Origin of the sequence: Paraglaciecola sp. 20A4 (assembly GCF_011378905.1) — a bacterium.
Lineage (GTDB): Bacteria > Pseudomonadota > Gammaproteobacteria > Enterobacterales > Alteromonadaceae > Paraglaciecola.
Genome location: NZ_WTPY01000034.1, coordinates 1 through 48,224 on the forward strand (window position 1 = coordinate 1; position 48,224 = coordinate 48,224).

Genomic DNA, 48,224 nt, shown 5'->3' on the forward strand with positions numbered 1-48,224 from the left:
AAAAAGCGATTAGCATATATTCGGCTGACCGTTTTTTCTACCCGTTCAAGTTATGCACTTATTCTTTGAATCCAAGTATTAAATAAAGTGCTAGCTTTCATTCTTTATGTTTACCTGCATGATAGGAGAACATATGCCTAGTATTAAATTAGCGAGGAATTTATGGTAAAAAAGTTAACACATAGCGAAAGCCAATCTAAGTTGGTCGAACTTAATAAAAATTTGCCCCTTGAACAGCAATGGCAAATAACCGATGGTAAACTGAGTAAGTGTTTTAAATTCAAGAGTTTTATTCGAGCGTTTGGCTGGATGAGTCAAATAGCTATATGGGCAGAGAAACTTAATCATCACCCTGAGTGGTTCAATGTGTACAATAAAGTTGAGGTAAAGCTAACAACACACGATGTAAGCGGACTCAGTGAGTTGGACTTTAAACTAGCTGAAAAAATGCAACTTTTTTATAGCTGATTGTTTATTAAATCTGAGTAAATAATTGATTTGTATAAATTATGCACACATCCAATGTTTTTTGTTGATTAATGTATGATTTATTCATTGCAAGCCTTGCGTCAAATACTCAGCTATGTATAATACGCCCCACTCGAGACACGACACGTAATATACAGTGCGTTAATCGACAAAGATTTCAAGCGCGGGATGGAGCAGTCTGGTAGCTCGTCGGGCTCATAACCCGAAGGTCGTAGGTTCAAATCCTGCTCCCGCAACCACTTTTTTGAAACTTGGCATCCAGCCATTTTTCGGTGAGAATAGTGGACTAGGGTCCAGAAACAAAAAGCCCCGCTTGTACGGGGCTTTTTGTTATCCTTTTATATCTGTTTTTACTTATTCTGGGCTTTTGGCCCTTTTTTCGTTTTTGGAGCGTGACTATTGTCTCAACTAGAGCAAAAATTAACTGAAATGTTGACTGCACCCGTTGAAGCCCTTGGCTTTGAATTGGTGGGGATTGAATTTGTTCGCGCTGGAATACATTCTACTATGCGCGTTTACATCGATCATCCAGATGGTATTTCGGTCGACCACTGTGCAGAAGTAAGTCGTCAAGTAAGTTCAGTGCTTGATGTAGAAGATCCAATCAGTACCGAATACAACTTAGAAGTGTCCTCACCGGGCATGGAACGTCCCTTATTTAAGTTACAACACTATATCGAATCAGTTGGTGAAGTCGTCGCGATACGTTTGAATATGCCAATGGGAGACAGACGTAACTTTAAAGGCAAGTTACTTAGCGAATCCGATGGCATGTTAACTGTTGAAGTTGACAATCAAGAGTTTGTATTAGCTTTTGCCAATATCGAAAAAGGTAATGTTGTTCCAACGTTTGATTGAGTAGATGGCCATTTAGGCTTTTGCTAAAGAATAATCAGTGAGGCAATCATGAATAAAGAAATATTGTTAGTGGCGGAAGCCGTTTCAAATGAAAAACAAGTTCCAAGAGAAAAAATCTTTGAAGCGTTAGAATTTGCCATTGCAAGTGCAACTAAAAAGAAAACTGAAGGCGAAATCGAAGTACGTGTTGCCATTGACCGTGTAACAGGTGATTTTGACACGTACCGTCGTTGGATGGTGATTGCTGATGATCAAAAGCAAGAGAATCCATTTGCTGAAATGACTATTTCAGCTGCTCAAATCGACGAGCCAGACATTCAACTAGGTGACTATGTTGAAGATCAAGTTGAATCAATTAAATTCGATCGCATAACGACGCAAACGGCTAAGCAAGTTATCGTACAAAAAGTACGTGAAGCTGAACGTGCCCAAGTGATGGCTGAATACGAAGAACGTGTTGGTGAGCTTGTAACAGGTACCGTTAAAAAAGTTAATCGCGACAATATTATCATTGACCTAGGCAATAACGCAGAAGGCGTTATTTACCGTGATGATATGTTGCCTCGTGAAACATTCCGTCCAGGTGATCGCGTACGTGGTTTACTTTACGTAATCCGTCCTGAAGCGCGGGGTGCGCAATTATTCATTAGCCGTACTCATCCCGATATGTTGGTTGAGTTATTCAGATTGGAAGTGCCTGAAATTGCTGAAGAGACCTTAGAAATTAAGGCCGCTGCACGTGATCCAGGTTCGCGCGCTAAAATTGCTGTCAAAACCAATGATAAACGTCTTGACCCTATTGGTGCTTGCGTTGGAATGCGTGGTTCACGTGTGCAGGCCGTTAGTGGTGAATTAAGCGGTGAAAGAGTTGATATCGTGCTGTGGGATGACAATCCTGCTCAGTTCGTTATTAATGCTATGGCACCAGCCGAAGTCGCATCGATTGTCGTTGATGAAGACAACCACACGATGGACGTAGCGGTTGAATCTGACAACTTAGCCCAAGCAATCGGTCGTAGTGGTCAAAACGTTCGACTAGCTGCTCAGCTTACCGGCTGGGAATTAAACGTTATGACGGTTGAAGATTTAAACAATAAGCACGATGAAGAGAATTCTAAAGTATTAGCGGTTTTCGTTAATGGTCTTGATATTGACGAAGAATTTGCCGCAGTGTTGGTCGATGAAGGTTTTACCACTTTGGAAGAAATCGCCTACGTACCCATCAACGAGCTACTAGAAATTGACGGTCTTGATGAAGATATCGTTGAAGATTTACGTAGCAGAGCTCGCGCCGCGTTAACCACTCAAGCGCTAGCAAATGAAGAGACATTGGAAGCCTCTGAACCAAAAGAAGAGCTATTAAGTTTAGCCGGTATGGAACGCCATCTTGCTTACACATTAGCAAGTCGCGGCATTACCGATCTTGAATCACTTGCGGAGCAAGGTGTAGATGAGATCAGCGATATTGAAGAACTAGACGAAGAGAAAGCGGGCCAACTGATTATGGCTGCACGAAACATTGTCTGGTTTAACGAAGAATAGGTCACCAAGAGGAATTACGAATATGGCAGAAGTATCCATTGAAAAACTCGCCGCCGATATCGGCACTTCGGTTGACCGCTTAGTTAAGCAGTTTAAAGATGCTGATATTGTAAAAGCGGCAAATGAAAACGTGACTGAAGATGAAAAACGTCAGTTGTTGGATTTTTTAAGCAAACAACATGGCGGTACAGGCTCTGAAGCGCCTAAGCGAATGACATTACAACGTAAAACAACCAGCACGCTTAATATGGGTAAAGCCAAAGCGGTTACGGTTGAAGTGCGTAAAAAACGCACTTACGTTAAGCGTACAGATGTTGAAGAAGCGCGTTTAGCGGAAGAAGAAACCGCACGAGTATTAGCTGAGCAACAAGCCAAGCTTGAAGCTGAGCAAAAACAAGCTGAAGAAGCTAAGAAAGCTGCTGAAGAAAAAGCGAAAAAAGCAGTTGAAGCAAAAGCGAAAGCCGAAGCTGAGCGTGTTGCACGTGCTAAGAAAGAAGCCGAAGCGCGCCAAGCAGAAGAAGCAGCTTTAAGCCCTGAAGAAAAAGCAGAGCAAGAACGTATTCGAGCTGAAGCGGAAAATATTCGTAAAATGCAAGAGCATGAAACCCAGCGTAAACTTGAAGAAGATGCCAAAAAAGCGGCAGATGAAGCGCTTAAGCTTACTGAAGAAAACTCTCGACGTTGGAAAGAAGAAGAAGAACGTCGTAAGAAGCAAGAAGCGGAAGAAGTTCATGTGCACAGTAATCGTTATGCTCAAGAAGCAGAAGATGCTGATGATATTAAAATTGAGCGTGGCGGACGTCGTCGTAAAAAGTCGAAACGTAACGCAGGTTCAGATCTTAAACACGCATTTAACAAGCCTGCTCAGCCAGTAGAACGTATTGTGCGTATAGGCGAAACCATCACCGTAAGTGACTTAGCCAGTAAGATGGCGATTAAAGCAACTGAAGTGATTAAGTCCATGATGAAAATGGGTGAAATGGTTACCATCAATCAAGTTCTTGACCAAGAAACCGCGGTCGTGATTGTTGAAGAGTTAGGTCACAAATACGAACTAGTTAATGACAACGCGTTAGAAGATGAGTTGTTGGCTGACAACATATCGTCAGAGCTAGCTCCTCGCGCACCTGTTGTGACTATCATGGGTCATGTTGACCACGGTAAAACGTCATTGCTTGATTATATTCGCCGCGCGAAAGTAGCAGATGGTGAAGCAGGCGGTATTACTCAGCATATCGGTGCTTATAGCGTTGAAACGGATAATGGCCGCATTGCGTTTTTAGATACCCCTGGTCACGCCGCGTTTACCGCAATGCGTGCTCGAGGTGCCACGGCAACTGATATTGTTGTATTAGTGGTAGCTGCAGACGATGGTGTTATGCCGCAAACCAAAGAAGCTGTACAACACGCCAAAGCGGCTGGTGTACCTTTGATTGTTGCGGTTAACAAAATTGACAAAGATGGCATTGATTTAGACCGAGTTAAAACTGAACTATCTCAACTGGAAGTTATTTCAGAAGAGTGGGGCGGCGAGCACCAGTTTGTTAACGTGTCAGCGAAAACCGGTGAAGGGATTGACGCCTTACTTGAAGCGATTAGCTTACAAGCAGAATTGTTGGATTTGAAAGCACCGCCTACTGGTTCTGCCAAAGGTATTGTCATCGAATCTCGCTTGGATAAAGGTCGTGGCCCAGTTGCTTCAGTCTTGATCCAAGAAGGTCAGTTAAAAGCGGGTGATATCTTACTTTGTGGTATTGAGTATGGCCGTGTTCGAGCGATGCGCGATGAAAATGGTAAAGACGTCACTATTGCCGGCCCTTCTACTCCAGTAGAAGTACTTGGTTTATCGGGCGTACCAATTGCCGGTGAAGATGCGTTAGTGGTTCAAGATGAGCGTAAAGCGCGTGATGTAGCTGCGAAACGTCATACTAAGCAACGTGAAGTTAAATTGGCTAAGCAACAAAAAGCTAAGCTTGAAAACATGTTTGCTAATATGGAAGCCGGTGACGTTAGCGAACTTAATATCGTACTTAAAGCCGATGTACAAGGTTCAGTCGAAGCGATTTCTGATTCACTTACCAATTTGTCTACTTCTGAAGTGAAAGTAAACATAGTCGGCAGTGGCGTTGGCGGTATTACCGAAACAGATGCCAGCTTAGCAGCAGCGTCGAGCGCGATAGTCGTTGGCTTTAATGTTCGTGCTGATGCAAGTGCCAGACGTGTTATCGAAGCGGAAGAGATTGACCTACGTTATTACAGCGTTATCTACAGCTTAATTGATGAAGTTAAGATGGCGATGACAGGAATGTTGGCCCCAGAATTCAAGCAAGTTATTATTGGATTAGCAGAAGTACGTGATGTATTTAAGTCGCCGAAACTGGGTGCTATTGCTGGTTGTATGGTTGTCGAAGGGACGATCAAACGCAGCAATCCTATTCGTGTACTCCGTGAAAACGTAGTTATCTATGAAGGCGAGCTTGAGTCATTAAGACGCTTCAAAGATGATGTACAGGAAGTACGTAATGGGGTTGAATGTGGTATCGGCGTGAAGAACTACAACGACGTTAAAGTGGGCGATCAAATAGAAGTATTTGAAATCGTTCAAGTTGAGCGTGAGTTATAATCCACACAACACCTGTTGTTAGCTGATTATTAATATTGAAGTAAAACGGAGGCTTAGGCCTCCGTTTTGTCTTAACAAAAGCACTAAACAATGCTTTAGGAGAATAAAATGGCTAGAGAATTCTCTCGCACTGACCGTGTAGGTCAGCAGATACATAAAGAAATCGCCAGTATTTTACAGAATGAATTTAAGAATCGTGATCCACGGTTAGGTATGGTCACAGTGTCGGCTGTAGAAATATCTCGAGACTTGGCATATGCAAAAATTTACGTGTCATTCTTCGAAAATGATGATGAAGTGATGGACAATTACTTATCTATTTTAGAAGACAATAAAGGCTATATCCGTACATTATTAGCCAGTCGCATGCGTATGCGTGCTGTACCGGCAATTAAATTTTTACGTGATGGTTCACTAAGTGAAGGTATTCGTATCAGTAACTTGGTTGACGATACGCTAAATAAAGATAAAGAGCGGGCACGAAATGCGGGTCGCTCGTTAGATGAAGAACAAGAGGACTAAAGGTTGGCTAGACGTCGTAAAGGTCGCGCAATAAACGGTATTTTGCTGCTAGATAAACCATTAGAAATATCCTCTAACCAGGCGCTTCAGAAAGTTAAGCGTGCATTTTTGGCTGCTAAAGCAGGACACACTGGGGCACTCGACCCTCTTGCAACGGGTATGTTGCCAGTATGTCTAGGGGAAGCGACTAAGTTTTCTCAGTTTCTATTAGATGCAGATAAAACTTATATCGTTACCGCCAAACTAGGTGTGCGTACAACCACCTCAGACGCTGACGGCGAAGTTGTGGATACGCGAGACATTAATGTAACGCAGCAGCAGTTGAATGATGCTTGCGAAACATTTAGAGGGCCTATAAAACAAGTGCCATCTATGTTCTCTGCTTTAAAACATCAAGGTAAGCCTCTTTACCACTATGCTCGTCAAGGGATAGTCATCGATCGCCCAGCACGAGATATAACCATTTTCTCACTGATAGTCACTCGATTTGAAGGTGATGAGGTGGATATGAAAGTACACTGCAGCAAAGGTACATATATTCGCTCTTTGGTTGATGATTTGGGGCAACTATTGGGCTGTGGTGCTTATGTAAGTAAACTTCATCGTACCAATGTAGCGGATTACCCAAGCGAAAAAATGGTGACATTTGAAATGCTAGAGGCGCTGCTGGAAAAAGCCCAAGCCGAGCAAATTCCGTTAACGGATATTCTTGATCCACTGTTAATCCCAATGGACAGTGCTGTTAAGGCGTTACCGAGCATAAATGTGACTTCCACAGCAAGAGATTCATTTTTACATGGTCAACCGGTAGCATATGAAAGCGATTCTGAGTTTTCTATAGGTTCAATTGTGCGCACTTATTGCGTTCAAGATGACGTGTTTTTAGGTGTCTCGGAGATTGATAGTGATAATAATGCTGCTCCAAAACGGGTGGTGGTATTTAACTCGCCAGCTTAGTAAGATTTGTCCTTGCTAAATAAACGGTAGTCACTATAATACGCGCTTCTTGGCATGGCTGAATTAGTGATCGGCCTGCTGTATTTTAGCTCTTATTTGGAGAATATTATGTCACTAACTACTCAAGAAACTGCAGCAATTATTGCTGATTATGGCGTAAAAGAAGGTGATACTGGTTCATCTGAAGTTCAAGTTGCTTTGTTAACGTCTAACATCAACAAGCTTCAAGGCCACTTTGCTGACCATAAAAAAGATCACCACTCACGTCGTGGTTTGCTACGCATGGTTAGCCAACGTCGTAAACTTCTTGATTACCTTAAAGGTAAAAACGTTGAGCGTTATCAAGATCTAATCAAGCGTTTAGGCCTACGTCGTTAATCGACCAAGTCATACGTTTGAAAGAAAGCACCTTCGGGTGCTTTTTTCGTTTCTGGGACGTAATTTCGTCATACCATTGGCTAATTTCAAAGCATATCTATCTTGTTAGTATTGTTATTTACCCAATAAAAACAATAAGATAACGGTACTCTATATGAAAAACTGACCCGCTTTTTACTCGTTATTTACACATTAATAAGTGCAAGCTCCCAAGCAGAACTTATTCAATGGGATGCGTTTGATTCAGGCGATAATCTCGCGGTAAAAGACAGTGTGAGTGGTCTCGTCTGGTTAGATTTGACGATGACAAGTAATATGAGTTACCGCCAAGCGGGTGCTGCATTTGCTGGCTGGGAATATGCTAGTGCATTAGATGTTTGGGGATTGTTAGATAACGCTTTCAGCGACATTCAGTTAATCCGCCATGATACACAAGAACCGATAAATTATGAAAGAAACTGTGTTAGTACTACATTATGTTACGCCCAAGCGAATCGATGGCAGAGTTTATTTGGTGACACCGAAGGTAGCCGATATTATCAAACCTATGCATTTGGTTTATATAAGGGGGATTCTTTAAGAGTTCGTATGGGTGGGAGCTATGTAAACGGTAGTGCATTGGCCAATATATATGGACGCACATTTGACCAAGCCCACAATGATCAACTCGATCAGTCTAACGATTTATATGGTACTTTCTTGGTTCAATCAACGCTCAATACAAATGCCAATCAGGTTATTTCAGTGCCTACTCCAAGTGGCTTAATGGCCTTGTGTTTACCTTTTATTCTTATTCTTACCGGCCGTAAACGAGGATAATAATAAATAGCGTTAAACGCTAAGGGGACAAAGCCGTTTCGGTTAGCGCAGCCACTCTCTCTGCTTCGGTTAATAAATTGACGAAAGGTGTTCTACGTCGTAGTTTCCGCATTTGTGGTGTATCAGCTAACACACCTTGTATAAAAACGTCTGGCTGATCATCGATATATTCCATTAAGCAAGTCCATATTAAATAACCCCCATGGCGTAATTGACCATTTGCGTAGCGCGACTCGATCGTATCAATGATCTGTTGGCGTAATTCAGGGCGCATGACAAGCTTGTCTACCATTGCTTTATGCAGCACTAAAATCTGACGGTCGATGTTATCGTATTGCAGGCTATTACTTCGCTGCCGCCGACGTGATGATTGGTTTGAGTAAGAACTATTCAATATCTTAACAGGGGCTTAAGCATCGTTTCCAGACCATTAACTTTCACTTCGTGCATCAGCGCTAATTGTTGGCCAAGCTTACCTTCAGGGAAGCCCTGTTGACTAAACCAAACTAAATAAGGCTCAGGCAACTGCAAAAGCTTTCTGCCAGCATACTTGCCAAAAGGCATCGTCTGGTTAACTGCCTCGATGAGTAATTGATTGGCAGCTTCAGTCATCAGATGTATTCACTTTCTGTTGGGTACTCCAAAGATGATAATAGGGACCTTTTTGCGCCAAAAGTAAATTGTGTTCACCTTGTTCTACTACCCGGCCATCTTGGATCACTATAATACTATCAGCATCGACGATGGTTGATAGTCGGTGGGCAATAACAAGACTCGTATGGCCTACGGCGATTTCCCTAAATGCGCTTAGGATAGCCTGTTCAGACTGGCTATCAAGGGACGATGTCGCTTCATCGAACAACAATATAGGTGCGCCTTTTAATATCGTTCGCGCAATAGCGACACGCTGTTTTTCACCGCCAGATAATTTCAGTCCTCTTTCGCCCACTTGGGTCTCTTTTCCTTTTGGCAGAGCACTGATAAAGGCTGCTAGATGTGCATGTTTTATCGCGTCATTCACTTCATCATCACTAGCATCTGGTCGACCGTAACGGATATTCTCGAAAATAGTATCATTAAACAATACGGTATCTTGGGGCACGATACCGATTGCTTGGCGCAATGATGCCTGACTAACGGTTGTAATGGGTTGTTGGTCAATCATTATTGTTCCACTGCTTGCGTCATAAAATCGAAACAATAATTTGATGATGGTAGATTTACCTGCACCGCTAGGACCAACGATGGCTACTTTTTTACCTGCAGGCACATCAAACGTTACGTTATGCAATATTTGTCTGTCTGGGCCGTAACCAAAATTGACTTTATCAAAACGTATGTGCCCTTTTGTTACTTCAAGCAATTGCGAGTCGTCGTTATCGACAATCGAGGGCGGCTTGCTGAGTAAGGTAAACAGGTTCTCGATATTGGCAAGCGCGCCTCTTATTTCCCGGTAAACAAAACCGAGGAAATTCAGTGGCATAAATATTTGCATGGTGAATGCGTTGATTAACACGAAATCGCCTATGGTCATGGTCCCGTGTGCCACATAGTAGGCTGCAACAGCCATCATGCTGGTCATTGCGATCGCAATGATAGTAGCTTGCCCCGTGTTTAAAGCGAATAAAGATAAACGATTTTTGCGTCTTGCTACTTCCCAATCGGCTAGTGCCAAGTCATAACGCTCGGCTTCGTAACGTTCATTATTAAAATATTTTACGGTTTCATAATTTAATAAACTATCAATTGCTCTGGTGTTACTCAGTGAATCAGCTTGATTGACTGCTCGCACAAAGTCAGTACGCCAATGAGTCGCTTTAATTGAAAAGCTAATGTAGCTGATAACGGAAATCAAAATGATGAACGCAAAGCTCCATCCGTAATTATAAAAGAGCACGCCTACCACCGCGAGAATTTCAAGTAAAGTTGGGACAATATTAAACACCAGAAAGCGCATCAGAAAACTGATACCGCTGGTACCGCGTTCGATATCACGCGAAAGGCCGCCAGTTTGGCGGTTCAAATGATAATCTAAATCAAGCCGATGTAAATGCTCGAAAACTTGCAAGCTAATTCTACGCATAGCACGCTCAGTTACGCGGCCAAATAACGTATCGCGTATTTCCCCGAATAATACATTGGCTAAGCGCAGTAGGCCGTATGCAGCGATAAGCGCAAAGGGAACGAGTACTATCGTATTACTTGGATCCGCAGCATTGAGTGTGTCAACTGCATGCTTAAGGATAAAGGGTAGACCAATACTGGCGACTTTAGCCGCAATAAGGCATAGCATGGCAAAAAACACTCGGCTTTTAAATTCTAAGAGATAGGGCCAAAGTTGGCGTACTACGCGCCAATTAAAGGTGACGTCTTCAATCTGGGTGTGTTGTTTAGAACGCATGAGTCTCGTTACTTTACGTGTGTTGATTAGAGGTAAAAGTCGATTTTATATAAACGACTACTCGACTTTTATAACATCGTCCCGCCAGTGCGATGAATAAAACGACATATTGTGATTATTACGCATAATATTGGCGGGAATAGAAAATCAATCTGTCTTTACAGTGCAGTTTCTTCCGTGAGTCTTCGCGCGATACAAATTAGTATCTGCTCTACTGATAGCATGGTCTAGATTATCTTGTGGATGCATTTGATAAATGCCAATACTGACAGTGACCGACAAACTTGAAGAGCCCGCTAAATATTCTTGCTTGGCCACCTTGGTGCGTAACTTTTCTGCTAATACAAACGCTTGATCCTGAGTGGTTTCTGGCAGTAAAAATAAAAATTCTTCTCCTCCCCAGCGAGCAACTGTGTCTTGCTTACGGACTCCCAAAGAAAAAAGCTGCCCAACTGCTTTGATCACATTATCTCCGATGTCATGCCCATATCTGTCGTTTACCCGTTTAAAATGGTCAATGTCACACATCATCAGCGTTAAATTTTTGCTATGCCTAAGAGTACGTTGGTGCTCGTACTCGAGCTTTTCAAGCATTCCTCGACGATTTTGCAAACCGGAAAGAAGGTCTAACCTTGCTTGTTTTTCAAAACGCTGACTCAGTTGTTGAAGCGTTTTGAAGGAACGTTGACGAGAATATTCGTAGAATACAAATAACACAGCCACCGTCACAAATGAAAAGATGAGTCGAGATTTAAACTCATAACTGTAGGTTACCGCGAGTAGCGTATCCTTTGGATAGAAAAATAGTAATATTATGACAACAGTAAAAATACCTAATTGGATTAGACCTCTTTTTAAGCCCCCGAAAAATAAGGAAACGGAAGGTACAATAAAAATCCATAATGGACCTGTATTTTTAACTCCGCCGGTGATAACCAAATAAACCATGAGCAACATCACTGCGCTGGTTATCAAATTTGCAGAGTAATTATACTGTTTGTCATTTTTAACGTGTTTTAGAATGACTCGCGATAGCAAACAAAGAATACTAACGGTTATTAAAATGATGCCTAAATAAAAGTCTTCGCTGTGCGAATACTCACTGCGAAATAAAGCGCTCACCCCAAGAATTGAAGTGATAAAAAAACCGATGAAACTAAATAGATTAGTGATTTGAATTTGCTGTCGTAACGCCGGTGATTTACTCTTCCCTAGACCGGTAATTAAATACGCACGAATCAATTTTTTGACGTTAAACATATTTCAACCACTTCCTTATTTTCACTTACTCAACATCTTCAACAATCTGGGCACTCAATTGTGCAATTTGTTTTGCCATATGAGTAACGCTATGGCTATAACCTTTCTGTGTAAGCGCTGATGTAAATGCAAAAGTATGTTGAGACGAAAGACTCTCTAGTTGTTTATTGCCCACTAACCAATACTGGCCATCGCTAACAACGCTACCTTTATCTGTTGGCATAAAATGTTCAATGCTAACAATCAGATGTTCAAACTTAGCTGATGCCTGTGGGGAGTCATATGCTACAAATTGCGTATCTTTTGCGTAATCATTTAGCCAAGCAAGTAGGGTTTTATGAATGTCAGTTTGTAGACTCTCTGCCCACAGATCGATATCAGAATAGTACAGCTGATTTCCGTCGATTTGCATCACTAAATTTGGACGCTCCAAATAGTCAGCAAGCTGTATTTTGTCTACTACAATAATGCGTTTCACATCTTCATCCGCGCTAGATGAAAGCGGAGCATTGCTGTTTAACAGATAAATCTGTTGACGTGGCTCAGGCGATGTACTGCATCCGCATAACATTAAGATGATAAGGAAAACGCTAAACTGTTTCATTTTATTTGTACTCTTACTGAGATTTATCATTCGAAGCACCAGGCTGGCGATAGGGTTTACGTTGCTTATCAAAAATAAGACTATTAGGAGCTTGGTTTAGCTCAAGCAACAATGGTTGTAGTTCACGTAAACGTTGTTGCAAGGTCTCTAACGTATCATTTATTTCATTATTAGTTTTTGAACCAGTAGCAAACCCTTGGGTTAATTGCGCTATTCCGGTAAGTGCTGAAGCCAGTTTCTGACTAACATTTTGTTCGTCCATTTGACGTAACGTGCCGGCAAAATCATCTGCGGTATTGTTCATGCTATCCGCACTAGCGCTAATGTCTGCCATCATTTGGTTGGCAGCAACGGAAAGCTGAGCCAAGTCCATTTCGTTAATGTTGTCCAGGATCGCACTGACTTTTTCGGTTATTTGCGAGAATTCATTAGAGATACTCGGGATAACTTCATAATCTTGAAATTTAGCTATGCTCGATGATGTTTCGTTAGGGTACTGCTCAAGATTAACAAATAGTGCGCCTGTTAATAGATTACCCGATTGCAGAGAAGCGCGAAAACCATTTTTAATCCAAGTTCGCATTTGACGTGTTATATGCTCGATACCCGCGTTGTCGTCTGTTTGTTCAATACGCCCTGGCTGAATACCAATGATGACAGGTATTGCAACACCGGAATCTAACCATTTTTGTTGATTACTATTGGGAGGGTTAATATCTAAAACTTTACCTATCTGAATACCCCGGTACTCTACAGGCGCGCCTACGTGGAGACCCCGTACCGTATCGTCAACTAGAATGACGTACTTCGCTGAGGCTTTGTAACGTTCTTCAGCGGCTGATTCATATGACTCGTGAATATTAAAGTACGTACGGTCGGTTACTCTTTCTCCTTGGGGCATACCATCGGGCACGCCAAAAGCAACGCCGTTGGTAATCAATGTCTCTATACTACTCATTCTTACTTTTACGCCATTAGCGCTTAGATCCATTTGTACGCCACTGCTATTCCAAAACTTAGTGTTGGTGGTGATAAGCTTATGATATGGCGCTTGAATAAATGTATTGTAGTAGACCACTCGTTCATCAAAGTTAAAGTAAATACTTTCAAACTCGCCTACTTTAAGGCCTTTATAAATAACAGGGTCGCCTTCTTTAAAAGCGAACTCTGCGTTACTATTTAATGTAACGTGTAAGCCAGGTGTGCCGCTAGGCGTGATTGGGGGCGCCGACAAGGCGACAAAATCACGACTCGATGGGCCTTCTAGATTGGTTGACATATTGATATAAGTACCAGATACCAGTGTGTTTAGACCTGATACGCCATTAAGCGATATTCGTGGGTTAACCGACCAAAACTCAGTACTTTCACGTAACAAACCGTCTGAGTTAGCGGACATACGAGCGGTGACCAACACTTTTTGTAAGTCTTCCGTAAGGGCGATAGTTTTGACTTCACCTACGTCCACATTATGCATTTTTATTTTGGTTTTTCCGGCTTCTAAACCAGAGGCATTTTCAAATACGATGTTGATAAGGGGGCCTTGATTACTCCATTGATGATAGAACATCCACGCACCCATACACAATGCCACTATAGGCACTAACCATATTTTTGAAATGCTTGTTACGCTTTTTAGCTCAGCAGGTTCACCATTTTTTGGCATGATTACTGGTTGCTCCAAATTAATTTTGTGTCGAATGAAATTGCCGCTAACATGGTTAAAATGACCACTGCGCAAAAGGCAAGAGCTGCATACCCTGGGTATATGCTCATGATGTTACCTAGCTGAATAAGACTGACTAAAATAGCGACCACGAAAACGTCAATCATCGACCAGCGACCAATAAACTCTGTCAATCGGTAACTGATCATGCGTGTTTTCTTTTGTCCGCTGTAATCGTTCTGTACGGTATAGTTTAGCCAACATAATATGCAGAACTTGGCTATGGGAACTAAAATACTTGCGATAAATATAATCGCAGCGATGGGATACGAGCCCATTTTCCAAAGGGTTAACACGCCGCCCAAAATAGTACTGGGTTCGTCATCTCCTAGAATGTCAGTATGCATAATAGGTAAAACATTAGCGGGTATATAAAGTAATACAGAAGTAAATAATAGCGCCCAGGTAGTTTGAATGCTATGGGATGCAGAGTGTCTTTTAGGTGCTTTTGGAAGCGCGCACGAGGTGAGTAGGTACATTTGGTGTTCATCTAGATACATTAGGGTGTAGGTCATGCATATGGCAAATAAAGCATAGGCATAAAATGATAAGCCGATACCAATATCAGCCATGGACATGATTTTAACTAAGCTTACAAGCACAGCAACTAAGAAAATTTCTACCATTGTCCATGCACGCAGGGCGAAAATAAATTTAAGAAGTGGTGCGGCGTATGTGGGTTTTTTACCAACTAACACAGGCATTAGCAGATACAATAAGCAGAGTAGAATCGTCACTGGCAGCACAAGAATGACCGTACTTTGTAAGATAGCCAGTGCAAGATAGTTGTTGTCGGCGAGTGTTTCAATACTGCTAAATATATTGATCGAATGATATTGCCCGTTAGCACTAAAGGATAAAAATTTGAAGCTAAGTGCGGCAACCATAAAGATTAAAGCAGCTACTGAAAATGCTACCAATTTTTGTACCATATTCTGATAATAGGTTGTGATAACATAATGGCACCTGGGACACTGTGCACGCTGACGGTGAACAAGAGGCGGTACCTCAACTAAGTAACCACACTCGTGGCAATGTACTTGTTGACAAGTCGTTGTAATCTTTATCGATTCATCCATACGTTACACGGGTAAGCTAATATTTAGCTAGATTAACAAAAAGCTACCAACTGTGGAAAGATAATCACAAATTAGCTAAATATTTGCTGAAAATCTAAATTAAGTTTTACATATATCGAGACGGCCAAATATTGTTGAGCAAACTATATTAGCCGGCTAGTCAGCCGTTATACCATGCGATTAACCATTTCAACGGACGTTATTCAGGTGTTTGATAAGAAAATAAAGAACAACTTAACCTCGGTGCTTTTTGTGTGTTTAGGCAATATTTGTCGTTCTCCCACGGCAGAAGCTGTTTTTCGTCATAAAGCGGCACATGAAGGCCTTGCTATAGATATTGATTCTGCCGGAACGTTGGGCGCCCATATCGGTACGAGTCCAGATAAACGCTCTCGAGCTGTGGGGGAAGAGCGCGACTATAACTTTAAAAAAATTAAATGTCGCAAAGTTGAAGTGAAAGACTTTGCGCGTTTTGATTATGTTATCGCCATGGATAAAAATAATGTGCGTGACCTATTGGAAATATGTCCTGAGGAATACCAACATAAAATTGCCTTGATGATGAGTTTCTGTGATGCAGAAGAAGCTGAGGTACCAGACCCCTATTTTGGTGGCAAGCGCGGCTTTGAATATGTTCTAGATCTGATCGAAAAAGCATCTGACGGTTTAATAGACCATATTAAGACACGTTTTGCTTGAGCCTAAGCATCTTGAGCGCAAACAAAAGTATTGGCTCGTAATATTATTAGGCATACTTTTAGGGAGTAGTGCTTGGGTAATGCTTGGTGGGTTAAACACCGATAAGCAAGCTAACATGTTTCTGGATCCAGTCGAGCTGCGCATATTTTGGCAATTACGCATTCCTTTAGTGATAACGGCACTTATCGTTGGCGCAGGCTTAGCGGTGAGTTCTGCTGTGCTCCAGGTTTTACTGCGTAATCCGTTAGCAGACCCAGGTATTATAGGGATTAGCAGTGGTGCCAGCCTTGCTGCAGCACTATTTTTAGTATTTGGCAGTACATTACCATTTTTATACATACAGTATTTGTTGCCGGTATTTTGCTTTTTCGGGGCGTTACTTTCAACGACTGCAATCTATTTTATTTCTAAACGTTTAACGGGTATTCATTCCGGCGTTATCTTAGCAGGTATCGCTATTTCTACCTTGAGTGGCGCTATCATTGGCTGGCTACATTTCTTATCTGATGCGCAAACCATGCTCAACATGATCTTTTGGCTAATAGGTAGCCTAAATCAAGCTGACTGGAAGGTATTATTGGTAGCAGCTCCTATTCTAGTGCTCTCACTAGGCTATTTAATGTGTCAGGGTAGGGCACTGAATTGGCTCTATTTTGGAGCAAGTAGCGCCCAATTAGCAGGATTGAACGTCCCGCAATTTCACAAGATCATGTTGTTAACGTGCGCGCTAGTAGTAGGTATTGCGGTTTCTATTGCTGGCTCTATTGCTTTCGTCGGTTTGCTCGTTCCTCATATGTTGCGCAATTTTTTTGGTTTTGATAATCGCTTTATTCTTCCTGCTTCGGCGTTATTGGGCGCAATTGTGCTAATGGTCGTTGTGCTAATTGGACGCGTCGCGGGGGATGCAAGTGTCCCCGTTTCTATGTTGACCGCTACGTTAGGTGGCCCCATTTTTCTGTATTCAATACTGCGACTAAATCGGCAGATGAGTTAGCTGATGCTTGTTATTGAAAACCTCACGTTTTCCCAACGTTTAGATAATATTAATGTGTATGCTAAATCAGGACAATTTGTTCACTTGCTCGGGCCAAATGGGGCGGGGAAATCAAGCCTACTGCAGATTGTTTCAGGTCTTGGCGTACCAGATACCGGCCGCGTTACCTTTGATAACGGTGATATAGCCCAATTAACCATGATTGAACTGGCGCGTTTTCGCTGTTTTCAAGAACAACAACAGAGTCATATTTTTGCGATTACCGTGCGAGAGTCTCTCTCGTTTTTCGCACAGGACTTGGTTATGCCAGCGATGTTAGAAAATGCCCTCGAAATACAGCCCTTTATGACCCGCTCATTGCTTACGCTGTCAGGTGGTGAAAGTCGCCGAGTGCAAATTGCTCGTGCATTATTGCAAATTTGGCCGATGATTGAGCAGGGTCAAGCGTTAATACTTCTCGATGAGCCAAGCCAAGGATTAGATTTTCGTCATCAGCACTTACTGTTGTCTTGTCTTGTTGAACTGACAAAGCTTGGTAATACCGTGCTGATGAGCCACCACGATCTTAATATATCGACTCAGTATGCTGATCGTGTTTGGTTAATGCGTTCTGGAGTAATGGAACATTTCGGAGATGTTAAGGATGTGATGACGCCAGCCATATTAAGCGAAATTTTTGATTGCCAAGTGCGTGAATTTAATGACTCTGCAGGCAACAGTATATTGCAAACTTATCTCCCTTAAAGTAAGTAAATAGGTTTTTTATCGGTAAACTTTCCATGCGCGCATTTCATAGGCTAGGATATCAGGTATGATAACGTGTCCAAAGCGATGTTGAAAACATCTGCTTTGTGAACTAATTTCCCTTTTTTCGATTTCATTTATATTTTAAGGACACACTGTGAGCCAATGGCAACCTGATAGTTGGCGTCAAAAGCCAATATTGCAACAACCCACTTACCAGAATCAACAACACTTGCGCGATGTTGAGCAGAAGCTCAAATCTTACCCGCCACTCGTTTTTGCTGCCGAAACGCGACAATTATTTAAAGAGTTAGGCCAAGTAGCTGATGGTAAAGGCTTTTTGCTTCAAGGTGGCGATTGTGCCGAGTCCTTTGATGAATTCAATGCGCCCAAAATCCGTGATACATTCAAAGTTATTTTACAAATGGCGATCGTGCTAACGTTCGCTGGGCGCTGCCCAGTGACAAAAGTTGCTCGCATGGCCGGGCAATATGCTAAGCCTCGCTCAGGTGACTTAGAAACAATCGACGGTGTTTCGTTACCCAGTTACCGTGGCGATATCATCAATAGCTTTGAATTCACTGAAGCATCACGTATGCCAGATCCACAGCGTATGTTAGATGCATACCACCGCAGTGCCTCTACATTGAACTTGCTGCGTGCTTTCGCCCAAGGTGGCTTAGCTGACTTGCATCAAGTGAATCGCTGGAATATGGCATTCGTTGAAAACAATCCGCTTAAAGAGCGATATCAAGACGTGGCGCGTCGTATTCAAGATTCTTTAGAATTTATGAATGTGATGGGTATCAATACCAATAATACGCCAACACTGCATGAAACCAGTTTATATACGTCTCATGAAGCGCTTTTATTAAACTACGAGCAAGCACTAACGCGCGTCGATACATTAACTGACAAATGGTATAACTGTTCTGCTCATATGCTATGGATAGGCGAGCGCACACGTCAACTCGACCATGCTCATATTGAGTTTTTCCGTGGGATCCACAATCCAATAGGCGTAAAAGTTGGCCCAAGCATGCAAGGCGATGAGTTAATTCGTTTAATTGACGCGTTAAATCCTGATAACACGTCAGGGCGACTAACGTTGATCACGCGCATGGGAGCTGACAATCTTGAGCATAAATTACCGGCTTTATTACGCCGCGTGAAACAAGAAGGACGTAATGTCGTTTGGAGTTCAGATCCTATGCACGGTAATACGTTCAAAGCATCAAGCGGTTATAAAACACGTAACTTCGATGCGATTTTGCGCGAGATCCAACAGTTCTTCGCAGCCCATCGTGCTGAAGGAACCCATGCTGGAGGTATTCATTTAGAAATGACAGGCCAACATGTAACAGAATGCACCGGTGGCGCTTATCAAATAAGCGATGACGATTTAGCGCAAGCATATAAAACCCAATGCGATCCGCGTTTAAACGCAGATCAAGTGCTAGAAATGGCATTTCTTGTTGCTGATCACCTCAAGGTAAGTTAAGGAAATCACATTGCGCTCGAAGCCGATTATATGTTATAAATGAAAATAGTTTTCATTTGTATTGATAGGTTAGGGCGCTATGACTCTTTGGGATATTCCGGCGAAAAAATCGGCATTAATTAGCGGCCTAGATAATTCATTGGTGCCGGCTGTAATGAATCGCTTATTGGAAATGGGATTGAGCGATGGTCAAACTGTTCGTTGCCTGCGCCGCAGCCCTTTGCGTGGGCCTCTCGTCGTTCAAATCGGTGATTGTGTATATACTTTAGAGCAAAGTATTGCCGATAAGGTTGCTATCAGCGACCTCTCTTAATTTTCCTCGTTAAATACTGACTTTGGCTTACACCGCCATAATGCACAGTTATTAGACATCTTTCTTATTTCTCCTAGCGACTAATTGAGTGGCTTTTTAATCAAGTATTGTAATGAAAAATATAATTTTAGTCGGTAAACCCAACTCTGGGAAAAGTCTATTGTTCAACCAATTAACCGGAATGCGCCAAAAAGTAGCGAACTTTCCAGGTGTGACCGTTGAGCTTAAAAGCGGAAAGTTTGGTGAATACCGACTGATCGATTTTCCAGGGGCATACTCTCTCAGTACGTTGTCTAGAGATGAAGAAATAGCCGTTGAAAAAATTCATGAGGCCATGCACGACGATAACACCAGCCTTATCGTGTGTAACTTGGATGCCACGCGATTAGAACGAAGTTTAGTGTTTGGTTTACAAGTGCGCGATTTAGCCAAGCAGCATGGTAAAGCCCTGATTTTTGCATTGAATATGATTGATGAAGTTGAGCGATTTAGTCATCACGTGGATTGCGAACAATTAGGAAAAGACCTCGGTGTGGCGGTTTTTCCGTTATCCGCGAAAACGCTGATTGGGCTACATGAATTTAAAGTCGCGCTCAATGACATTGTTAAACAACCAGAAAAATATATACCCACCTTAAGCGTGGCAGAAGGTGACAGCGTATTTAATGTTAGTCGTCGAATTGCCAAGCAATACGGAATTCATGCTGATATCGTTCTACGGCAACAAAATCGTATTGATAGTTTTTTACTGAATAACGTGTTGGGTGGTATCGCATTTTTCGGCATTATGTTTTTGCTTTTTCAAAGTATATTTACTTGGGCAACTCCCTTAATGGATGGCGTTGAAAGCATTATCGGTGTGCTTGCTCAGACTGCTACTTCTGCTATCGGCCCCGGAATAATAAACGATTTTCTGCAAGATGCGCTTTTTGGCGGGTTTGGTTCGTTCTTAGTCTTTGTACCGCAAATTATGGTTTTGACCTTCATTATAGGATTGCTAGAAGACAGTGGTTATCTTGCTAGAGCAGCATTGATATGCCATAAGCCGCTAAGTTACTTTGGTTTGTCGGGTCGCAGCTTTATTCCTTACCTGTCGGGTCACGCGTGCGCGATCCCCGCTATTATGGCTGCCCGTACGATTGAGTCACCTCGTAAACGCTTGATCACTATGATGACTATTCCACTGATGTCATGTTCTGCTCGATTACCTGTATATGCGCTACTCATTGCCGTTCTGATCCCCGATACTACATACGTAGGCGGGCTTTTTAGTCTACAAGGAACAGCATTTTTTGTGCTGTATTTCCTCGGCATTATTACCGCTTTAACAGTCAGTGTTTTACTTAATAAATTCACTGACCGAGACAGCGATAAAGCTGAAATGCCCTTTATTTTGGAATTACCTAACTACCGATTACCGCACTGGAAGCCATTAATGCTAAGAGTGCTTACCAGTGCTAAGCAATTTATTCGACGCGCGGGACCAGTGATTTTTATGGTGTCGGTGGTGATTTGGTTTTTAGGCTATTTTCCAAGCTCAGAACATGAACTTCAAGGTTCATACTTAGCCGTCATCGGGCAATGGATTGAGCCAGTTTTCGAACCTCTAGGACTAGATTGGCGTTATGGCGTGGCTATTTTAGTCTCATTTCTCGCCCGAGAAGTATTTGTTGGGGCTTTAGGTACACTATTTGGTATTGAAGGCGCGGATGAAAATATAGCGGGTTTGGCGGCGAACATACAAGCAGATGGACTGACGCTAGGGGCTGGCTTAGGACTATTGATATTTTACGTAGTGGCACTGCAGTGCGTGGCCACGGTAGCTACATTGAAGGGCGAAACAGGTAGTACAAAAATCGCCTGGGGGTTATTTGTCGGCTACGGTATGCTTGCGTATAGTCTCGCATTTATCGTTTCTAATATATTTTAATGTTTATATATTTGGCGTTTTATCCCTGAGCAGCAGCCTGTCGACTGATAAAGAGCGGCAGGCGAATATTTTTTGATTTTAAATATTTACTGAAGCAGCGATTGATCAATTTCGATGAATTTATCACACGCACTAATTAACGAATTGGCGGTTAAAGAAGGTACCCCATAGACTTGGGTATTTACGCCATATTTATCTTTAATTGCTTTAAGCAGTAAGTCAAAATCACCGTCCCCTGAAAGCAATACTACGCTATCCACACGCTCTGCAGCGCCCAGTACGTCTATTGTGATACCTACATCCCAATCTCCCTTTGCCGAGCCGTCACTACGTTGAATAAAAGGTTTTAATTTTACGTTAAACCCGATGTGTTTCAACGCAGCTTGAAACTTCTGCTGTTGAGCATCATGACGTTCAGTTGCATATGCATTGGCTATTACAATTTCGCCTTGTTCACTTAAGTGCTGCCACAATTTACGGTAATTAAATTGTCTTTGGTATGCGTCTCGTGTGGTGTAATAGATGTTCTGCACGTCAACAAAGACAGCAATTTTAGGGGACATAAATATTTCTAATAATATAAGTACAGGTTTGTGATAATAACATTAAATAATCCTAAAATAGCTATTGCGTTTATTTTTAAAGTGCTGTAATGTGCGGTCTTGCTTGTGAATCAACCTCCGCATTTATAAGCATCGCTATCACTTCGGTAGCTTGTTAATGTCTTGTCTTACCTTGATCCCGTCAGCCAGCATTTAAAAAAACAAAAATATTAAGCTGAATTATTGAAAGGCGAATAAGCAAGTATATGCTTGCTATTTATCACTCCTAGACTTATAAAAAGTCGCAAAGTAATCGTCAAATCTAATAGTGAAGCTTCGTTGAATTTCGCGCGTTAAAATATCGCGCTAATTGAAAGAGAGTTTTATTATGTCTTATTTATACAACGGTTCGCAGATCCGTGTTTCGCACCCAGTGCATTCTATTTCTGTAAACAAACAAAGCGTGGCATTTGCCGACAAACAAGGTCGTCAAAATACTAAATTTGCCAATGCAGTTGAAGCCAAGCAGTTTGTTAAATGGTTAGTTAACGCTTAAGCAAAATTAGGTCTTAATGGCCTAAATTCATAAAAAAAGCCTGAGTCACAGTAGTGTCACTCAGGCTTTTTTGTATCTGAGGATAATTATCTTATCCCCAATACACAGACGTAAATAACCTATTTAGCCGTTGCTAAGCTTTCTAGATAACTTTCGTAGTTACCACGGAAATCAACAATGCCGTTAGGCGTAATCTCGATTATTCGAGTGGCGACCGACGATACGAATTCACGATCGTGACTGACAAATATCAACGTACCAGCATAATTTTCTAACGCCAGATTTAAAGATTCAATGGATTCCATATCCATATGGTTAGTCGGTTCATCCATAACCAGAATATTTGGACGCTGAAGCATTAGCTTGCCAAACATCATTCTGCCTTGCTCTCCTCCTGATATTACTTTTACAGATTTAGTAATTTCGTTTTGTGAGAACAATAAACGACCTAGTGTGCCACGCATAACTTGCTCATCATCACCTTCTTGCGCCCACTGGTACATCCATTCCATCAAGGTCATTTCTTTTTCAAATTCGTGAGCATGATCCTGCGCATAATAACCAATGTTAGCATTTTCAGACCATTTCACTTCCCCAGCTGTTAAATCGGTGTCACCGACTAAACACTTCAGCAAGGTTGTTTTACCTAAACCGTTTTCACCGATAACCGCAATGCGCTCACCGACTTCAACCATCAAATCTAAACCGTTATACAATTCGTTTTCATACGATTTATGTAGGCCTGATACCTCAAGTGCTAAGCGATGTAATTTCTTCGTTTGTTCGAAGCGAATGAAAGGTGTCTGTCGGCTAGAGGGCTTAATATCATCTAGTTTAATTTTATCAATTTGCCTAGCGCGAGAAGTCGCCTGTTTAGATTTAGATGCATTGGCAGAGAAACGGCTTACAAATGTTCTCAGTTCAGCTATTTGCGCTTTTTTCTTGGCATTGTCTGAGACCAAGCGTTCTCTGGCTTGGGTAGACGCTGTCATGTATTCGTCATAGTTGCCAGGAAAAAGGCGGATTTCACCGTAATCCAAATCTGCCATATGTGTACATACACTGTTTAAAAAGTGACGGTCATGGGAGATGATGATCATTGAGCAGTTACGCTCATTAAGGACATCCTCAAGCCAGCGAATGGTGTTGATATCCAAGTTGTTGGTTGGTTCATCAAGTAACATAATGTCTGGATCAGAGAAAATAACCTGAGCAAGTAATACCCGCAGTTTCCAACCTGGCGCAATTTCGCTCATGGGACCATAATGTTGCTCAACCGGAATGCCTACACCGATGAGTAACTCACCTGCACGGGCTTCGGCGGTGTAACCGTCCATTTCTGCAAATTCAGACTCTAAATCCGCAACACGAATACCATCCTCTTCGGTCATCTCAGGGTTAGCATAAATCGCGTCACGTTCCGCTTTAACTTTCCACAGCTCGGTATGTCCCATCACTACCGTGTCAATTACGCTATACTGCTCATAAGCAAATTGATCTTGTTTCAATTTACCAATGCGCTCACCAGGATCCGTGGACACATTACCTGCCGACTGCTCTAAATCGCCGCCTAATATTTTCATGAAGGTTGACTTACCACAGCCATTGGCGCCGATTAGACCATAGCGGTTTCCGTTACCAAATTTAACTGAGACATTTTCGAACAATGGCTTTTCGCCAAATTGCATAGTGATGTTTGCGGTCGTTAACAATGTTTTCTTCCGAGTATTTAAGGTGAAAGGTGTTATTCCTCGTCATTAGTATGCTTCTTATTTGAAGTTGCAACTGCAATTCAATCCTTTAGAAAGGAGAGGCGGACTTGAGGAAAAATTCGGCGCATATTATGCCATAATTATTGGTGGCTCGGCTAATTTTAGTCTGAATTAACGATTTTTTATGACAAACAGCAAATCAATTTCGATAGCGTAAATTAAATTGACGTTTTTACTACCCACCTATTGCGAAGAGATAGCATCAAAATAACAACAAACTAATGAGAGGGATAGGGGACTAACGAGGGGTAATATCACGCATTAAATAACTAATTGCGCAATTAAGCGTCGATGGGTCTTTTTCCCAACCACTTAAAAAGAGGTGGCAGAAAAAGACCCATCGACACTAACAGCTACCATGTATGATTTTTATTCATCAAGGGCTGTATTGAAGTCTTCAGATAGCTCAAAATCACCAGTCACTTCACTGACATGGTTATCCAAAAAGTGAATTTTTAGCTCTTTACGAAAATCTTTGCCACGCTTGCTCATGCCGCGTTTCATCTGATACAAATAATACCATGTATCGTGATCAAACGAGTCTTCAACAACAGGTTTTCCAAGCACATATTCAACTTGCTCTTTGGTCATATTGATACGTAATTTTTTAACATCACGCTCATCTAAAAAGTTACCCTGAGGAACGTCAATTCGATAGATCCAGTCGGCACAAGCAGACAACATTAATGCGGCGGCAATCACCACCAATAAATTTCTAAACTTCATTCTTATTTAATATCTCAGCTGTTAGGAAAATAATGACCCTGCAGGTACTTCGCTAAAGGCCGTTAGGCGAAGCATCCTAACTCAGCCAAGACAGCCTAATCAATGCATAATTGTTAAGAATTACTGATTTGTAGTAATTCTTTGGCGTTGGCGAGTGCAGAATCTGTTAATTTGTCACCTGCTAGTAGACGCGCCAACTCGGCAATTCGTTCATTTTCTTGCAAAGAAATCATATGCGTTTCGGTGGTTTTCTTATCACTGAACTTAGTCACAAACATTTGATTATGGGCGCGAGCCGCTACTTGAGGCAAATGTGTAACGCATATTACCTGGCAAGTTTCGCCTAGTTTACGCAATAACTGACCCACTACGGATGCCGTTGAGCCACTGATACCGGTATCGACTTCATCAAAAATCATGGTAGCCACTTGGCTACTGTGTGAACTGATCACTTGAATGGCTAAGCCAATACGTGACAACTCACCACCGGAAACTACTTTTTCGATTTTATCGAGATCTTGACCTTTGTTGGTCGACACCTTGAAATGTACGCTATCTAAACCTGACTTCTGCGGTGCACTCTGGGATAAATGTTCAACTTCTATCTTAAACACTGCGTCGCCCATATTCATTTTATGAATTTCACACTCGACTCGTTTTGCTAACTTACTTGCCGCTTTATTCCGCGAAAGGCTGAGCTTTTCAGCACTTTGAAAATATAACTTCTCAAGTGCCAACAATTCATCTTTCATGCTATCAAGTAACTCATCATCATTGGATAACTGAGACAATTCCTGGGCTAAGCCTTGATGATGCGCAAACAAGTCTTCAGGTTGCACCTGATGTTTTCTTGCTAAGTCTAAGGCTTGTGAATAACGTGCCTCAACTTGCTGCATTTTCATAGGGTCAATTTCTAACTGCTCGGTATAATGTCTAAGTTCTTGAGCAGCTTCATCAATCTGGATACTCGCTTCAGTTAACAATCCTAGTATGGGGGTAAGCGTAGGATCGTGTTCTTGCAATTCGCTGAGTATATCTATGCTGTTTTGCACTGCTGACAAGGCATTAAAATCATCAGCTTCATAAAGTTGATGAAAAGTTAATTGCGTTTGTTCAAGTAACGTTTGGCTATTACTGAGTTTTTTGTGCTCTATTTCTAACTCAAGAAATTCGTCATCGGCAATGGCAAACTCATCAAGTTCGGTAACTTGATACGACAGCAGTTGATAACGGTCTGTTCGTTGTTGTTGTCCGGCTAATAGCTCTCGGTAATGTTTTTGTTTTTGCTGCAGCGCGGCGAAATGCTGTGCGACATTTGTCAGCAGGGAAGGATGTTCGGCAAAATTATCGAGCAAATCTCGTTGGGTTTCTGCTTTCAAAATTTGCTGGTGAGCATGTTGCCCATGAATACTTAATAAATATTGGCCTAGGTTTTTGAGTTGTTGTAATGGTACAGCGGTGCCATTAATAAAGGCTTTTGAACGTCCTTCGCTAGAGATGACACGTCTAATCAAACAATCATTTTCGTCGTCTAATTCTTGTTCTTGAAGCCATTTCTGAGCAAGAGGCAAATTTGTCACATCAAACGTGGCGCAAACCTCAGCTTTACTTGCACCAGTGCGCACAAAGCTAGCATCGGCCCTATCACCAAGACACAGGCCTAACGCATCAACAGAAATAGACTTACCAGCGCCAGTTTCACCGGTTACCGCAGTCATGCCTAGCGCCAAATCGATATCTAAAGATTTAACCACCGCGAAATTACGAATTGAGAGATGAAGTAACATACACAACACATGTTTAAATATACAGTAACTGTAAATATATACATATTTTTCTGGCTGTCTAGTGGTTGCTTAAAATTTATTCTAAGTTAGATGTTTAGTAGAGTTTACTACCCCAGCCTAGTTTAGTGCGCAACACATTGAAATAGTTATAATCTTTGGGATGAATCAACGATAGTTTAGCTGGATTTTTGCGAATAATAATTTCGTCACCAGGTAAGACCGTTAGCACGATATGGCTGTCACAACTAACCTGTAGATTGTCTCTATTTTCTGGTGATACTTTAATGCGTACTGTGCTATTTGCATCGACTACTATCGGCCGAGCACTTAAGGTATGAGGGAACATAGGCACCAAACTTAGGGCGTCTAAGTTAGGGGTTAGAATAGGTCCTCCGCCAGATAAAGAATAGGCGGTGGAGCCAGTAGGGGTGGCAACAATTAGGCCATCGGAACGTTGACTAAAAACGAAGTTTTCATCTAAATAGACTTCAAATTCCATCATATGCGCCACTTTTCCATGGTGCATTACCACTTCATTGACCGCAGAGTTGGTACTTTGCAACTCACCATCACGGTAAACTTCTAGCTCTAATAAAAAGCGTTGTTCAATTTGGCAATCGCCGTCAAATATAGTGTCTAATTGACGTTCTATATCATCTGGGTTGATATCGGTTAAAAAGCCTAAGTTACCGCGGTTGATGCCTACGACTGCAACATTGTGTTTGGCGAGCACTCTAGCAGCTCCAAGCATATTGCCATCACCACCAACCACTATTGCTAAATCTGCTTGGGTGCCTATAGTATCAAGATCGGCAATTTCAAAACCATTGCCTGTCAATTGTGACGCGCAACTTTGTTCTACTATTACCCTACAGTCTTTTTGTTTTAGATAAACAATCAGCGCTTGTAAGCTTAAATTGGCTCCTTGATGGGCGTGTTTGCCTATTAATCCGACGGTATGAAAACCCATAGTAACTCATTAAAATAGCTGATTTGGGTTAGTATAATCATCCCCAGTGGTTAAAGTCATAATTTTTTATGTCTATGATTTTTCTATGAGTTCTAATGATTAATTTGTAGGCAATAAGCAATCACTTTTATGGTCGTTAAGACAACGATAGTTAATTTACGCGGAATTATCTGCATCATGCGTGTATTGATGCTTTGTTTCTTGTCGTCCTTCTCTTATAGTGCATCTAATTCAATAAGTTATAAGATTTATCCATGGGCCCAATAATGTTAGATGTCGCAGAGTGTGAACTTACACCAGACGACAAAGAGTTACTCGATCATCCCCTTGTCGGTGGGGTTATTTTATTTAGCCGCAATTACTATGACCAAAAACAATTAGCGGAACTGATCGGACAAATACGTTTGTCGGCGCGTAATAACATTCTGATCGGAGTGGATCATGAAGGCGGCAGAGTACAGCGTTTTCGCCAAGGCTTTAGTGCTATTCCCGCCATGGGCGATATTTTTAATCGCAGTGATGAGGTCATGACTAAGGCCGAGCGATACTGTGATACGTTTGGTTGGTTGATGGCGGCGGAATGTTTAGCATTTGATATCGATTTAAGTTTTGCCCCAGTGCTTGATTTAAATGGTGTGTCGGATGTTATCGGCGATCGCTCTTTTCATAGCAAACCTGAGCCGCTGATTAATTTAGCCAGTCATTTTATCACCGGTATGCATCGGGCTGGTATGAAGGCCACAGGAAAACACTTTCCGGGTCACGGTAATGTTAAAGAAGACTCGCATATTGCGATGCCAGTCGATGGGCGCAGCCTAGCGCAAATCACTGAACTTGATATGCGTGTTTTTACTGAGTTGCATGCAAAAGGTCTATTAGACGGCATTATGCCTGCTCATGTAGTCTATCCCGAGGTAGACGATATGCCTGCTGGGTTTTCTAGGGTATGGCTGCAAACTTATTTGCGTGAAAAAATGAATTTCGATGGAGTGATATTTTCTGATGACTTGTCTATGCAAGGCGCAGCGTTTATTGGAGATTTTGCAGCACGAGCGAAAGCTGCTATGCATGCAGGTTGCGATATGGTGCTAGTGTGTAATAACCCAAATGCCGCGGCACAGGTTATCGACAGCTTGCCCAGTGATATTCCCATCAATCCTCGTTTGACCAAACTAGCTAAAGCAGCGAGTGGTGATTTGGCAACCTTGAAAAAATCGCAGGAATACTCATCTGCTCAGCGTCTGTTGGCTGAGTATTATAATTAGTGTTCTATTAAAAATGATAACTCGACGTAAAAGTGTGTAGGGCAGGTGGTTAGTCCGTTAGCCCCGTACTTAACGCTAAATTTAGTAGGGTAAAAATAGTATGCATTTAACTCGGCAGCACTTTATAGTCATTGGTCCTTTGCTTGCCATCGGATTTTATGCATTTTTACGTTACTCAAACGTTGATTACCTACCGGCGGTAACTGCTGCTATTACCAGTTTAACGGTTATTTGGTGGGTAAGTGAAGCCATACCCATTCCTGCGACATCTATTGTCCCTTTTGCTTTATTACCTTTATTTGGAGTGCTTGATCACGCAACCGCAGCTTCGGCCTTAGGCAGTCACGTGATACTGCTATTAATGGGCGCGTTTATGCTCTCTACGGCGCTTGAACGTAGTGGCGCCCATGAGCGGTTGGCTGTTTATATGGTGCGAATGGTCGGAGTCAGTAGCGGTCGGCGTCTGGTTATGGGCTTTGTGCTAGCCACTGGTTTTCTGAGTATGTGGATTTCAAATACTGCCACCGTCCTAATTGTGTTACCGATGGCATTAGCTGTGTTATCTCATGTAGACAATCCTAAACTAAAAATTGCGCTTATTTTAGGTATTGCTTATTCAGCAAGCGTAGGCGGGCTCGGCACCCTAATTGGAACCCCGCCCAATGTGATATTTGCTGGTATTTATCAAGAGCAAACCGGACAAGAATTTGGTTTTGTAGCATGGATGAAAGTGGGTATACCCGTTGTGGTAGTAAGTTTACCAATTATTGCCCTGTGGCTCACGCGCAATGTCAAACTTGAGCAAGACATAGAATTGCCTGTGCTGGGCCAATGGCGTAAAGAGGAGTCTCGGACCTTATGGGTTTTTGGTTTAACTGCATTGGCATGGATCACGCGTAACGAACCATTCGGTGGTTGGAGTGATTGGTTTAATATTTCTTATGCTGGCGACAGCACGATTGCGCTTACAGCGGCGGTGGTAATGTTTATTGTGCCCAATGGCAAAGGTAGCCGCTTACTGGATTGGGAAACCGCTAAATCGATCCCCTGGGGGATCTTGTTACTGTTTGCCGGTGGGATTGCTTTGGCCAAAGGATTTAGTGCATCGGGTTTAAGCCAGATTTTAGGTCATTGGCTACTTGGATTAACCAGCTTACCGTTAGTCATGGTTATTGTGGCCATTTGCCTCATTGTGACTTACCTCACTGAAATCACTAGTAATACAGCAACCGCAACCTTGCTTATGCCAATTTTAGCGGTGGCAGCTGTGTCATCGGGCAACGATCCTGCATTATTTATGATCCCCGCGGCTATGGCAGCAAGCTGTGCCTTTATGTTACCTGTCGCGACTGCCCCTAATGCTATTGCGTATGGTACAGGTGAAATTGAGATAAAAGATATGGTTAAGGAAGGAGCCATTTTAAGCTTTTTAATTTCAACTATTGTGGGTCTGATATGTTTTGCTCTGCTACGTTAACTTAGCCAACAAATAGACCGTTAATGCACCCTTATCAGGTGCTTGTCTTGCTATTACTTTACAGAAGATGAATATATATTGTGCAACGCTAACGTTAATATTGCTAATTTGGTGCAATAAAATCAGTCACTTACTCTCAATCCCTTAATTAACGGTATACGCCTCTATGGCATTAATACTGCAAAGCCTAGTCCCGCAAAGCATCAGGGCTAGGCTTAGATGTGTATTAGTCATTAATTTAAGGAGTCAGTATATGATGAAAGTAATTGGGGTAGCGGTTAGCTTATTTATAGCAGGTAATGTGCATGCTGAATCATTTGATTGGGGAGCCTTAAAGCTCAGTCGCATTGAACTACAATTGCCTTTGCTTACGGTACAAGGTGAGAATGGGCTGCTGGCTTGTGGCTACGTTGACGTTGATACGTGTAATAAAACGGGCGAAGCATGTGCCATAGTATCTGGTGTACGCACCCATGATGACATGTTAGTGAAACCGGTATTGGCTGTATCAAATGCAGCTCGGCTATTAGGCGTAGAACTGGGTATGACCGGTACTCAAGCATTGGAATTACTGCGCTAAGTATTCGATATAACGCAGTTTGATTATCACTCAGCCCGGGAGTGAGGTTATACGTCCCGCGCTGAGGTAACTTCACTAGAAATGATGTTTACTTGTCATGTCTTTATTTAACCACCCACTGCGCTTTCAATATTTATCACTGAAGAGTGACGATACTTTGTGTCTAACAATGTCCCCCGCCAACTGTTATCAGCATGGGCATTAGCGGTAGTTTCTCGAATGAGTTCAAACACGGCGGCTACTGCGGCATTTTTTCGCTGATGATCTGATAGTCGTAAAAATACATCGCGTTTTAATTCGGGTTGAATAATCTTAATCGCTCTAATTTGCTTACTCGCTTCTAAATGACAAGTAGCAGATGACGGATAAATAGCTAAACCAAAACCTTGCGAAACATAATGCAACGTGGTCATTAACTGACCAAACGCATTTCTCGTCTTTAGTTTAATCCCTAATTTTTCCGCTTCAGCGACTAATAACTGAGGCAGTGCGTCCCGACGATCGGGCATAAATAACTCGTAATCTTTAAGTGCTTCAAATGGGAGCGAGCCATACAGCGACAACTCACTATAACTGGGGTTTTTAGGGAGAGGCGAGATATATAAAGACAGTTTCTCACTTATCAAGGCTAAGGTCGTTGCAGCGTTTTTATTTAGTTCGGCGTTGTAGCATAAGGCAATATCTATTTTTTGTTCTGCGAACCAATTTTCTACCTTGTAAGACGGTCCTACTCTAAATGCTATTTCAACGTGGGGAAAACGATGTTCAAGTTCAGTTTGTAACTGAATTGATAATACATTGCAAATGGATTGACTAAGACCCACAACCACTTTGCCTTTACATTGGGTTTGCTGGCCAATAATCTCCAGTTTCGCCTTATCTATCTGATTTAAAATAAGCCGGGCATGTTCTTCAAATTGCTCTCCGGCGGTGGTCAAGGCAACGCCACGAAAATTACGTTCGAACAGTTTTATTTTCAGTTCGTGCTCTAAATTTGCAAGTTGTAAGCTGATTGCAGGTTGGGCCACGTCTAAAATTTTTGCTGCTCCAGATATGCTTCCTTGCTCTGCAGTTGCCAAAAAATATTCTAATTGTTTTGTGTTCATCTGCTACCCAAAATAATGCGGTTACTGCTTAAGCCAATTGGCTATTCATAGGTTTTCTTCAATGAAAAGCAAATTTGGTGCCGCAAAGCGTAACCGTCGGTAATCAATAAGCCCTGAGTCATCCAACATATTTTTCTTTTTAGCTCTGCAGAGCGCATTAAACATAGGTTATAAAAAAAATATGGGGCCGCTCAATACTATTGTGCGTTCTGTCATTAGATATGTGCCGTTAGCATAAGAATCTGATTTTTCGACTTTCCAGCAACGCTTAATTAGGATTCACCTTAGATTATTTATGCTAAATATTACGCGAAGACAATTTCTCAGTTATGTAGGGGCAGCAGGTGGTTCATCCGCTTTACTAAAGACCAGTCTCGCCTTAGGTTTGATGCCTGATGACAACTACTCAGGCCCAGTCAAAATAAAGCCTGCAGCGAATGGCGAACAGCCCACGGCCCTTATTTTAGGTGCCGGTGTAGCAGGCTTAGCCACAGCACTCGAATTAGAAAAAGCCGGTATTCACTGCACTATTTTAGAGGCCTCTTTTCGACCCGGTGGGCGTAATCTCACCGTGCGCAACGGGGATAAAATCGACGAAATGGGCAATCCACAAATTTGCCAATTCGATAAACAAGACAATTTGTTTTTCAACTGCGGTCCAGCACGTATTCCTGGTCACCATAGACGTCTGTTGCACTATTGCAGAGCGTTGAATGTGCCATTACAGATCAAAGCTAACAGCAGCAAGATGGCTTATTTTCATGATGATGCATCTTTGGGTGGTAAGCCTAAACGTATTATCGAGTACCACACAGATGTACGTGGTTTGATGTCAGAATTATTATGGAAGTCTGCTGAAAATAACCAATATGACCAGCTGTTAAGTGAAGAAGACGTTGCCAAGTTAATGAAATTTTCACAGACCTACGGCGACTTGACTGAAAATGGTAAATATATTGGCAGTGAACGTGCTGGTTCTACTACTGACCGCATGTTGGAATTTCCCAAACCCCATGCCCCTATTGAATTAAAAGCCATGCTCGACAGCCAATTTTGGTATGGCGGGTTAATGGGCGCTGAACTCTATGATTGGTGTGAACCATTAATGGAGCCAGTAGGCGGTATGGACGGCGTAATAAAGGGCTTTTTGCGCAACCTAAAAACCCAACCTGTCTTGAACGCCCAAGTTAAGAAAATTTACAACCGTAATAACGGCGTAGAAGTGACTTACGAGCAGGGCGGTCAGATGCATACGGTTCAGGCTGATTATTGTTTCAACAATATACCAGCCTACTTTATGGCCGGTATCGACAACAACTTCTCAGCGGATTACCAATCTGGCTTAAACAGCGTAAAACGTGGCCATTTATTCAAAATTGCTTACCAAATGAGCGAGCGTTTTTGGGAGCGCGACGGTATCTACGGTGGCATTAGTTACACAACGGATCCCATTGGTCAGCTGTGGTATCCGTCTCATGATATTCACGCACAAAAAGGCATTTTGCTGGGCGCCTACACTTGGGATCCAAAAGTGGGGGCCATGTTTGAAAAAATGACCCCAACAGAGCGTCTCACCGCTGGTGCTTTATACGCCGAGAAAATCCATCCGGGGTACAGCAAGTACATTGAAAATGGTATTAGCATCCCTTGGGCGCGAATGAATCATCAAATGGGTTGTGGGATGCGTATGAGTCCAGAAGATTTTGATCAGTACTACCGACTATTGCAAAAACCTGAGGGCCGTCATTTTATGATTGGTGATCAAATCAGTCATCACAGTGGTTGGCAGGAGGGGGCATTGGCATCTAGCGAACAAGCATTACAACAATTTAACCGATTAGTCAGTTCTAACACTAAAAGTGGAGAAGCCAGTCATGTCGCTTAAATCTACTCTATTTATTCTGTTTTTTGCCATTGTCACAAGCCCGATATATGCATCAGAAACGCCGACACCTGAAGGGTTAGAGTACTGCACTGTATGTCACGGTAGCCAATTGAAAGGTAATGCCAACATAGGAGCGCCTAGACTCGGTGGTTTATCAAGATGGTATATAGAGCGTCAACTAACCAATTTCAAAAAGGGTGTACGTGGTGCTCATTCTGACGATGCTACAGGCAGTGAGATGCTAGCCATGGCAAGGAATTTAACCCCTGGCGATATTGCTGCTATTGCCGCATGGATAGGCAAAACCGAATCGCCAGCTCCTAAGCCTACTGTTCACGGTGATATTGAGGCTGGTAAAATTCTTTATCAAGGCTGCGCTGCTTGTCATGGCGCTGATGCTTCAGGCAACAAAGCCATTGGCGCCCCACGTTTGAGTGGCATTAATGATTGGTATTTATTGACTCAAATTAACCATTTTCGTTCTGGCATTCGGGGCTCTGAGCCCAAAGATGTTTACGGACAACAAATGAAAGCCGCCGTTTCGATGGTGCAATCAGATCCTGATGCGGTAAATCTTGCCGCCTATATCAACCAACTTAATTAATCTTTGGAGTAATACATAAATGAAAAAACAAATCCTACTTGCTGCCGTCGCCTTATTCAGTGCTAACAGTTTTGCTGAAGTAACGCGCCATGCTTTGCCAAATAATAACCCGTTTCCAATTTCTCGTGCTGTTGAAGTCACGCCTGATACCACATTGATTTTTCACGCTGGTATGACGCCAGGCCCAGTGAATGCAGAAGCAGAAAAGGGCAGTCGTGAGTACTACGGTGACACCGAAGCCCAAGCTCTAAGCGTTTTTAAACGCTTAGAAGGGTCGTTCAAAGAATTAGGCGTGGGTTTTGGTGATGTTATCAAAATGCAGGTCTTTATGGTTGGTGACCCAGAGATGGGCGGAAAAATGGATTTCACTGGTTTTATGAAATCCTACAGCAAATATTTCGGAACCAAAGAACAGCCTAATAAACCGTCACGTTCTGCTTTTCAAATTGCAGGATTGGCCGGTGGACCAAATATGTTGATTGAAATCGAAGTCGTGTTAGCAAAGCCAGAATAATTGGCCAAGCAACTCAGAGGCCCACTAAGGATTAGTGGGCAGTGCAACAACGGAAATTTGTAAAGTTAATTAGCTCGCAAGAATTTAAAATAATAAAAGGTGAACACACATGCTTAAGCAAAATAAACTTAGCAAAGCTATCAAAACCGGTTTGATGACATGCGCAATCAGTTCAGTGGCGTTATCGTCAGCAATAGCACAAGAGACACAAGTTCCTGATGAAGCTGCAGTAGAAGCATCTTATGAAAAGGTGGTTATTACCGGCTCACGCGGCGCCCCTCGCTCATTAGCAGATTCTCCCGTACCCGTTGACGTATTAAGCGAAGACGACTTAGCTAGCGTTCCATTTTCCGATACCAATGACATACTAAAAACCTTAGTTCCGTCTTACTCATTACAACGTCAGCCTATATCAGACGGCGCGTCGTTTATCCGCCCAGCTACGTTACGTGGTATGCCAACAGATAAAACCTTAGTGTTGGTTAACTCAAAACGCCGTCATCGCTCAGCCTTAGTGCAAATCGGAGGGTCAGGTACGCAAGGGCCTGACGTGGCGACTATTCCAGCTTCTGCCCTTAAAGGTGTGGAAGTACTAAGAGATGGTGCCGCAGCCCAATATGGTTCAGATGCTATCGCAGGGGTCATTAACTTCGTCTTAAAAGACAATGATGAAGGGGGCTCTTTCTCGGTTGAAGGTGGCCAGTATTATGAAGGTGACGGTGATCAAGTAACCATTACCGGTAACATCGGTTTTGCTCTTGGTGACAACGGCTTCTTTAGTTTGTCAGGTGAATATGCTGATTCCGACTCGACTAATCGTGGTGAACAATACTGCGAAGATTGGTTTTGTGCTGATACGAGCGACCCTCGCAGTGCGGATAATCCTTACTTGAGTGACCCTAGTTTTGTTGCCGGTTTGGCAGATGCTAACTTAGGTGGCGAAAACGTTGTACAACCTTGGGGTCAGCCCAATACCTCTGCTACTCGAGTGTTTTTTAACTCCGGTTACGAATTTAACGATGACATGAAGTTTTATGCGTTCGGTAACTATTCAGAAAGCGATGGTGATGCAACGTTTTATTATCGTTACCCAGGTAACGGCACCATCGAAAACTTACGCAAAGAAGACGGCTCTATTTACAGCCCGTTAGAAAAATTCCCTGGCGGGTTTACGCCACGCTTCTTCGGCGATATTACTGACTTTTCTTTAGTCGGTGGTTTAGAAGGCGAATTTGCCAATGGTATGACATATGATTTCAGCGGTCGTTTCGGCTCGAATAAAATTGAATATACCTTGCAAAACACCATCAACCCATCGATGGGAGCCGATTCACCTACGTCATTCAAACCCGGTAATTTGATCAACGAGGAAACGCAATTCTCAGCAGATTTCACTAAATACCTTGATTTCGGTATGTATTCCGACGTGTTGCTTGCATTTGGCGCGACCTATATGGATGAGAGCTATGAGTTAGAAGGGGGCGATGAAGACTCGTATTCTGCAGGACCCTATTCGCTACCAGATCCTTGGGGATTTTGTGATGACGGTGCAGCAACGGCCGCTGGTTTAGCCGTTATCGGTAATGGTTCAACATTGAATTGTGCTGATAGTAGTGATGCGGTTTATACAGCTGTGGGTGTGGGCTCTAACGGCTTCCCAGGTTTTTCACCTGAATATTCGGGTAAATATGATCGTGATATGTACGGTATTTACGCTGATATGAGCAGTGATGTAAGCGAAGCCTTATATTTGCAAGCCGCTATACGTTACGAAGATTATTCTGATTTTGGTTCAGAATTGGTCGGTAAAGTGGCCTTTAAATATAGCTTAACTGATGATTTCAATATGCGCGGCTCAGTGGGTACGGGTTTCAGAGCACCGACACCAGGTCAGCAAGGCACCACAAACGTTTCTACTCGTTTACCTGATGGTCTGCCGGTTGCAACAGGTTTGTTCCCTGCATTAAGCGCTGTGGGTCAAGCTTTGGGTGCAGAAGCACTTAAACCTGAAAAATCACTAAACTATAGCTTGGGCGTAACAGGCAGTATTGACGATTTGAACGTGACGCTAGATTTCTATCGTATCGAACTTGAAGATCGTTTCTATGCCGTATCTACTTTAGATGTTTCAACGGATGAAACAGATGCTGATGCATATGCCAACTATCTTAAATTAGAAGCAGCTGGTGTAGCGGGTGCCAATACCATCGGTGGCGTTAATTACTTCCAAAATGCCTTTGATACCATCACCAACGGTATGGATTTTGTAGTGACTTACACCATGGGTGATACAGTACTTAGCACCTCTATCAACTATAACAAAACTGAAATTGATTCTGATGCATCAGACTTCTTGAACGCTGAAGATCAACATGATTTAGAGAATGCGATTCCAGAATGGCGCGGTGTGGCATCGGCTAAACATAGCTTTGATGCATTGACATTGCTGGTACGTGCCAATGTTTATGGTTCATATACTAATGCTATCGCATCTGATGCTTCTACTAAACAAGATTATGATCCGACTGTATTCTTTGATTTAGAAGCTAGCTACAAAATCTCTGACAATGTCACTATTGCAGCAGGGGCGCGGAATATCTTTGATGAATACCCTGACAAAGATAATGGCGATGAGTGTTGTGGTGCAGTTTACTGGTCAAGCAACATTGTTGATTGGCAAGGCGGCTACTACTACATGCGTTTGAATACTGTTTTCTAACCTTAAGCTAATTCAGTAACAAACATGAAAAAGCGGCTCACGAGCCGCTTTTTTTTATTTCTAACCTAAATCAACCGTTGTCTTAATCATTAGCGCGTTAGCTATTCACTTTTGGGCGGCTCGTAGCGGCGAATTTGTACCACCATACCAAACAAAGGGTGGTCAAAATAATGTAGCTGTTTAGAGATCACCCGTCGAAGCTGATCAAAGTGATAGCTTTGTAAAAAGTTATTCGGTTTAACGTCTATTTCGCCTGGTAGGGCTAACGTTATTGGTGCCCTGAAATCCAAATTACTGTCGATATGCAAATAAGGTGTGCGACCAACATTTTGTAGGTAAACACTAAAATCACCTTCTAACTGCCACAGTGGCTGTTCGGCTACTTGGGTAAAGTCTTGCTGATCGATACTGGATACATTGGTGCCAGTTGAAGGCTCACTCAAATCGACGATTTTGGCCGGCTCTGGTGAGCGCAACGCGGCATTTATTTGCGCAAATAAGGTATCATTCGATAAACCTATTGAGTCTTTTTGTTGTGCCATATCATCGGCTAAAAAACGACTATCTTGATTTTCAGATTGTACTTTTTCAATTTTTCGTTGGCCATCCTGAGCAAATTCAGTGGCGTAATTTTTACCTGCAATTAACTTGAAGGGCTGGGCGTTATCATGACCAAACACTACAGGTTGGCGCCAAGTAACGTGAAGTATCGGCGTCAAATCTTTTTGCCAGCGAATATGTTCCTCAAGTTTAGCCAGTTGTTGCTCACTTTTAGGCAGTAAATAGGCGCTTCGGCGATTGGGCCATTCTACGCCATCAATACTCAGTGGAACGCTCGTTGGTTGAGGATCGGGTATGAGGCGATCATATGGCCCAGCCAATAAAATTCTGTCCTGGGAAAAGCTACATGGCAGCGTTGCAGGAAGCTGCCAATTGACCCATTTAGGTGGGGTCATCGTGTATTGATAACTGACTAAGTCTGTATCTTGTGATCCGCTCAGTTCTTCATCGTCTGAATTATTACCGTCGACTTGGGCGAGGCTATCAGGAACATTAGCGGCTGAGTTCATATCCAAAACGCTTTCTGTCGGCGGATTTAATGGCGTTTCAAGATATGAAAAATCAGCGACGGTAAATATTTCATTTACTAGGGCTACCGGTTGTTCACCCTCTGGATCTTGCTTATTTGAACTATCCCCGACTGAGACGTCGCAAACAGGCAAGCCAGCACTCACGTATGTAAGGTTCGGCGATATGTAATCGCTGAGTAAATCAAGGGCGGTAGGCGAGGCAAACTTGGGCCCTTGATGATCAAAGCTCTCGGCAATAGATTGCGTCGCTATATCGCGTTTGAAAACGATAACCTCCACATCAAACCACCAGTCATTGGCATGAGCACGTGTGGCTGCGGCACAACTTAACGCTAACACTGTGACAGCGAGCGTTGGTTTACCCCATTTTTTCGTGGATATTGATGTGGAACGATGACTAAAAAATTTTGGCATTAAGCGGCTCGCAGTTGCTGGCTAAACTCATTTAACATATCCAGGATAAGTTGCAGTCTATCGCTGGCTGATTCAGTTGGCACATTAAACTTCAATTTATTTGCACCTTCCAAACGGTAAATGCGCGGCTGAGACTGGATAAGTTTAATGATAAAACTTGGGTCTATTTGGGTTTTATCTGAAAATTCGATTGCACCACCTGCATTATTAGCTTCAATTTTACTGATACCTATTTTCTTGGCAACGAGCTTCATCAAGCTTATTTGCACAAGGTTCTTGGCTGCATCAGGTAGTAAGCCGAAACGATCAATAAGTTCAATTTGTAACTCGTTTATCTGTCTTTCGTCTTTGCAACTGGCAAGCTTTTTATATAACGACAAACGTGTATTCACATCATTAATATAATCGTCTGGGAATAACGCAGGTAGCCTCAGTTCAATCTCAGTTTGATTCGCCAAGGCAGCATCTAATGACGGCTCTCTGCCTTCTTTTAATGCTTCAACCGCTTGTTCGAGCATTTCCATATACAGGGTAAAGCCAATGGTGGTGATTTGCCCTGTTTGATCGTCACCGAGTAGCTCACCTGCACCACGAATTTCTAAATCGTGGGTGGCTAAGGCAAATCCAGCACCTAAATCTTCAAGTGAAGAGATGGCATCAAGTCGTTTAATGGCATCTTTGGTCATGCGTTTTGGATGAGGCGTTAGCAAGTAAGCATAAGCCTGATGGTGTGAGCGTCCGACCCGACCACGCAATTGGTGTAATTGAGCTAAACCAAGGTGATCAGCTCGGTCCATAATAATGGTATTAGCGGAGGGCACATCGATACCGGTTTCGATAATCGTGGTACACACCAATACATTATGTCGCTGGTGGTAAAAATCACCCATAACTTTTTCTAATTCACGTTCGCGCATTTGACCGTGACCAATGGCCACTCTGGCTTCCGGTATTATCTCGGCTATTTCTTCGGCTGTACGCTCAATACTTTCGACTTCATTATGTAGAAAGTACACTTGGCCACCACGCAATATTTCTCGCATAATCGCTTCACGAATAAGTTCTTTACTGCGCTGGTGAACAAAGGTTTTAATCGCTAAGCGTTTGGCTGGTGGTGTGGCAATAATCGATAAATCACGCATACCAGATAATGCCATATTTAGCGTTCGCGGTATCGGCGTGGCGGTTAAGGTTAAAATGTCTACGTCTGAACGAAGGGCTTTAAATTTCTCTTTCTGGCGTACGCCAAATCTGTGCTCTTCGTCTATCACTACCAAACCCAAGTCAGCAAATTTAATATCGTTTTGCAGAAGCTTATGCGTGCCGATGACAATATCGACTTTGCCATCGGTTAAGCCTGCCATTACGTCTTTTTGATCTTTGGCGCTGGCGAAACGAGACATCACTTCAATCTTGAAAGGCCAATCGGCAAAGCGGTCTTTAAAGTTTTCATAGTGTTGCTGGGCCAGTAGAGTCGTGGGCACTAAAATTGCCACCTGTTTACCTTGATTCGCGGCGATAAAAGCGGCTCGCATGGCAACTTCTGTTTTACCAAAACCTACGTCACCACAGACTAATCTGTCCATTGCATTGCTACTGCCCATATCTTGAATGACGGCATTAATGGCTTGTTGTTGGTCTAAGGTTTCTTCAAAAGGAAAGCTATCGCTAAATGCCTGATATTCGTCCCAAGCTATTTTATAAGAATAGCCGGGTTTCGCAGCGCGTCTGGCGTATACATCAAGTAACTGAGCGGCTACGTCTCGCACCCGCTCGGCAGCTTTGCGCTTGGCTTTGCTCCAAGTCTCGGTACCCAGATTATGCAGCGGGGCTTTTTCAAGATCGCCACCACTGTAGCGACTAATTAAATGCAAAGCCGATACGGGCACATATAGCTTGGCTTGTTTGGCGTATTCAATAGACAAATATTCTGTAGTGATCCCGCCTGCGTCTAATGTTTGCAGGCCAAGGTAACGTCCTACGCCGTGATCTAAATGCACTACTGGTTGGCCAATAGCAAGTTCTGCTAAATTGCGGATAACCGCATTCTCGTCGGTCGCTTGGCGTTTATCCCGCAGACGACGCTGGCTTATTTTGTGGCCAAGTAACTCGGTTTCCGTGATAAACGCCAGCTCGTGATTGTCTTCAAATAAGACGAAACTGTGTTCCGCTAAACCGATAGTGATGCCTATCTGCTCTTTACTTTTATTAAAGGCGTCTAGGTGGTCAAACGCTTTGGGCTTAATGCCAGCCTTAGACAATAAATCCAATAGGCTTTCCCGTCGACCTTGAGATTCAGCGCTAAACAAGACTTTGCTATCGCTTTTAAGCCAGTCTGCTACTCGCTGCTTGAGCGTTGCCCACGGCACTTTGTTTTGCGACTTAATCGCGATATCACCGATGGTGCGAGTTTCGAAATTTGTTACCCCCGCTTTTTGCTCTTTGGCGTTGTGATCGATAGTGATGCGCGGCCATTTTTTAAACGCGCCAAACAGTTCTTCGTTGCGTAAGAATAGATCTGCAGGTGACATTAATGGGCGGCTTAAATTATAGCGTAATTGATCGTAGCGCTCGTTAACATCCTTCCAGAAAAATTCACAGGCATTGGCTAAGTCGCCATGCATCATTAACAACGTATCAGGATGCAGATAATCGAATAAGGTTGCTGTTTGTTCGAAAAATAGTGGTAAATAATACTCAATGCCGCCGGGCATCATTCCTTTACCCACTTGATAATAAAGCGATTCTTTGGAATTGTTCGGATCGAATTTTTCTAGATACTGCTGGCGAAATAGTGCGATACCGTCCTTATCTGTGGGAAATTCCCGGGCGGGCAATAGTTTGATTTCATCAATTTTGTCGCCAGAACGTTGACTGTCGGGATCAAAGTAGCGAATGCTGTCAATGTCGTTATCGAATAAATCGATTCGAAACGGCTGCTGACTACCCATTGGAAATAAGTCAATGATACTGCCACGTATAGAAAACTCACTATGGCCCATAACCTGATTAACATGTTGGTATCCTGCACGCTCTAGACTTAAGCGAAATGCATCAAGGTCTAGGGTTTGATTGACCTTTAAGATCAGCAAATATTTACTTAGATAATCAACCGGCGCCATGCGCAGCATTAAGGTATTTACCGGCACAATAAACACACTGTTTTGGGCTTGCGTTAGGCGGTACAGGGTTTCAAGGCGTTGGGAAATAATATCTTGATGAGGGGAGAAATTATCATAAGGCAGGGTTTCCCAGTCGGGGAAAAGCTGTACCTGCACTTTTTTGCCAAGTAAGAAAAAGCTTAATTCTTTTTCTAATTTCATCGCGCTAGGGGTGTCAGCGGTAACCAACAGGATTGGCCCTTTGGTTTGACCTGCTGCATTAGCAATCGACATGGCTAAGCTACTGCCATGAAGATTGCCCCAGTGAATAGCATCTCCTTGGCCCTTGGCTAAGGTGGGATTAAAAATACTTGTTGTCATGTAAGTTAGTCGTTCTTTTGGTGCTTGGCGCGTTTGCGAAGCTGCGCCGTTTGAAGATGTAAACTGGCACGTACGAGAAGATCTTGGTCTTCTTCACGAATACAGTTATAAATGAGTGAAACGTGGTATCTATCGCCTACTTGCTGACATTTGATGACTTCGCCATAGCAAAAAATTGCCGACGCTTCTTCTTTTAGAAATAGCTTAAGTTCAATGTTTTGCTCAACACTATAGGCTTCATCACACATTACGATTATGCCGCCCCCACCAAACTTAAAAGACTCGTAAGCAAGGCTAGGGTCATCTTGTTGTTGCAAGACTAAAGACATTAATAGGTCTATTTTACGGGATTGGGCATTTAAAAAATTAGCCAGTTCGACCGCGTGCTCACCCAAATTACGCAGGGGTCGCAGTGCCTGAGCATCAATTGCGGTAGCTTCACTTGCCACGCGAAAGGCATAGGGCATATGGTCGCTTAAGTCTTCTACTTCCGGCAGCACAAAATTTGCCTCAAGCGCTTTGAAATTAACGCGAATAGCGTGCTCTATGGTGAAGAACTCATTAAACTGCTGCTGTTTCTCTTCAAGGCTTAAGCCGTGCATGTATTCTCCGCTATTTATTCCGCCACTTAAGGCCTGTCTCTTAATCATTTACTCGGCAACTAACTGACCAGCTCAACCCAAGGTAAATATAAGATAAATTCCAAAGGTTCTTAACGTTAACTGCGTTGGTTTAACATTGTAACCTTGTTTGCGCTATGACCAGAGCGTATTATTCAAAAAACGTTTTACTTTACCATGAGTTAAGCGATTATTTATTACCACGTTTGATGCGCACCGTTATAGTTAACGCTGAATTATCCTTAACCCCTGGCCAAGAGTCTATTGCAAGCATGTTTCACTCTGTTTCCGCATTTATCGGTTTGCGTTATGCAAAATCATCTAAAGGTAACCATTTTATTGCGTTTATCAACGCCTTTTCAGCCATCGGCATTGCGCTTGGCTTGATGTCTTTGATTGTAGTTTTATCGGTAATGAACGGTTTTGAAGGAGATTTAAAAGACCGTATTCTAGGTATCGCACCACATGTTGTGGTCGATACGCGCGGTGCTAATAATGAGATCATTTCTGCGCTTGGGCAGTTGCCTGGCGTTTTGGCTACCAGTGACTTTATCGAAACCGAGGGGGTGATTCAATCGCCTCGAAGTTTAGAGGGCGTAATGATCCAAGGCGTAGAGCCTGAGGTGACCGAACAGCATTCTATTATCGCCGACAATATGTTGGTAGGGCAGATCAGTGATTTAACTCCCGGCGGCTACGGCATTATTGTCGGGCGAGCACTGGCAACACGAATTGGTTTGCGAGTAGGGGAACAAACGCGAATTATTTCAGCCGAAGGAAGTGTTTTTGGGCCTTTTGGACAAATGCCCAGCCAGCGTTTATTCACTGTGGTTGGGGTGTTTGATGTAGGTTCAGAGCTTGATGCGAAAGTAATTTTGATGAACATTAAAGACAGCGCCAAACTTATGCGCAACAGAGTCAGTCGTATCGCGCAAACCCGCTTGTTCCTGCAGGATCCGTTTGAGTATAAAACGGTGGTAGAGCAAATCACTGAATTTGGGCTGGCAAGTGATGATTGGCGCACACGTCAAGGTCCATTATTTGATGCGGTTAAAATGGAAAAGAACATGATGGCGTTAATGCTGCTGCTAATTATTGCTGTGGCAGCCTTTAATATCGTATCGGCATTGGTCATGGTCGTCACTGAGAAAAAAGGAGATATCGCAATATTGCTAACCCAAGGGTTATCTCGGGGGCGTATTATGCAGGTATTTTTATTTAACGGCTTATACAACGGTATTAAAGGTACGTTTTTTGGTGCCCTAGGGGGCTTGATATTGGTTAGCCAACTAAACAATATACTCAGTATACTGAATGTGCCAATTATGGCTGCCACAGGGGGCGAAGGCTTACCTGTTATTATGCATTGGCAGCAAATCGTTATGCTCATTTTGTTTTCGTTATTATTGTGCTTTGTTGCCAGCATTTATCCTGCTTATCGGGCGTTAAAAGTTGACCCAGCTAGCGCCTTAAAATACGAATAAGCCAGTGCGCATGGTGTTGGGTAAGTCATAAATATGCAATATTGCCCATCTCTTATTGCATAATTTCAGTGTATAATGGGCGATGTTTTCATATTCGCACGCTGGCTTGTAGTGTTATGCAGTCAGCGGCAGTTCACGCTTTAAAGGGTTTTTCGATGGAAAAAACATTTATCACCGCTCAGCAATTATTAGAAGATTCATTCCGCTTAGCATCAAAAGTATACGAAGACGGTTTTCGTCCCCAGTTCATTATTGGTATTTGGCGAGGTGGTGCGCCCATCGGTATCGCAGTGCAAGAGTATTTCGATTTTAAGAAAGTAGAGACAGATCACATCGCTGTGCGTACCTCTTCTTATTACGGTATTGATCAACAATCAAAAACGATCAAAGTTCATGGTTTACATTACTTGATTGAAAATGCCAATGCAGAAGATGACTTGCTAATCGTAGATGATGTTTTTGACTCTGGGCGTAGTGTTGATGCATTGATCACTCAGATCAAGAAGTTATCTCGCGCAAATATGCCTAAAAACGTGCGTATTGCGTGTCCTTATTACAAGCCAAAGAATAACAAAACGGACATCGTTCCTGACTACTTTGTGCATGAAAGCGAAGAGTGGTTGGTGTTTCCCCATGAGATTTCAGGTTTGACGCCAGATGAAATTATTAACGGCAAAACGGATTTGGCTAACGTGCGAGATATTTTGATTTAAAGTATATTAAACCAGCGCCAAGGTTTTATATTAAGGAGCATTAACGCTCCTTTTTTTGTGTCTGAATATTCGAGCAGTGAAACATCCGAATCGCTTGCATTGACTGCCAAGTGTTCATCTAATCAAATGCTTTATCTAAACAGACACATTAGGCATTGTTGTATAGCGTTACATTAACCGCTTAAAAACTAAATAACTTAACCGTATTATTGGTTTTCCAGCGTTTTTTGGCTGCAATTTGCTCATGACGTTTTTCAGATTCGAACATCCAATGTTTATTTGCCGCAACAAGATTGTTACCAGCGTTTTGTGCCCATTGAGTGCGGGCTTCCTGGGAAACGAACATGTACAACTTGCCTTCTTGCAGCATATAAATAGCGGGGTTGGCTATCACGTCTTTTTCCATCACGAGTGATTGCGCACACAGGCCACCAAATTCGGGTAGATACTGAGCAGGATTTTTAGCAAATTTTTGTTGATTCTCTTCACTGGTAAAGAGGTAACGTTCGCCATGATAAACAGCTTGAAAGGCATCATTACCCTTTTGGGCACCGCTTAAATTGAAATATGTAGTTGCGTCATATCCCCCTAATGCAAGTGTGGCCTGTTTTTCAAGTGATGCCCTGTCAATTGATTCGGCTGACGCTACGTTAATCCCTAAAACGCACAATGTTAGGAATATCCCGGCGAGTTTGAGTAATTTATTGCTGAACATATTGTAGAGTCCTTTACGGCTGAATTGTTGTTTTGTATTGGTAGAGACAAGGCGAGTAACAATAATCTTGCAAAGACGAAGCGAAATATTTCAAACTCGAAAAGTAAACACCGGGGAAAACGCACTACTATCAGGACTTGGTAATAGGTTTATAGGTAAAATAAGGTTTATAGTAAAGGCCGTTGCTTTGGCTACATTGCGCTTAATTAAATATGAAAATTCACACATACAAGCAAACCCACAGTCAGGCATTTTCTGACGCTCGTCGATGGCTACTAGATTTCCCTGAAACCGCTGAAGACTTCCCGTTTGGCCCTGACGTAGCGGTGTTTAAAGTCAAAGGTAAAATGTACGCCACGCTAGCTGCTGAGAAAATCGCTAAACAGAGCAAGCAGAGCCAAAGCGTTGAGATCCCGTTCATTACTCGTAATGCTGACCAAGTGCACGAATACAGAATGAACCTCAAATGCGATCCACAAGAAGCCATTATGCTACGTGATGTATTCAGTGCGGTCATGCCTGGCTATCATATGAATAAGCAACATTGGAACACGGTGAAGTTAGATGGCAGCCTACCGCAAGGTGAGCTTAAGCGTATGATCCATAACTCATATATGCTGGTGGTCAATAAGTTGCCGAAAAAAGACCAAGTGTCGATCTTGCTCCACCTATAGTGTTCGCTTTATGACATCGCATGATTAATAGCCCACTTAGCAGCACTAGGTGTGAAGCCCTGTTAATGCTTAGCGACAAGGAATAGATAAAACGGGCACGTGACACCGGCAGTATGGCCTTTTCCTCACTTTTTAGTGAATATATCTGATAGTGAATATATCTGAAACCTTCAAGAGCGTTACTTAACAATCCTCGCAGTGGCACGTTGATTGCTATTCAACCTATGAAGTACTTCTGTACACAGCACAGTGTTCAGATAATTTTCCACTATAGGAGAGATGTATGAATCAAGATCAAGCTGAAGGAAATTGGAAACAGTTGAAAGGTAAAGCCCAGCAGAAATGGGGTGATTTAACTGACGATGATGTGGATAAAATGAAAGGCAGCCGCACAGAATTAATTGGAAAAATTCAAGAGAAGTACGGTAAGTCCAAGGAAGAAGCGGAGCGCGAGGTAGACGAGTTCTTTAATAGCAAATAGCGTTTACTGCCAAAAGCTTTTTTAAAAGCGCGTGAAGAAGATACCCCGCAATAACGGGAAGTGTCTTCGACACGCGCTTTCTTGTTTGCGCTTACCTACAACATCATAAAAAAATCTCATCGAACTGTCTATTTAATAGCATTGCGCCAGACGTTGTGCCGCGTGAAAATTTTACACTAAGGTCATAAATTTATTCAAAGCTAAGACGTGAGATTAAATCTAATGCAGGTATATTTTAAGCCGCTAGGCCGCATAGTATAAGGTTTTCGAACTTTTCAGTTAAATTGGCACAATTGAAGCATTAGTTAAAGTCCATAAATCATGATAAGGAATGTGTATGTTACGTTGGGCTGTTATTTTTCTCGTTATCGCACTGGTTGCAGCAGTGTTAGGTTTTGGCGGTATTGCAGGTTCTGCTGCCGGCATCGCAAAGATTATTTTCTTTGTATTTCTCGTACTACTGGTTATCTCAGTGGTCATGGGCCGAAGGAAAGTCTAGCTAAATTTATTGTGAATAGGCTGCCAGCGGGCTAATGCCGATCAGTTAAGAAATATTTTAGCGATCGGTTGACCGATCCTCAGAACCGTTCAAAATCCGATGAGTCATT

The 48,224-nt window shown here is 42.6% G+C and carries 44 protein-coding genes and 1 tRNA gene; 28 read left to right on the forward strand and 17 right to left on the reverse strand.

The window, feature by feature from the left end; translation table 11 throughout:
• The first annotated feature begins 162 nt into the window (after nt 1–162).
• The 9 genes from GQS54_RS20150 (at nt 163) to GQS54_RS20190 (ending at nt 8,188) form a co-directional block, all read left to right on the forward strand.
• Nucleotides 163–468 (forward strand): 4a-hydroxytetrahydrobiopterin dehydratase, encoded by a 306-nt coding sequence (locus GQS54_RS20150; RefSeq protein ID WP_166425720.1) that lies wholly within the window; start codon nt 163–165, stop codon nt 466–468.
• 183 nt (nt 469–651) lie between these two features.
• Nucleotides 652–728, forward strand: a tRNA-Met gene (locus GQS54_RS20155).
• 160 nt (nt 729–888) lie between these two features.
• On the forward strand, nt 889–1,347 hold the full coding sequence (rimP, locus tag GQS54_RS20160; RefSeq protein WP_158769462.1) for a ribosome maturation factor RimP: 459 nt from the start codon (nt 889–891) through the stop codon (nt 1,345–1,347).
• A gap of 48 nt (nt 1,348–1,395) precedes the next feature.
• Nucleotides 1,396–2,889 (forward strand): transcription termination factor NusA, encoded by a 1,494-nt coding sequence (gene nusA, locus GQS54_RS20165; protein ID WP_158769463.1) that lies wholly within the window; start codon nt 1,396–1,398, stop codon nt 2,887–2,889.
• Nucleotides 2,890–2,911: 22 nt separating this feature from the next.
• On the forward strand, nt 2,912–5,512 hold the full coding sequence (gene infB, locus GQS54_RS20170; RefSeq protein WP_166425721.1) for a translation initiation factor IF-2: 2,601 nt from the start codon (nt 2,912–2,914) through the stop codon (nt 5,510–5,512).
• Nucleotides 5,513–5,620: 108 nt separating this feature from the next.
• Complete coding sequence (gene rbfA / locus GQS54_RS20175) at nt 5,621–6,034, forward strand: 30S ribosome-binding factor RbfA (RefSeq protein ID WP_158769465.1); 414 nt, start codon at nt 5,621–5,623, stop codon at nt 6,032–6,034.
• Between the two features lie 3 nt (nt 6,035–6,037).
• Nucleotides 6,038–6,991, forward strand: coding sequence for a tRNA pseudouridine(55) synthase TruB (gene truB / locus GQS54_RS20180; RefSeq protein WP_166425722.1), 954 nt, complete (start codon nt 6,038–6,040; stop codon nt 6,989–6,991).
• Between the two features lie 108 nt (nt 6,992–7,099).
• Nucleotides 7,100–7,369: a 30S ribosomal protein S15 gene (rpsO, locus tag GQS54_RS20185; protein ID WP_007103178.1), complete on the forward strand. Its 270-nt coding sequence runs from the start codon at nt 7,100–7,102 to the stop codon at nt 7,367–7,369.
• A 273-nt stretch (nt 7,370–7,642) separates the two neighbouring features.
• On the forward strand, nt 7,643–8,188 hold the full coding sequence (locus GQS54_RS20190) for a hypothetical protein (protein ID WP_166425723.1): 546 nt from the start codon (nt 7,643–7,645) through the stop codon (nt 8,186–8,188).
• A gap of 19 nt (nt 8,189–8,207) precedes the next feature.
• Here GQS54_RS20190 and GQS54_RS20195 read toward each other — a convergent pair whose 3' ends face one another.
• The 7 genes from GQS54_RS20195 to GQS54_RS20225 form a co-directional block, all read right to left on the reverse strand.
• Nucleotides 8,208–8,582: a hypothetical protein gene (locus GQS54_RS20195; RefSeq protein WP_166425724.1), complete on the reverse strand. Its 375-nt coding sequence runs from the start codon at nt 8,580–8,582 to the stop codon at nt 8,208–8,210.
• On the reverse strand, nt 8,579–8,800 hold the full coding sequence (locus GQS54_RS20200) for a DUF3820 family protein (protein ID WP_166425725.1): 222 nt from the start codon (nt 8,798–8,800) through the stop codon (nt 8,579–8,581). The genes GQS54_RS20195 and GQS54_RS20200 overlap by 4 nt, the downstream gene beginning before the upstream one ends.
• Entirely contained in the window at nt 8,793–10,589 is a 1,797-nt protein-coding gene (locus GQS54_RS20205) for an ABC transporter ATP-binding protein/permease (protein ID WP_166425726.1), read from the reverse strand. Before GQS54_RS20205 ends, GQS54_RS20200 begins: the two co-directional genes overlap by 8 nt.
• 147 nt (nt 10,590–10,736) lie before the next feature.
• Nucleotides 10,737–11,849: a GGDEF domain-containing protein gene (locus GQS54_RS20210; protein WP_166425727.1), complete on the reverse strand. Its 1,113-nt coding sequence runs from the start codon at nt 11,847–11,849 to the stop codon at nt 10,737–10,739.
• A gap of 25 nt (nt 11,850–11,874) precedes the next feature.
• Nucleotides 11,875–12,453: an ABC-type transport auxiliary lipoprotein family protein gene (locus GQS54_RS20215; protein ID WP_166425728.1), complete on the reverse strand. Its 579-nt coding sequence runs from the start codon at nt 12,451–12,453 to the stop codon at nt 11,875–11,877.
• A gap of 13 nt (nt 12,454–12,466) precedes the next feature.
• Nucleotides 12,467–14,119, reverse strand: coding sequence for an intermembrane transport protein PqiB (pqiB, locus tag GQS54_RS20220; protein WP_166425729.1), 1,653 nt, complete (start codon nt 14,117–14,119; stop codon nt 12,467–12,469).
• Nucleotides 14,120–14,121: 2 nt separating this feature from the next.
• Nucleotides 14,122–15,258: a paraquat-inducible protein A gene (locus tag GQS54_RS20225; protein WP_166425730.1), complete on the reverse strand. Its 1,137-nt coding sequence runs from the start codon at nt 15,256–15,258 to the stop codon at nt 14,122–14,124.
• Nucleotides 15,259–15,465: 207 nt separating this feature from the next.
• On the opposite strand from GQS54_RS20225, the gene GQS54_RS20230 reads away from it, so the two are divergent.
• From GQS54_RS20230 to GQS54_RS20255, 6 genes are all read left to right on the forward strand, one after another.
• Nucleotides 15,466–15,957 carry a low molecular weight protein-tyrosine-phosphatase gene (locus tag GQS54_RS20230; RefSeq protein ID WP_166425756.1) on the forward strand — a complete coding sequence of 164 codons (492 nt, stop codon included), beginning with the start codon at nt 15,466–15,468 and terminating at the stop codon, nt 15,955–15,957.
• Nucleotides 15,950–16,951 (forward strand): iron ABC transporter permease, encoded by a 1,002-nt coding sequence (locus GQS54_RS20235; protein WP_166425731.1) that lies wholly within the window; start codon nt 15,950–15,952, stop codon nt 16,949–16,951. The genes GQS54_RS20230 and GQS54_RS20235 overlap by 8 nt, the downstream gene beginning before the upstream one ends.
• 3 nt (nt 16,952–16,954) lie before the next feature.
• Nucleotides 16,955–17,695 (forward strand): ABC transporter ATP-binding protein, encoded by a 741-nt coding sequence (locus GQS54_RS20240; RefSeq protein ID WP_166425732.1) that lies wholly within the window; start codon nt 16,955–16,957, stop codon nt 17,693–17,695.
• Between the two features lie 157 nt (nt 17,696–17,852).
• On the forward strand, nt 17,853–19,196 hold the full coding sequence (locus GQS54_RS20245) for a 3-deoxy-7-phosphoheptulonate synthase class II (RefSeq protein WP_166425733.1): 1,344 nt from the start codon (nt 17,853–17,855) through the stop codon (nt 19,194–19,196).
• Between the two features lie 79 nt (nt 19,197–19,275).
• Nucleotides 19,276–19,509: a FeoA family protein gene (locus tag GQS54_RS20250; protein WP_166425734.1), complete on the forward strand. Its 234-nt coding sequence runs from the start codon at nt 19,276–19,278 to the stop codon at nt 19,507–19,509.
• Nucleotides 19,510–19,621: 112 nt separating this feature from the next.
• Nucleotides 19,622–21,439, forward strand: coding sequence for a ferrous iron transporter B (locus GQS54_RS20255; RefSeq protein ID WP_166425735.1), 1,818 nt, complete (start codon nt 19,622–19,624; stop codon nt 21,437–21,439).
• 86 nt (nt 21,440–21,525) lie between these two features.
• Here GQS54_RS20255 and GQS54_RS20260 read toward each other — a convergent pair whose 3' ends face one another.
• Nucleotides 21,526–22,002 carry an NYN domain-containing protein gene (locus tag GQS54_RS20260; RefSeq protein ID WP_166425736.1) on the reverse strand — a complete coding sequence of 159 codons (477 nt, stop codon included), beginning with the start codon at nt 22,000–22,002 and terminating at the stop codon, nt 21,526–21,528.
• 367 nt (nt 22,003–22,369) lie between these two features.
• Between GQS54_RS20260 and GQS54_RS20265 the strand changes: the two genes are divergently transcribed.
• Entirely contained in the window at nt 22,370–22,537 is a 168-nt protein-coding gene (locus GQS54_RS20265; protein ID WP_166425737.1) for a hypothetical protein, read from the forward strand.
• 119 nt (nt 22,538–22,656) lie between these two features.
• Here GQS54_RS20265 and GQS54_RS20270 read toward each other — a convergent pair whose 3' ends face one another.
• The 4 genes from GQS54_RS20270 to nadK all read right to left on the reverse strand — a co-directional run bounded on the left by GQS54_RS20270 (nt 22,657) and on the right by nadK (nt 27,792).
• Nucleotides 22,657–24,249 carry an ABC-F family ATPase gene (locus tag GQS54_RS20270; RefSeq protein WP_166425738.1) on the reverse strand — a complete coding sequence of 531 codons (1,593 nt, stop codon included), beginning with the start codon at nt 24,247–24,249 and terminating at the stop codon, nt 22,657–22,659.
• A 429-nt stretch (nt 24,250–24,678) separates the two neighbouring features.
• The gene (gene bamE / locus GQS54_RS20275; RefSeq protein ID WP_166425739.1) at nt 24,679–25,035 is read right to left on the reverse strand and encodes an outer membrane protein assembly factor BamE; all 357 of its coding nucleotides are present in this window, start codon (nt 25,033–25,035) and stop codon (nt 24,679–24,681) included.
• A 113-nt stretch (nt 25,036–25,148) separates the two neighbouring features.
• Complete coding sequence (gene recN / locus GQS54_RS20280) at nt 25,149–26,822, reverse strand: DNA repair protein RecN (RefSeq protein WP_166425740.1); 1,674 nt, start codon at nt 26,820–26,822, stop codon at nt 25,149–25,151.
• A gap of 94 nt (nt 26,823–26,916) precedes the next feature.
• On the reverse strand, nt 26,917–27,792 hold the full coding sequence (nadK, locus tag GQS54_RS20285; protein ID WP_166425741.1) for an NAD(+) kinase: 876 nt from the start codon (nt 27,790–27,792) through the stop codon (nt 26,917–26,919).
• Between the two features lie 266 nt (nt 27,793–28,058).
• Between nadK and nagZ the strand changes: the two genes are divergently transcribed.
• From nagZ to GQS54_RS20300, 3 genes are all read left to right on the forward strand, one after another.
• Nucleotides 28,059–29,057, forward strand: a complete 999-nt coding sequence (nagZ, locus tag GQS54_RS20290) for a beta-N-acetylhexosaminidase (protein WP_166425742.1) — start codon at nt 28,059–28,061, stop codon at nt 29,055–29,057.
• Between the two features lie 100 nt (nt 29,058–29,157).
• The gene (locus GQS54_RS20295) at nt 29,158–30,534 is read left to right on the forward strand and encodes an SLC13 family permease (protein WP_166425743.1); all 1,377 of its coding nucleotides are present in this window, start codon (nt 29,158–29,160) and stop codon (nt 30,532–30,534) included.
• Nucleotides 30,535–30,787: 253 nt separating this feature from the next.
• Nucleotides 30,788–31,114 carry a YunC family protein gene (locus tag GQS54_RS20300; RefSeq protein ID WP_166425744.1) on the forward strand — a complete coding sequence of 109 codons (327 nt, stop codon included), beginning with the start codon at nt 30,788–30,790 and terminating at the stop codon, nt 31,112–31,114.
• A gap of 107 nt (nt 31,115–31,221) precedes the next feature.
• On the opposite strand, the gene GQS54_RS20305 is transcribed toward GQS54_RS20300, so the two are convergent.
• Nucleotides 31,222–32,220: a LysR family transcriptional regulator gene (locus GQS54_RS20305; RefSeq protein ID WP_166425745.1), complete on the reverse strand. Its 999-nt coding sequence runs from the start codon at nt 32,218–32,220 to the stop codon at nt 31,222–31,224.
• A gap of 295 nt (nt 32,221–32,515) precedes the next feature.
• On the opposite strand from GQS54_RS20305, the gene GQS54_RS20310 reads away from it, so the two are divergent.
• The 4 genes from GQS54_RS20310 to GQS54_RS20325 all read left to right on the forward strand — a co-directional run bounded on the left by GQS54_RS20310 (nt 32,516) and on the right by GQS54_RS20325 (nt 37,942).
• Nucleotides 32,516–34,105, forward strand: a complete 1,590-nt coding sequence (locus tag GQS54_RS20310) for an FAD-dependent oxidoreductase (RefSeq protein WP_166425746.1) — start codon at nt 32,516–32,518, stop codon at nt 34,103–34,105.
• Nucleotides 34,095–34,709: a c-type cytochrome gene (locus GQS54_RS20315; RefSeq protein ID WP_166425747.1), complete on the forward strand. Its 615-nt coding sequence runs from the start codon at nt 34,095–34,097 to the stop codon at nt 34,707–34,709. The genes GQS54_RS20310 and GQS54_RS20315 overlap by 11 nt, the downstream gene beginning before the upstream one ends.
• 19 nt (nt 34,710–34,728) lie before the next feature.
• On the forward strand, nt 34,729–35,223 hold the full coding sequence (locus tag GQS54_RS20320) for a RidA family protein (RefSeq protein ID WP_166425748.1): 495 nt from the start codon (nt 34,729–34,731) through the stop codon (nt 35,221–35,223).
• A gap of 109 nt (nt 35,224–35,332) precedes the next feature.
• Nucleotides 35,333–37,942, forward strand: a complete 2,610-nt coding sequence (locus GQS54_RS20325) for a TonB-dependent receptor (RefSeq protein ID WP_166425749.1) — start codon at nt 35,333–35,335, stop codon at nt 37,940–37,942.
• Between the two features lie 101 nt (nt 37,943–38,043).
• Here GQS54_RS20325 and GQS54_RS20330 read toward each other — a convergent pair whose 3' ends face one another.
• Genes GQS54_RS20330 through GQS54_RS20340 form a run of 3 tightly spaced genes read right to left on the reverse strand, consistent with a single transcriptional unit; the run spans nt 38,044 to nt 43,531 of the window.
• Complete coding sequence (locus GQS54_RS20330) at nt 38,044–39,447, reverse strand: CsiV family protein (protein ID WP_166425750.1); 1,404 nt, start codon at nt 39,445–39,447, stop codon at nt 38,044–38,046.
• Complete coding sequence (gene mfd / locus GQS54_RS20335) at nt 39,447–42,929, reverse strand: transcription-repair coupling factor (RefSeq protein WP_166425751.1); 3,483 nt, start codon at nt 42,927–42,929, stop codon at nt 39,447–39,449. The genes GQS54_RS20330 and mfd overlap by 1 nt, the downstream gene beginning before the upstream one ends.
• Nucleotides 42,930–42,934: 5 nt before the next feature.
• The gene (locus GQS54_RS20340) at nt 42,935–43,531 is read right to left on the reverse strand and encodes a PilZ domain-containing protein (protein WP_166425757.1); all 597 of its coding nucleotides are present in this window, start codon (nt 43,529–43,531) and stop codon (nt 42,935–42,937) included.
• A gap of 290 nt (nt 43,532–43,821) precedes the next feature.
• Between GQS54_RS20340 and GQS54_RS20345 the strand changes: the two genes are divergently transcribed.
• Nucleotides 43,822–45,033 carry a lipoprotein-releasing ABC transporter permease subunit gene (locus GQS54_RS20345; RefSeq protein ID WP_166425758.1) on the forward strand — a complete coding sequence of 404 codons (1,212 nt, stop codon included), beginning with the start codon at nt 43,822–43,824 and terminating at the stop codon, nt 45,031–45,033.
• A 155-nt stretch (nt 45,034–45,188) separates the two neighbouring features.
• Complete coding sequence (locus tag GQS54_RS20350; RefSeq protein WP_166425752.1) at nt 45,189–45,746, forward strand: phosphoribosyltransferase family protein; 558 nt, start codon at nt 45,189–45,191, stop codon at nt 45,744–45,746.
• 181 nt (nt 45,747–45,927) lie between these two features.
• Here GQS54_RS20350 and GQS54_RS20355 read toward each other — a convergent pair whose 3' ends face one another.
• Complete coding sequence (locus tag GQS54_RS20355; protein WP_166425753.1) at nt 45,928–46,461, reverse strand: YHS domain-containing (seleno)protein; 534 nt, start codon at nt 46,459–46,461, stop codon at nt 45,928–45,930.
• Nucleotides 46,462–46,673: 212 nt separating this feature from the next.
• On the opposite strand from GQS54_RS20355, the gene GQS54_RS20360 reads away from it, so the two are divergent.
• The 3 genes from GQS54_RS20360 to GQS54_RS20370 all read left to right on the forward strand — a co-directional run bounded on the left by GQS54_RS20360 (nt 46,674) and on the right by GQS54_RS20370 (nt 48,115).
• Complete coding sequence (locus tag GQS54_RS20360) at nt 46,674–47,135, forward strand: MmcQ/YjbR family DNA-binding protein (protein WP_166425754.1); 462 nt, start codon at nt 46,674–46,676, stop codon at nt 47,133–47,135.
• A 283-nt stretch (nt 47,136–47,418) separates the two neighbouring features.
• Complete coding sequence (locus GQS54_RS20365; RefSeq protein WP_166425755.1) at nt 47,419–47,616, forward strand: CsbD family protein; 198 nt, start codon at nt 47,419–47,421, stop codon at nt 47,614–47,616.
• 337 nt (nt 47,617–47,953) lie between these two features.
• Nucleotides 47,954–48,115, forward strand: coding sequence for a DUF1328 domain-containing protein (locus tag GQS54_RS20370; RefSeq protein ID WP_006994792.1), 162 nt, complete (start codon nt 47,954–47,956; stop codon nt 48,113–48,115).
• Nucleotides 48,116–48,224 lie beyond the last annotated feature (109 nt).

What these genes read in the sequence shown, in the direction of transcription:
- rpsO (WP_007103178.1), top strand. Translation starts at nt 7,100, where the DNA reads ATGTCACTAACTACTCAAGAAACTGCAGCAATTATTGCTGATTATGGC.
- recN (WP_166425740.1), bottom strand. Translation starts at nt 26,822, where the DNA reads ATGTTACTTCATCTCTCAATTCGTAATTTCGCGGTGGTTAAATCTTTA.
- GQS54_RS20250 (WP_166425734.1), top strand. Translation starts at nt 19,276, where the DNA reads ATGACTCTTTGGGATATTCCGGCGAAAAAATCGGCATTAATTAGCGGC.
- infB (WP_166425721.1), top strand. Translation starts at nt 2,912, where the DNA reads ATGGCAGAAGTATCCATTGAAAAACTCGCCGCCGATATCGGCACTTCG.
- GQS54_RS20260 (WP_166425736.1), bottom strand. Translation starts at nt 22,002, where the DNA reads ATGTCCCCTAAAATTGCTGTCTTTGTTGACGTGCAGAACATCTATTAC.
- GQS54_RS20330 (WP_166425750.1), bottom strand. Translation starts at nt 39,447, where the DNA reads ATGCCAAAATTTTTTAGTCATCGTTCCACATCAATATCCACGAAAAAA.
- bamE (WP_166425739.1), bottom strand. Translation starts at nt 25,035, where the DNA reads ATGAAGTTTAGAAATTTATTGGTGGTGATTGCCGCCGCATTAATGTTG.
- nusA (WP_158769463.1), top strand. Translation starts at nt 1,396, where the DNA reads ATGAATAAAGAAATATTGTTAGTGGCGGAAGCCGTTTCAAATGAAAAA.
- GQS54_RS20350 (WP_166425752.1), top strand. Translation starts at nt 45,189, where the DNA reads ATGGAAAAAACATTTATCACCGCTCAGCAATTATTAGAAGATTCATTC.
- GQS54_RS20325 (WP_166425749.1), top strand. Translation starts at nt 35,333, where the DNA reads ATGCTTAAGCAAAATAAACTTAGCAAAGCTATCAAAACCGGTTTGATG.
- GQS54_RS20340 (WP_166425757.1), bottom strand. Translation starts at nt 43,531, where the DNA reads ATGCACGGCTTAAGCCTTGAAGAGAAACAGCAGCAGTTTAATGAGTTC.
- GQS54_RS20210 (WP_166425727.1), bottom strand. Translation starts at nt 11,849, where the DNA reads ATGTTTAACGTCAAAAAATTGATTCGTGCGTATTTAATTACCGGTCTA.
- GQS54_RS20315 (WP_166425747.1), top strand. Translation starts at nt 34,095, where the DNA reads ATGTCGCTTAAATCTACTCTATTTATTCTGTTTTTTGCCATTGTCACA.
- nagZ (WP_166425742.1), top strand. Translation starts at nt 28,059, where the DNA reads ATGTTAGATGTCGCAGAGTGTGAACTTACACCAGACGACAAAGAGTTA.
- pqiB (WP_166425729.1), bottom strand. Translation starts at nt 14,119, where the DNA reads ATGCCAAAAAATGGTGAACCTGCTGAGCTAAAAAGCGTAACAAGCATT.
- GQS54_RS20370 (WP_006994792.1), top strand. Translation starts at nt 47,954, where the DNA reads ATGTTACGTTGGGCTGTTATTTTTCTCGTTATCGCACTGGTTGCAGCA.
- GQS54_RS20205 (WP_166425726.1), bottom strand. Translation starts at nt 10,589, where the DNA reads ATGCGTTCTAAACAACACACCCAGATTGAAGACGTCACCTTTAATTGG.
- GQS54_RS20360 (WP_166425754.1), top strand. Translation starts at nt 46,674, where the DNA reads ATGAAAATTCACACATACAAGCAAACCCACAGTCAGGCATTTTCTGAC.
- GQS54_RS20200 (WP_166425725.1), bottom strand. Translation starts at nt 8,800, where the DNA reads ATGACTGAAGCTGCCAATCAATTACTCATCGAGGCAGTTAACCAGACG.
- mfd (WP_166425751.1), bottom strand. Translation starts at nt 42,929, where the DNA reads ATGACAACAAGTATTTTTAATCCCACCTTAGCCAAGGGCCAAGGAGAT.
- GQS54_RS20150 (WP_166425720.1), top strand. Translation starts at nt 163, where the DNA reads ATGGTAAAAAAGTTAACACATAGCGAAAGCCAATCTAAGTTGGTCGAA.
- GQS54_RS20255 (WP_166425735.1), top strand. Translation starts at nt 19,622, where the DNA reads ATGAAAAATATAATTTTAGTCGGTAAACCCAACTCTGGGAAAAGTCTA.
- GQS54_RS20240 (WP_166425732.1), top strand. Translation starts at nt 16,955, where the DNA reads ATGCTTGTTATTGAAAACCTCACGTTTTCCCAACGTTTAGATAATATT.
- GQS54_RS20225 (WP_166425730.1), bottom strand. Translation starts at nt 15,258, where the DNA reads ATGGATGAATCGATAAAGATTACAACGACTTGTCAACAAGTACATTGC.
- rbfA (WP_158769465.1), top strand. Translation starts at nt 5,621, where the DNA reads ATGGCTAGAGAATTCTCTCGCACTGACCGTGTAGGTCAGCAGATACAT.
- GQS54_RS20345 (WP_166425758.1), top strand. Translation starts at nt 43,822, where the DNA reads ATGTTTCACTCTGTTTCCGCATTTATCGGTTTGCGTTATGCAAAATCA.
- GQS54_RS20320 (WP_166425748.1), top strand. Translation starts at nt 34,729, where the DNA reads ATGAAAAAACAAATCCTACTTGCTGCCGTCGCCTTATTCAGTGCTAAC.
- GQS54_RS20300 (WP_166425744.1), top strand. Translation starts at nt 30,788, where the DNA reads ATGATGAAAGTAATTGGGGTAGCGGTTAGCTTATTTATAGCAGGTAAT.
- GQS54_RS20265 (WP_166425737.1), top strand. Translation starts at nt 22,370, where the DNA reads ATGTCTTATTTATACAACGGTTCGCAGATCCGTGTTTCGCACCCAGTG.
- GQS54_RS20365 (WP_166425755.1), top strand. Translation starts at nt 47,419, where the DNA reads ATGAATCAAGATCAAGCTGAAGGAAATTGGAAACAGTTGAAAGGTAAA.
- GQS54_RS20295 (WP_166425743.1), top strand. Translation starts at nt 29,158, where the DNA reads ATGCATTTAACTCGGCAGCACTTTATAGTCATTGGTCCTTTGCTTGCC.
- nadK (WP_166425741.1), bottom strand. Translation starts at nt 27,792, where the DNA reads ATGGGTTTTCATACCGTCGGATTAATAGGCAAACACGCCCATCAAGGA.
- GQS54_RS20355 (WP_166425753.1), bottom strand. Translation starts at nt 46,461, where the DNA reads ATGTTCAGCAATAAATTACTCAAACTCGCCGGGATATTCCTAACATTG.
- GQS54_RS20305 (WP_166425745.1), bottom strand. Translation starts at nt 32,220, where the DNA reads ATGAACACAAAACAATTAGAATATTTTTTGGCAACTGCAGAGCAAGGA.
- GQS54_RS20215 (WP_166425728.1), bottom strand. Translation starts at nt 12,453, where the DNA reads ATGAAACAGTTTAGCGTTTTCCTTATCATCTTAATGTTATGCGGATGC.
- GQS54_RS20310 (WP_166425746.1), top strand. Translation starts at nt 32,516, where the DNA reads ATGCTAAATATTACGCGAAGACAATTTCTCAGTTATGTAGGGGCAGCA.